Source organism: Patescibacteria group bacterium, from assembly GCA_024654625.1.
Classification (GTDB): Bacteria; Patescibacteriota; Minisyncoccia.
In genome coordinates this window covers 57,672-115,342 of the sequence record JANLHB010000016.1, presented here as the reverse complement: position 1 = coordinate 115,342, position 57,671 = coordinate 57,672, and the positions used below count along the sequence as shown (strand labels likewise).

The 57,671-nt window shown below is 37.4% G+C and carries 59 protein-coding genes (2 of these 59 cut by a window edge); 6 read left to right on the top strand and 53 right to left on the bottom strand.

Annotation, left to right across the window (positions count from 1 at the left end):
• The 20 genes from NUV40_01490 to NUV40_01395 form a co-directional block, all read right to left on the bottom strand.
• Positions 1-445, bottom strand: partial view of a ParB N-terminal domain-containing protein gene (locus NUV40_01490; protein ID MCR4342560.1) — the 5' portion only. It extends 326 nt beyond the left edge of the window; the window shows 445 of its 771 coding nt (coding positions 1-445); the start codon lies at positions 443-445; its stop codon lies off the left edge, out of view.
• A complete protein-coding gene (locus NUV40_01485; GenBank protein MCR4342559.1) occupies positions 442-726 on the bottom strand; it encodes a KH domain-containing protein in 285 nt (94 codons plus the stop codon). Before NUV40_01485 ends, NUV40_01490 begins: the two co-directional genes overlap by 4 nt.
• Positions 727-869: 143 nt before the next feature.
• Positions 870-1,094, bottom strand: coding sequence for a DUF736 domain-containing protein (locus NUV40_01480; GenBank protein ID MCR4342558.1), 225 nt, complete (start codon positions 1,092-1,094; stop codon positions 870-872).
• Between the two features lie 34 nt (positions 1,095-1,128).
• Positions 1,129-1,362 (bottom strand): hypothetical protein, encoded by a 234-nt coding sequence (locus NUV40_01475; GenBank protein ID MCR4342557.1) that lies wholly within the window; start codon positions 1,360-1,362, stop codon positions 1,129-1,131.
• The gene (locus tag NUV40_01470; protein MCR4342556.1) at positions 1,359-2,144 is read right to left on the bottom strand and encodes an ATP-binding protein; all 786 of its coding nucleotides are present in this window, start codon (positions 2,142-2,144) and stop codon (positions 1,359-1,361) included. Before NUV40_01470 ends, NUV40_01475 begins: the two co-directional genes overlap by 4 nt.
• 2 nt (positions 2,145-2,146) lie before the next feature.
• Complete coding sequence (locus NUV40_01465; GenBank protein ID MCR4342555.1) at positions 2,147-2,896, bottom strand: hypothetical protein; 750 nt, start codon at positions 2,894-2,896, stop codon at positions 2,147-2,149.
• Positions 2,897-2,901: 5 nt separating this feature from the next.
• Positions 2,902-3,126: a hypothetical protein gene (locus tag NUV40_01460; GenBank protein ID MCR4342554.1), complete on the bottom strand. Its 225-nt coding sequence runs from the start codon at positions 3,124-3,126 to the stop codon at positions 2,902-2,904.
• On the bottom strand, positions 3,123-3,374 hold the full coding sequence (locus tag NUV40_01455) for a hypothetical protein (GenBank protein MCR4342553.1): 252 nt from the start codon (positions 3,372-3,374) through the stop codon (positions 3,123-3,125). The genes NUV40_01460 and NUV40_01455 overlap by 4 nt, the downstream gene beginning before the upstream one ends.
• 121 nt (positions 3,375-3,495) lie before the next feature.
• The gene (locus NUV40_01450; GenBank protein ID MCR4342552.1) at positions 3,496-4,404 is read right to left on the bottom strand and encodes a PD-(D/E)XK nuclease family protein; all 909 of its coding nucleotides are present in this window, start codon (positions 4,402-4,404) and stop codon (positions 3,496-3,498) included.
• The gene (locus tag NUV40_01445) at positions 4,401-5,201 is read right to left on the bottom strand and encodes a hypothetical protein (GenBank protein ID MCR4342551.1); all 801 of its coding nucleotides are present in this window, start codon (positions 5,199-5,201) and stop codon (positions 4,401-4,403) included. The genes NUV40_01450 and NUV40_01445 overlap by 4 nt, the downstream gene beginning before the upstream one ends.
• 4 nt (positions 5,202-5,205) lie before the next feature.
• Positions 5,206-5,469 (bottom strand): hypothetical protein, encoded by a 264-nt coding sequence (locus NUV40_01440; GenBank protein MCR4342550.1) that lies wholly within the window; start codon positions 5,467-5,469, stop codon positions 5,206-5,208.
• 256 nt (positions 5,470-5,725) lie between these two features.
• A complete protein-coding gene (locus NUV40_01435; GenBank protein ID MCR4342549.1) occupies positions 5,726-6,205 on the bottom strand; it encodes a hypothetical protein in 480 nt (159 codons plus the stop codon).
• 35 nt (positions 6,206-6,240) lie between these two features.
• Positions 6,241-6,489: a hypothetical protein gene (locus NUV40_01430; GenBank protein ID MCR4342548.1), complete on the bottom strand. Its 249-nt coding sequence runs from the start codon at positions 6,487-6,489 to the stop codon at positions 6,241-6,243.
• A gap of 35 nt (positions 6,490-6,524) precedes the next feature.
• Entirely contained in the window at positions 6,525-6,821 is a 297-nt protein-coding gene (locus tag NUV40_01425; protein ID MCR4342547.1) for a hypothetical protein, read from the bottom strand.
• On the bottom strand, positions 6,818-7,066 hold the full coding sequence (locus NUV40_01420; GenBank protein ID MCR4342546.1) for a hypothetical protein: 249 nt from the start codon (positions 7,064-7,066) through the stop codon (positions 6,818-6,820). Before NUV40_01420 ends, NUV40_01425 begins: the two co-directional genes overlap by 4 nt.
• A 122-nt stretch (positions 7,067-7,188) precedes the next feature.
• Complete coding sequence (secA, locus tag NUV40_01415; protein ID MCR4342545.1) at positions 7,189-9,693, bottom strand: preprotein translocase subunit SecA; 2,505 nt, start codon at positions 9,691-9,693, stop codon at positions 7,189-7,191.
• Positions 9,694-10,036: 343 nt separating this feature from the next.
• A complete protein-coding gene (murB, locus tag NUV40_01410) occupies positions 10,037-10,984 on the bottom strand; it encodes a UDP-N-acetylmuramate dehydrogenase (GenBank protein MCR4342544.1) in 948 nt (315 codons plus the stop codon).
• A 279-nt stretch (positions 10,985-11,263) separates the two neighbouring features.
• The gene (locus NUV40_01405; protein MCR4342543.1) at positions 11,264-12,175 is read right to left on the bottom strand and encodes an SDR family oxidoreductase; all 912 of its coding nucleotides are present in this window, start codon (positions 12,173-12,175) and stop codon (positions 11,264-11,266) included.
• 17 nt (positions 12,176-12,192) lie between these two features.
• On the bottom strand, positions 12,193-14,391 hold the full coding sequence (locus NUV40_01400; protein MCR4342542.1) for an O-antigen ligase family protein: 2,199 nt from the start codon (positions 14,389-14,391) through the stop codon (positions 12,193-12,195).
• On the bottom strand, positions 14,388-14,624 hold the full coding sequence (locus NUV40_01395) for a ferredoxin (GenBank protein ID MCR4342541.1): 237 nt from the start codon (positions 14,622-14,624) through the stop codon (positions 14,388-14,390). The genes NUV40_01400 and NUV40_01395 overlap by 4 nt, the downstream gene beginning before the upstream one ends.
• 71 nt (positions 14,625-14,695) lie before the next feature.
• On the opposite strand from NUV40_01395, the gene NUV40_01390 reads away from it, so the two are divergent.
• Genes NUV40_01390 through NUV40_01380 form a run of 3 tightly spaced genes read left to right on the top strand, consistent with a single transcriptional unit; the run spans position 14,696 to position 16,730 of the window.
• The gene (locus NUV40_01390) at positions 14,696-14,866 is read left to right on the top strand and encodes a Trm112 family protein (protein MCR4342540.1); all 171 of its coding nucleotides are present in this window, start codon (positions 14,696-14,698) and stop codon (positions 14,864-14,866) included.
• 20 nt (positions 14,867-14,886) lie between these two features.
• The gene (locus NUV40_01385) at positions 14,887-15,750 is read left to right on the top strand and encodes a glycosyltransferase family 2 protein (GenBank protein MCR4342539.1); all 864 of its coding nucleotides are present in this window, start codon (positions 14,887-14,889) and stop codon (positions 15,748-15,750) included.
• A complete protein-coding gene (locus NUV40_01380; GenBank protein ID MCR4342538.1) occupies positions 15,750-16,730 on the top strand; it encodes a flippase-like domain-containing protein in 981 nt (326 codons plus the stop codon). The genes NUV40_01385 and NUV40_01380 overlap by 1 nt, the downstream gene beginning before the upstream one ends.
• Here the strand turns inward: NUV40_01380 and NUV40_01375 are convergent.
• The 18 genes from NUV40_01375 to NUV40_01290 form a co-directional block, all read right to left on the bottom strand.
• Complete coding sequence (locus NUV40_01375) at positions 16,659-18,122, bottom strand: B12-binding domain-containing radical SAM protein (protein MCR4342537.1); 1,464 nt, start codon at positions 18,120-18,122, stop codon at positions 16,659-16,661. The genes NUV40_01380 and NUV40_01375 overlap by 72 nt on opposite strands.
• 4 nt (positions 18,123-18,126) lie before the next feature.
• The gene (locus NUV40_01370; GenBank protein ID MCR4342536.1) at positions 18,127-18,852 is read right to left on the bottom strand and encodes a YdcF family protein; all 726 of its coding nucleotides are present in this window, start codon (positions 18,850-18,852) and stop codon (positions 18,127-18,129) included.
• Between the two features lie 2 nt (positions 18,853-18,854).
• A complete protein-coding gene (locus NUV40_01365; protein MCR4342535.1) occupies positions 18,855-19,595 on the bottom strand; it encodes a class I SAM-dependent methyltransferase in 741 nt (246 codons plus the stop codon).
• A 33-nt stretch (positions 19,596-19,628) separates the two neighbouring features.
• Positions 19,629-21,182 (bottom strand): hypothetical protein, encoded by a 1,554-nt coding sequence (locus tag NUV40_01360; GenBank protein ID MCR4342534.1) that lies wholly within the window; start codon positions 21,180-21,182, stop codon positions 19,629-19,631.
• Positions 21,183-21,184: 2 nt separating this feature from the next.
• Positions 21,185-22,420, bottom strand: coding sequence for a glycosyltransferase family 4 protein (locus tag NUV40_01355; protein MCR4342533.1), 1,236 nt, complete (start codon positions 22,418-22,420; stop codon positions 21,185-21,187).
• A gap of 10 nt (positions 22,421-22,430) precedes the next feature.
• Positions 22,431-23,057, bottom strand: coding sequence for a class I SAM-dependent methyltransferase (locus NUV40_01350; protein MCR4342532.1), 627 nt, complete (start codon positions 23,055-23,057; stop codon positions 22,431-22,433).
• A 79-nt stretch (positions 23,058-23,136) separates the two neighbouring features.
• A complete protein-coding gene (locus NUV40_01345; GenBank protein ID MCR4342531.1) occupies positions 23,137-24,690 on the bottom strand; it encodes a hypothetical protein in 1,554 nt (517 codons plus the stop codon).
• 119 nt (positions 24,691-24,809) lie between these two features.
• Positions 24,810-25,571 carry a polysaccharide deacetylase family protein gene (locus tag NUV40_01340; GenBank protein MCR4342530.1) on the bottom strand — a complete coding sequence of 254 codons (762 nt, stop codon included), beginning with the start codon at positions 25,569-25,571 and terminating at the stop codon, positions 24,810-24,812.
• A 1-nt stretch (position 25,572) separates the two neighbouring features.
• Positions 25,573-26,220, bottom strand: coding sequence for a class I SAM-dependent methyltransferase (locus NUV40_01335; protein MCR4342529.1), 648 nt, complete (start codon positions 26,218-26,220; stop codon positions 25,573-25,575).
• Positions 26,221-26,225: 5 nt separating this feature from the next.
• Positions 26,226-27,533, bottom strand: a complete 1,308-nt coding sequence (locus NUV40_01330; protein MCR4342528.1) for an oligosaccharide flippase family protein — start codon at positions 27,531-27,533, stop codon at positions 26,226-26,228.
• Positions 27,508-28,578, bottom strand: a complete 1,071-nt coding sequence (locus tag NUV40_01325) for a glycosyltransferase family 4 protein (protein ID MCR4342527.1) — start codon at positions 28,576-28,578, stop codon at positions 27,508-27,510. The genes NUV40_01330 and NUV40_01325 overlap by 26 nt, the downstream gene beginning before the upstream one ends.
• A gap of 9 nt (positions 28,579-28,587) precedes the next feature.
• Complete coding sequence (locus NUV40_01320; protein MCR4342526.1) at positions 28,588-29,310, bottom strand: glycosyltransferase family 2 protein; 723 nt, start codon at positions 29,308-29,310, stop codon at positions 28,588-28,590.
• Positions 29,311-29,452: 142 nt separating this feature from the next.
• Positions 29,453-30,634 carry a radical SAM protein gene (locus NUV40_01315; protein MCR4342525.1) on the bottom strand — a complete coding sequence of 394 codons (1,182 nt, stop codon included), beginning with the start codon at positions 30,632-30,634 and terminating at the stop codon, positions 29,453-29,455.
• A gap of 86 nt (positions 30,635-30,720) precedes the next feature.
• Positions 30,721-31,872 (bottom strand): radical SAM protein, encoded by a 1,152-nt coding sequence (locus NUV40_01310; protein ID MCR4342524.1) that lies wholly within the window; start codon positions 31,870-31,872, stop codon positions 30,721-30,723.
• Between the two features lie 131 nt (positions 31,873-32,003).
• Positions 32,004-32,879, bottom strand: a complete 876-nt coding sequence (locus NUV40_01305) for a radical SAM protein (protein MCR4342523.1) — start codon at positions 32,877-32,879, stop codon at positions 32,004-32,006.
• A gap of 155 nt (positions 32,880-33,034) precedes the next feature.
• Positions 33,035-34,048 carry a glycosyltransferase family 9 protein gene (locus NUV40_01300; protein ID MCR4342522.1) on the bottom strand — a complete coding sequence of 338 codons (1,014 nt, stop codon included), beginning with the start codon at positions 34,046-34,048 and terminating at the stop codon, positions 33,035-33,037.
• A gap of 96 nt (positions 34,049-34,144) precedes the next feature.
• Complete coding sequence (locus NUV40_01295; protein MCR4342521.1) at positions 34,145-34,870, bottom strand: glycosyltransferase family 2 protein; 726 nt, start codon at positions 34,868-34,870, stop codon at positions 34,145-34,147.
• The gene (locus NUV40_01290; GenBank protein MCR4342520.1) at positions 34,851-36,218 is read right to left on the bottom strand and encodes a glycosyltransferase family 39 protein; all 1,368 of its coding nucleotides are present in this window, start codon (positions 36,216-36,218) and stop codon (positions 34,851-34,853) included. The genes NUV40_01295 and NUV40_01290 overlap by 20 nt, the downstream gene beginning before the upstream one ends.
• A 23-nt stretch (positions 36,219-36,241) precedes the next feature.
• Between NUV40_01290 and NUV40_01285 the strand changes: the two genes are divergently transcribed.
• Together NUV40_01285 and NUV40_01280 are read left to right on the top strand one after the other, a co-directional pair.
• Positions 36,242-37,615, top strand: coding sequence for a glycosyltransferase family 39 protein (locus tag NUV40_01285; protein MCR4342519.1), 1,374 nt, complete (start codon positions 36,242-36,244; stop codon positions 37,613-37,615).
• On the top strand, positions 37,612-39,285 hold the full coding sequence (locus tag NUV40_01280) for a hypothetical protein (GenBank protein MCR4342518.1): 1,674 nt from the start codon (positions 37,612-37,614) through the stop codon (positions 39,283-39,285). Before NUV40_01285 ends, NUV40_01280 begins: the two co-directional genes overlap by 4 nt.
• A 2-nt stretch (positions 39,286-39,287) precedes the next feature.
• Here the strand turns inward: NUV40_01280 and NUV40_01275 are convergent, their stop codons facing one another.
• Genes NUV40_01275 through NUV40_01225 form a run of 11 tightly spaced genes read right to left on the bottom strand, consistent with a single transcriptional unit; the run spans position 39,288 to position 53,717 of the window.
• Positions 39,288-40,877, bottom strand: coding sequence for a hypothetical protein (locus NUV40_01275; protein MCR4342517.1), 1,590 nt, complete (start codon positions 40,875-40,877; stop codon positions 39,288-39,290).
• Positions 40,855-42,483 carry a hypothetical protein gene (locus NUV40_01270; GenBank protein ID MCR4342516.1) on the bottom strand — a complete coding sequence of 543 codons (1,629 nt, stop codon included), beginning with the start codon at positions 42,481-42,483 and terminating at the stop codon, positions 40,855-40,857. Before NUV40_01270 ends, NUV40_01275 begins: the two co-directional genes overlap by 23 nt.
• 7 nt (positions 42,484-42,490) lie before the next feature.
• Positions 42,491-43,243, bottom strand: coding sequence for a class I SAM-dependent methyltransferase (locus NUV40_01265; GenBank protein MCR4342515.1), 753 nt, complete (start codon positions 43,241-43,243; stop codon positions 42,491-42,493).
• A 16-nt stretch (positions 43,244-43,259) separates the two neighbouring features.
• Positions 43,260-44,894: a hypothetical protein gene (locus NUV40_01260; protein MCR4342514.1), complete on the bottom strand. Its 1,635-nt coding sequence runs from the start codon at positions 44,892-44,894 to the stop codon at positions 43,260-43,262.
• Positions 44,891-46,603, bottom strand: a complete 1,713-nt coding sequence (locus NUV40_01255) for a hypothetical protein (GenBank protein MCR4342513.1) — start codon at positions 46,601-46,603, stop codon at positions 44,891-44,893. Before NUV40_01255 ends, NUV40_01260 begins: the two co-directional genes overlap by 4 nt.
• Positions 46,600-47,679: a glycosyltransferase family 4 protein gene (locus tag NUV40_01250; protein ID MCR4342512.1), complete on the bottom strand. Its 1,080-nt coding sequence runs from the start codon at positions 47,677-47,679 to the stop codon at positions 46,600-46,602. The genes NUV40_01255 and NUV40_01250 overlap by 4 nt, the downstream gene beginning before the upstream one ends.
• Positions 47,676-48,833, bottom strand: coding sequence for a glycosyltransferase family 4 protein (locus tag NUV40_01245; GenBank protein MCR4342511.1), 1,158 nt, complete (start codon positions 48,831-48,833; stop codon positions 47,676-47,678). Before NUV40_01245 ends, NUV40_01250 begins: the two co-directional genes overlap by 4 nt.
• Positions 48,820-50,208 carry a glycosyltransferase family 39 protein gene (locus NUV40_01240; protein ID MCR4342510.1) on the bottom strand — a complete coding sequence of 463 codons (1,389 nt, stop codon included), beginning with the start codon at positions 50,206-50,208 and terminating at the stop codon, positions 48,820-48,822. The genes NUV40_01245 and NUV40_01240 overlap by 14 nt, the downstream gene beginning before the upstream one ends.
• Entirely contained in the window at positions 50,205-50,981 is a 777-nt protein-coding gene (locus NUV40_01235; GenBank protein MCR4342509.1) for a polysaccharide deacetylase family protein, read from the bottom strand. The genes NUV40_01240 and NUV40_01235 overlap by 4 nt, the downstream gene beginning before the upstream one ends.
• Positions 50,965-52,089, bottom strand: a complete 1,125-nt coding sequence (locus NUV40_01230) for a glycosyltransferase family 4 protein (GenBank protein MCR4342508.1) — start codon at positions 52,087-52,089, stop codon at positions 50,965-50,967. Before NUV40_01230 ends, NUV40_01235 begins: the two co-directional genes overlap by 17 nt.
• Positions 52,086-53,717 (bottom strand): tRNA uridine(34) 5-carboxymethylaminomethyl modification radical SAM/GNAT enzyme Elp3, encoded by a 1,632-nt coding sequence (locus NUV40_01225; GenBank protein ID MCR4342507.1) that lies wholly within the window; start codon positions 53,715-53,717, stop codon positions 52,086-52,088. Before NUV40_01225 ends, NUV40_01230 begins: the two co-directional genes overlap by 4 nt.
• 44 nt (positions 53,718-53,761) lie before the next feature.
• On the opposite strand from NUV40_01225, the gene NUV40_01220 reads away from it, so the two are divergent.
• Positions 53,762-54,457: a class I SAM-dependent methyltransferase gene (locus NUV40_01220; GenBank protein MCR4342506.1), complete on the top strand. Its 696-nt coding sequence runs from the start codon at positions 53,762-53,764 to the stop codon at positions 54,455-54,457.
• Here the strand turns inward: NUV40_01220 and NUV40_01215 are convergent.
• The 4 genes in view from NUV40_01215 to rplL are tightly spaced (at most 49 nt apart) and all read right to left on the bottom strand, a layout consistent with a single transcriptional unit that may run on beyond the window.
• Positions 54,454-55,575 carry a glycosyltransferase family 4 protein gene (locus NUV40_01215; protein ID MCR4342505.1) on the bottom strand — a complete coding sequence of 374 codons (1,122 nt, stop codon included), beginning with the start codon at positions 55,573-55,575 and terminating at the stop codon, positions 54,454-54,456. The two genes, NUV40_01220 and NUV40_01215, sit on opposite strands and share 4 nt — an antisense overlap.
• 5 nt (positions 55,576-55,580) lie before the next feature.
• Entirely contained in the window at positions 55,581-56,735 is a 1,155-nt protein-coding gene (locus NUV40_01210) for a glycosyltransferase family 4 protein (GenBank protein ID MCR4342504.1), read from the bottom strand.
• A 3-nt stretch (positions 56,736-56,738) separates the two neighbouring features.
• The gene (locus tag NUV40_01205) at positions 56,739-57,308 is read right to left on the bottom strand and encodes a hypothetical protein (protein MCR4342503.1); all 570 of its coding nucleotides are present in this window, start codon (positions 57,306-57,308) and stop codon (positions 56,739-56,741) included.
• A gap of 49 nt (positions 57,309-57,357) precedes the next feature.
• Positions 57,358-57,671, bottom strand: the 3' portion of a protein-coding gene (rplL, locus tag NUV40_01200) for a 50S ribosomal protein L7/L12 (protein MCR4342502.1). Its footprint extends 94 nt past the window's final position; only the last 314 of its 408 coding nucleotides appear in the window; its start codon lies off the right edge, out of view; the stop codon is at positions 57,358-57,360.

Genomic DNA, 57,671 nt, shown 5'->3' with positions numbered 1-57,671 from the left:
AAATATCTTCTTGGGCGACCTTGAGCGCGTCTTTCAAGGCATCTTCTTCCGTGCCATACACTTGAGCAATCTTTTTAATCGAGAATCCTTTCTCGGTCAGTTCGTAGACAAGTTTTCCAAGACGAAGCAAGTCATCATTACCGTGAATGTTATCCTGCAAGCTGAAGATTTTTGATTCATCATCATTCATCGGCGTGATGTTTACTTCCACTTCCAAAAGTTTCAGTTCTTTCATGGCCAGCCAGCGGTGGTAACCGCCAATGATTTCGTATCCGTCTTTAATCGGCCGGACTTGAATCGGCTGGGTCTGCCCGTGCTCACTGATTGAGAGCTTCAGTGCCTCAAACTCTTTTTTGTTCATGCCTCTTGGATTCCAAGCATTCGGCCGGCATTTCTCAACAGACACAAATTGCGATATTCGTTTTTCGACTTTTTTATTTTTCATAGATGGGATTCTGGTCTCGCTGTCCCTCGGCGCACCTCTGGCACATCGAGCTTCACATTTACTTTCGCTTGGTTTTTTCGACCTACGATGTTGATGACGCTTCGGATCGCGTTGATGCTCTGGCCTTGCTTACCGATAACAACGCCGGCATCGCCCTCACCGAGCTTAACTGTGAGCAACACGCCCATCTCATCCGTCGTGCGATTCACCAATACTTTTTCGGGCTGACTTACTATTGCTTTGAGTATTGTCTCCAATACTGCTTTGTCTTGTGATTCCATAATTCGTTTTGTAATTAGTTGATTAATTTTTCGCCCCTTTCGCCTTTTTCTTTATCAGGTGGTACGGGTCGGCTTTTGCCAAAGAATCGCACACAGGGGCAAACAAGTGGCAAGGTTTTTGGCAAATCCGCTCAATTCTGGCATTAGAACGGGATATCGTCTGGACCCGGGGCTCCTTCGACCTGAGGGGCCGGCTTCGATCTTTCCGACAACACGATATTATAATCGGGCTGTTTGTCCGCTTCTTTTTTATCGTTCTTGAAGACAGCAATGTTGATGTCTCCGCTTAAGTCCTGGATCACGCCGGACAAGTAATTTCTCCCGTCCTGCGATTTCTTGATCCATAACGCTCCTATTTTTCTTGACATAATTTTGTTGAAATTAATTTTTTACTTCGACCTTTTATATTTTTCCTTGCTCGTGTTTTTCTTCCATCTCGCGTCCCGTCTTTTCGTACTCCGTCCAGTATTCGATCCATGTCGCTTTTATCTTCACAAGGTTTTGCCTGTCAGCGTGTCTTGCCGCTTCGGCAAGAGCTTTCACAAACGATCCGCCGTATTTCGTCATCGCTTCTATCGTCCAGTAATCGCGCGCGCCTTCTTCGATTTGTTTTTCCGTTCCTGTGATTAAAGTCATGGTGTTGATTTCTTGATTCGGTAATCGTAATCCCGGGACTCGACCAGCCGGCACATGCCGGCGACTCGGGAAGCTATCCTTTCCTCAAACCTCGCTTCCAGTTCTTCAAGGTTGAGGTTCGAGGTAACAATGATCGGCTTCTGCTCTATCCATCGCTCGTCAATGATTTGATACAGAATCTGGCGGACCCAGTCAGTGGTCTTTTCCGCGCCCAAATCGTCAATGACAAGCAGAGGCGCGGAGGTGTATCGGCTTATCAAGTCCGATTCGTTTTCAGTGCGATACTGCTCGTTCTCGTTAAAGGTTTTTCTGATCTCTGCCAGCAAATCGACAACGCGGGCAAACCTGACTTGAATCTGTTTTTGCTCGATGATGTGCCGGGTTATTGCAACCGCGAGATGTGTTTTGCCCGAGCCAGCTTTTCCATAAAGCATGAGGCCGCTTGTCGTCTCCCGGCCGAATCCTTCGGCGTATTCTTTGACGATTTCATACGCTTTGCCCTTATGTGAGTTATCGAATGTTTCAAAGGTCATTCGCGCCAAAATTCCACGAACGATGCCGGATCGTTCAAGATAGGTTTCTATGGTCATCTTTTTATGGGTTTCCGTTTCCCGCCTCTCTCTTTCTTCGGCAATAATCACACTGCAAGAATCGCAATGATCCTGCTGGCGCCAGCCGAGAAGCGTGATAAACTTCGGCGCAGTCAAACTCCCGCATCGCCTGCAGGCAGTCGGCGGCGGGGCCGGCTGATTTTCTTTTATGGTTGTTTCAATTTTTTCCATGTTTAATCTTTGGTTATTAAGTGATCGTATTTTCCGACCTTTGTTTTTGGTGATTCCAACTCATCGTTCCATCGCTCTTGGTTCAAGTAGGTTGAGGGATGGGGTATAAACTGACCGTTATCTTTTTTCCACTGCGGGCTTTCTCTCGCTTTCCGCACCGCATTGACAACGACTTGCGTCAGTTCAGGAGTTGGCTTCAACTTATGCCAAGATTGCAGGGCTCTTTTTCTGGATTTATGGTTTGGATACTCTTTCCAGAAAATCTCAAAAAGAGTATCGTATTCCGCTTCCTTCGTGCGCTTATCTTTTTTGTTACCATTGTCAACATTGTTATCATTATTGTTCCTGTCCTTTTGCTGTCCCTTTCGTGTCCCTCGCGTGTCCCTTTTGCTGTCCCTCTCCTCGTTTTTCTGCGGTTGAAATCTCCCGTAATTCGCTATCAAAATCCGAGTGAATTGGCTGTCCCGCGCGGTGTCCCTTTTTTCAATCATTTTGTCGGCCGCAAGCGCATCCAAAAACTTGCTCACTTTGTTTTTTGACCATCCCCATTCTTTGGCTAAAAAGCGCAACGAGGTGACGAGCTCTCCTCGGGTAAGAGTGAAGTTCCTATTCAAAAACAGCACTGTTTTATCGCTCTTGTGCGTAGCTCGCATGATCAAGTCAATCCACGCCTGGGCCCGGCTGAAGGGCCTGTCATCCCATATCCAGTGATGTTGCAGTTTACGCCAAATTGATACCCATCCGTTTTTCATAAAAGTTAGTATTCCAAATAATTTTCTTCTAACCCCCGATCGACCGCTTTTGCTTTCGGGTGGTTATCGTAAAAATCCCGCAATGCGACCTTTAGGGCTTCGGGGTTTTTCTTTGTTCGCATAAGTCGCAAAACTTCAGCCACATCTTCGGGGCTCAAATAAAAGTGACCGTTACCACCCATCCAAAATTGGCACTCATATAAAATTTTTGCTTTTTCTAAATCAGTCATGTTTTTTGTTTTGCTAAATAATTTTTGAACCTTTGCGTGATCTCTATGGTCTGATGATAGGCGAGCTCGGATCGGGATCGTTTGATGTAGCCCCACTCGATGAGCCTGTCTCTCATGCGTTTATGCGCGGTTTTTCGATCACAACCAAAAACGGCTTGAATTTGCGGAAGCAAAATGCCGCACAAAAAGCGGTACTGCTCGGCGCTGGTCGGTTGTCTGTATTCAGTTGTTGTTTTTGTATATGTCATATAGTTTCTTCCCCCCGAAGAAGAAGTCCGCACTCGGACTTCTTCCCGGCCTCTCATCAGCCGGTCCTACTTCTGGATCACGCAACTACGATGATCCGTAGGGCCGGCTGTCAGTTGCCGATTACCCGATTCCGTATCTGCAACCTCTGCCGTTCCCTAAATCCCAATATCCGCAATTATTCGGGTTGCAGAATATCGGGTTGCAACTGCAGTAGAACACTCCGCAATCTATGGCATGGGCAATTCTCGCCATAAGATTCAAGAGTCGCTGAATATCCTCTTCGGTTCTCTTGGTGGCGACGCTGACCACTTTCGGCACGCCGTTTTTGACGATGTAATCCATCACGAGTCCCTTCTCGATCTTCCCGGTCTTTACCCGGAATCCCATGCTGTAGGCGGTCATCTGAAGGTCAGTGTCCACCTGATCTTGAGTCGGAGTTCTCGCGCTCGTCTTGGTGTCTCGGATTCTCATCTTGTCATCCACCAAGTCCATTCGGCCGATAAATTTGTAGTCCACATTGTCGAAGTTCACCTCGAAGGGTTCTTCGACCATGAGCGGTTGAATGGTCGGCGACAGCGCTTTGACGGGTTTCTTTTCGTACTTCCTCGTCTTGGGATTGAGCTCTCGGTAGATGAATGGTTCGCCTTGGCGGTCTTTGCCGGTGTGGTAGGCGCACACCAGATTCACGCCCTCGTCTTTGACCATTGATGGGTTCTCATCCTTATTCCAGAGCGTCTCTTGTTTTGCCAAGTCAAAGCTGTCGGAGAAAGCATCCAGCACATCGTTTACTTTCAGATCCTTGTGGCTTTCGATCTTCTGCCGAAAATTGTGCTCGAGGGCGGCATGGACCGAGCTTCCCAGCGTCATTACCGATCTTGGCGGAATCTTGAGTCCGTCGATGTAGCGGAATTTGTAGTGGAGCGGACACTTCTGGTAAGTGAGCAGTTGCGAGACCGAGAAGTGCCGCTTCTCTTTTTCCTTTACTGCCGCCGGATAGGCGGCTTCGTGGGTTAGTGTTTGTCCGTTCATAGTTTTCCGTTTCCATTGGCCTCGGCTACGCTGATCTGCAATCGCGAGATGACCTCATCGTAGTTTTGGGGCTCAAGTTTTATGTTAGTAATGTCTTTTACGACCTTTTGATACTCGGCCGGACCCTGAGGAGAGTGTCCGAGTTTTTTGAGCAGGGCGGCAATCTGAATCTTTTTCTGATCTACGGATTGCTCTTTGATCTCCTGGATTTGCTGTTCGGCTTCCTGCATCTGTTTTGGCGTCGCGCCTTTTCTCTTGAGCTGAATCCACGCTTTGACGAAGGTGTATGGGATCACCGCGTTGATGGCGTTTCGCTGGGCCTTGGATACCGCTTGCTCGAAGTAGAAGGGGTTCTCCAGCACCCTTCCGTCTCGGAGGCGGAGGTGCTTTTGCTGTCGCTTGAGGCCTATCCGCGAGGTGCCGGTGTAGACATCAAACGACTCGACCGCCACCGTGACGCTCTTGTCGTCCTCGGCAATGATCTTTAATTTTTCGAGCGGGACCTGGATGCCTCCATATTCCCGGCTCGCTTCCTTGGTCCCGATCCATGAGAGGCCGGTGACCGTTTTTCCGTCCTGCGGGAATTCGTAGACATACTCGTCCAAGAATCTCCCTTGCAGTTCGGCAAGAATCTGCTGATCGTCTTTGCGATCCATAAGCTCATAGACATTTTCTTGAGCTTCCGACACGGCCGGCATCACCGCTTCGGTTCGCGGTGCCGGTCGCCTTCCCCGCTTTTGGGGAAGGGCGACTTGCGGCACGACGATCTCTTTTCTGGTTGTTGTTTTTTCCGTCATGTTGTTAGGCATTGACCGCTTCAGGCTGGTTTGCTATGCTAAAGACATAGATAGGTGAGAGCTCTGCGAAAGCAGGGCTTTTGCCTTTTTTAAGCAGGGCCTGATCGGTCTTGTTTTTAATTAATTCCTTTCGAGTCCTTTCGACTAAGAAGGCCTCGGTAGCATATAGGGCTGTAATAAACCCTGAATGTCTTTCGGCATCTCGGACGCTCATGCTTCCAAGCATCCGACTCATGTAGTCCCGGTGGGACTTGAGTGTTATTTCCATGATTGTGTTTTGTTCCTTTCCCTCTGCTCCAACTTCGGCTTTCGCCGAGCTCCCTTTCGGGAAGAGGTTCTGGGTTAGTTCTTATAGCTGTGCTCCAACTCGTCCCGCTTGGCGGGAGATCCCTTCTCGCTTCGGCAGAAGCGGGTCGGGAACAGTTATAAGGTTATTAATGTGCTTGATTCTTGAGGGTCGACCTTTTGCTTTTATTTTTAGCCCCTCATCTCTGATCTCGATTCATCGAGAGCAGAGTCAGTTGCTAACTTTTGAAATGCTTTCGAAGTTCTTTTGGGATTTCTTTTAATCCTCGCCTCAGACCTCGCGCGACTTTTTCTTTGATGTAGCTGTCGTATTCTCCTTTGACTTTCCGTTTGATCGGCAGGCCATGTTCTTTCAGCGTCTTATATGCCCACTCGGTAGCGTTGTGTTCGGCCAGCGATCTCGGCACTCCGCTCGAGTAGTCCGCTTTCTCCGCTACGATGTGTCCTATTTCGTGCAGGAGGGTGAAGAATGACTTGTATCCTTTTGGCACAGCATCGAGGCAGACGATTCGCTTCTTGGTATGAGCGTGGGCTCGGCTGTGTTTCGTCTCCCGTCCCCATCCTCGGCAGTCGCACTTGTAGCAGGCCGTTATCTGGTGCTCTTCGAGGATTTCCCGGCCGGTCTTTTCGTACCATTCGGATTTCGCTTTTCTGGCCTCTTGAAACTTCTTGAGTTTTTCTTGCCATTCGTTTGTCATAGTGATGTTGGTTTTAGATTTTCAATGTTCGACCTTTATTTCGATCCCTTGAGGTACTTAATGAGTTCCTCGAGCAGGGCATCGTATATCTTTCCGTAGGCGTAATCGGTAAGTTTGGGATCGTCTACGAAATCCACTGTCAGCTTTCCCATCAGTTCGCCGGTTTCGTCTCCGAGGTCATCGATGATCTGATCGGCGATTCGGTTTTTTACGATGTCGGTGATTCTGCTTCTCATCGCTCGAATCTCCTTATCGATGGATTTTTTCAATTGTGCTTTTGTCATGGTTGTAATTTTTAATTGGTTTATTAATTCGACCTTTAGAAATAAATCGGGAAGTGCGCTTTGATGTAATCTTCGGCTTCTTCTCGTTGGTGAAGATCCTCTGGATCGGGATCGACCTCGCCTGATCCGCCGCAGTGACTGCATGTTTGGGTTTCTTCGTCCTTGATCTCGCCGGCCTCTTGGCTTGCCGGTATCGAGGTTGAGCCGGTCCCGTCACATTCCTCGCATGCTCGCTTCCCGCCTTTTTCGATGTACTCGGTTATCTTTTCTTCTTTGAAGTCCTCGGGGAGATCATCCCAGTCGAGGACAAATTGGTATTTGTCGTAGTTCATATTTTTTTATTGGTTGTGGATAACTTTTGCTGGTGTTCGACCTTTGAGGGCATGGCAAACCCTTCCTCATTCCTTTCGAGGAGTCCTTGCCAGACCCACTTCTGCACCAGTTGGTTGAGTCGCTGGACAGTGATGTTGAACTCTCTGGCGACTTCCGCCTGAGTCCTTCCGCTGGCCAGCAACTTCTTGATCTGCTGGTTTCGCTTCGATTTTTCTAAGTGTGAATTTCTCATGTTTGTGCTCATATTTTTATTGGTTAATTCCCGTGACACTTTCTGTTGGTAATACAAAAACCCGATGTCTCGTAAGACATCGGGTTTGAGCTTTTGGCTTAAATTCCCGGTTTTAAAGGTTTTTTAGGCTTCCCTCATGACCCATGACACTTTTTATATTTTTTTCCACTACCACACGGACAGGGATCATTGCGTCCGACTTTGCCAAACTGGCTTCCGCTTCTTGCGGAATTGCCAGTTTGAGCATCCGCCTTGGGAGGATTGCTACCACCTATCAGTGCGCCGCTTTTGTGCACTTCTTCAAGTTTTTTCTTCTCTTCCATAAAGACACCCCCACCCATATGAGGAACAAGTTTTATCAGATTAGAATCTATTGTCTCTTCAAGCTCATGGAAAAGTCGTAAACCTTCATTCTTGTATTCAATCAAAGGATCTCTCTGACCGAAAGCCCGAAGTCTCACAGAAGAACGCACATAATCCATCGCTTCCAAATGCTCAAGCCAAAGCATATCAATATTCTGTAACATAGTCATTCTTAAGTTTTTAAAAAATAACTCGTCGCCCATCTCTTCTCTTTTTTTAATAACAACATCAAATAACTCCTCATAATTTTTATAAACATCCTCTATATTAGCAAGTAAAGAATCTCTATCTCCTAAGAGCGCATTCCTCCTCCTGGAATATATAGCTTTCCTCTGTTTATTTAAAACATCGTCATACTCTAAAATATGTTTCCTAGAGTCAAAATTCATTCCCTCTATTTTAGTCTGAGCCGCTTCAAGAGATTTTGTGACTAATCTATTTTCAATAGGCTGGTCTTCTGGGATGCCAAACCTGCCCATCATAGACTTAATACGGTCCGAACCAAAGACCCTCATTAAGTCATCCTCAAGAGACACATAAAATCGTGTCTCTCCTGGGTCGCCTTGCCTGCCGGAACGTCCTCTTAACTGGTTATCTATGCGTCTTGCTTCATGTCGCCCTGTACCTATCACATAAAGACCGCCAAGTTCTTTCACTTTTTCTTGTTCCTCTTTATCAGGAGGATTGCCGCCTAAGACAACGTCCACTCCTCGGCCGGCCATATTGGTGGCAATAGTCACTCTGCCAAGCTTTCCTGCTTGGGCTATGATCTCTCCTTCTTTTTCATGATTCTTTGCATTTAAAACTTCGTGTGGCACGCCCTCTTTCTTTAACAGCAATGAAAGATATTCATTTCTCTCTATGGAGACTGTTCCCACAAGCACAGGCTGGTCTTTGCCGTGGAGCTCTTTCACTTTCTCCGCCACTGCCTTAAACCTTCCCCCTGATGTCTGAAAAATAAAATCCTCATTGTCTTTTCTCAATAAAGGCTTGTTCGTAGGGATAGAAGCAACATCCAAATTGTAGACTTTGTGAAATTCTTCGGCTGAAGTCATGGCGGTTCCCGTCATGCCGGAAAGCTTCTCATACATCCTAAAATAATTTTGGAAAGTAACGCTTGCAAAAGTCCGGCTTTCTCTTTGCACAGAAACTCCTTCTTTTGCTTCAACAGCCTGATGAAGACCCTCCGACCAGCGTCTGCCCGGCTGAAGCCTCCCCGTAAATTCATCTACTATTATCACTTCGTCATTTTTAACCACATAATCTTTATCCCTTTCAAAGAGCGCCTTGGCGCGAACGGCGGTCTCCAGGTGGTGCACATATTTAATTCCTTTCTCGGTATAGATATTTCCTATACCAAGAATTTTTTCCGCTTTATCTATCCCCTCCTCTGTCAAAGATATAGCGCGAAGCTTTTCATCAACTTCATAATCTTCCTCTCTATTCATCTTCTCGGCAATCTTAGCAAATGTCTTATAAAGATCCTCTGACTCAGCCGACGGGGCGGAGATGATGAGAGGCGTCCTTGCTTCGTCTATCAATATAGAGTCAATCTCATCAACAATCGCATAATGAAAATCTCTCTGAGACAACTCGCTTTCATTATAGACAATGTTGTCTCTCAAATAATCAAAACCAAACTCATTATTAGTGCCATAAGTTATATCAGCTGAATAAGCCTTCCTCCTGGAACACGGTTTCAAAAACTCATGAACAACTTGGTAACTTCCTTTCTCGTCTCTTTCTTTATCCAAGTCATTTTTTTCATGAGTTGGATCATATAAGAAAGAAGATTCGTGATTTATGCATCCTACAGAAAGACCAAGATAATGATAAACTTGTCCCATCCATACAGCATCTCTTCTTGAAAGATAATCATTAACAGTAACAACATGAACTCCTTTTCCAGAGAGTGCGTTAAGATATGCAGGAAGAGTGGCAACAAGAGTTTTACCTTCTCCTGTTTTCATCTCAGCAATTCCTCCTTTATGGAGCACTATACCGCCTAATAACTGAACATCATAATGCCTCTGTCCAAGAGTCCTTTTTGCCGCTTCTCTTACTAGGGCAAAAGCATCAGGTAAAATATCATCCAGCGTTTCTCCTTTTGATATTCTGTCTTTTAATTCAATTGTTTTTAAAGGGAGATCTTCATCTTTCAGAGTACTGATATCAATTTCTATATCGTTGATTTTAAGCACAAGATTTCGGCCTTCTTTGAGTAAAGGGCTTTCCTTATTAAAAATGCTATTATTTATTTTAGATAAAAATGACATATTAGTCCTATATATTAGCATGTATTTAAGCAAACTAAAACCCCCGCCTTGGCGGGGGTTAAAGCTTTGCGCTTTATCTTATTTTTTTCTCTTTGCTGGTTTTCTTTTTGCAGTCTTTTTCTTTGCAGCTTTCTTTACAGTCTTTTTCTTCGCAGCTTTTCTTTTTGTAGCCATTTTATTTTAAAACTTAAAAATTTATAATAACATCGACCTTTTGAAATGTTATTTCAAGTTCTTTAATATAATTATCTTTCTTTAAGAGAATAAAAACAACAAAAAAAAATCAAAACTGTGGATAACTTTTCAAAAAATAAATTATTAAAATAAATTATTTTTTTTAAATTTAAAAATTCCCAACCAGCTGAACTTCTTCTTCAATTTTAATTTTAAATTTTTCATAAACTTTTTTCTTGCAAAGCTCAGCTAGTGATCTTACATCTTTCGCTGTCGCGTTCCCTTTATTCAAAATATAATTGCAGTGCTTTTCTGACACAAAAGCTTCTCCTATATTCACTCCGGACAATCCAGCCTCTTGTATTAAAAAGCCGGCTGGCAATTTATATTTATTTTCCACTTTTTTAAACAGAGGAAAAGTTGAGATCAATTTCTCTTTATCTATACCAATATTATCCCAGGAAATATTTTTAAAGAAGCACCCGGCTGACTTGCCGCAGTAATCACAAGACGAGGCGCGCGACTTTGTATTCTCAATCATAATATTTCTTATCTCATCTTCTTTGCCTTGTTTCATCTTCAATACGACAGACAAAATAATAAATCTGGGATCTTTTTTAAACAGAGATTCCCTATAATCAAAAAGACATTCTTCCCTATTAAATTTTTTAACAGCCAAAGTATCAAGGTTAATGGTTTCCACTTCTTCAATATTAAGAGAGATGCTCTTTCCAAACGCTCCGGCATTGCCACGGACGGCTCCACCGACAGTTCCTGGTATACCGACCGCCCACTCAAGTCCGGAGAGTGAATGCTCTGCCGAAGACTGTACAAGCTTCGCCAAACTTTCACCGGAAGATGCAACAATTCTCAGACCATCAATTGATAATCCTTTAATTTGAATCCTTATAACAAGTCCCGCAAAACCGGAATCGGAAATTAAAACATTAGAACCTCCGCCTAAAATAAAAATTAGCAACCCCTTATCTTTTGCCCATAGAAGCGCGTCAAAAAGTTCCTGTTTATCGGAAACAGAGACAAAATAACGCGCGATACCGCCCACTTTAAAAGTAGTGAAGGGCGCTAAGGAGATATTTTCTTCAATCTTCATTATCATATTAATTCCAACCCACTAAAGGAGCGATGAGGCTAACTCCAAAAATGTTTAATTATATGAGCGCTTATCATCGCTCCTTTATCAGGTTGGAAAATCTTATCTATCTTACCTAGCTATAATACTACAAGAAACACGTCTGAAACACAATATGTATATAGAAACACAAAGCCCGCCGTGAGGCGGGCCAAGTGCAAACATTTTTGGATTCCTAATTATTGATAAAAAGGAACACTCATATATTTAATATGTATCATAAATAAATAAATAAGTCAAGCGATTTTAAAGATATAATCTTTTTAACTCTTCAATTCCCTCTTCTAAAGAGACTTTCGGCTCCCAACCTAGAATATTTTTTGCTTTAGAATTATCGGCAAGTGTATGCTTTGGCTCAAGCCGAGGCTCGCAAAATTCAGTCGGTCCGCCTATTAAAGAAGCGACTTGATTGACGCTAAAATTCCTGCCAGCACCGATGTTAAATACCTCTCCTTTTCCAACTTTGTCACTTTCCATAGCCAAAATATTAGCCATTACAACATCTCTAACATTGGTAAAGTCTCTAGTCTGCTCTCCATCCGGAACAACAGTCATAGGCTTTCCTTCTTTTTTCTGCTTTAAGAATTTCCCTATCACAAGAGCATAAGCGCCGTCCGCGTTAAAACGAGGACCGTAGACATTGAAATAACGAAGAGAAACTGTCGGCAAACCATAAACCCTACTGAAAACCCGGCATTTTAATTCGCCTATATACTTTTGCAGGCCATAAGGACTAATTGGATTTGCAGGCATTTCTTCATGAAGAGGCATCATATTCTGATCTCCGTAAGCAGAACTTGAAGCAGAATAGATAAACTTCTTCACGCCAGCATCCTTTGCTGCAACCAATAGATTTAATGTTCCATTGACATTAACATCATGTGTCTCAATCGGATTTTCTATTGAATACTGCACCCGAGGAAGCGCCGCCAAATGAAATACGTATCGAGTTCCATCAACAATTTTTTTAACAGCTTCAAAGTTTCTTATATCCTCCTTATGCAAAACCGCTTTAGGATTTACATTCTCTACCTTGCCGTTTGAAAGATTATCTATTATGTGAACATCAAATTCCCTTTCGATAAGTTCATCTACTAAATGAGAGCCTATAAAGCCGGCTCCTCCAGTTACCACTACTTTTATCTTTTTATTTTCCATATTTTATATTTTACAGATTAAGGTTTTCTCCCGGCTTTAATTTCATTTATATAATACTCTCCTTGCGCTTTAAATTCAGGCATCAATTTGATTGCCTCTTCAATTTCCCTTATCGCCTCACCCTTCATGCCAAGCTCTGAATAAGCGGCCGCTAAGCTTACATGATATTGAGCATTCATAGGGTCTGAATTTACAAGCGCGATCCAAGTATCTTTAACTTTTTCAAAATTACCCACCATAAAATAAGCTGTTGCAAGATTAGTGCTTGGGATATCCTTACCGTAATAATACTTCTCTATAATTTCATTGACATATTCTTGTTTTTTCGCAATAGCAGCCATTATCGCAAAATTTTTTACTGCCTCTCCATAGTCCCTATCAAGGTTATAGGCAATTTCTGCCGCCTCAAACGCATCTTCCGGCTTATTGGCTTTTACATAAGTGTCAGCCAAAGCAAAATAAACAGCTTGTTTTGTCGGCGCAAGAGCTTGCGCCTTAGTCAGTCTTTCAAGCGATTTTTCAACTTGACCGGACTTATTATAAAGCGATCCGGCAAAGAGATAATATCTTAAATCTTTAGGACTCCTCTCTATCTGCTTGTCAATTTCAGATGTTGCCATATTAAGAATTTTTATTTTTTCTTCATCTGAGAAATTATCTGAAGATCTTGCTTTATTGGCATAATCAGAGAGTTGATCCACCGCCTCAGCAGTACCGAAAGTATTCAAAGAAATCACGCGTTTAAAATTATCCAGCACAACACTTGAACTTTGACCTGTCCCGGAATATCTTAATGTATCAATAAGATTTTTAGCAGCTAGCGCGGGCTTTAGATTTACAAAATAAAGAGAAGTCAAAACAAACATAAAAGCCAAAATGACAACAGAATATCCCAAAAGACTAGGTTCATTTTTACTTAGATCAATTTTTTGAGAAATAGCGCCCTCTTCACTATATTGATAACTTATATATCCTAGTATGCTGAAGAATAAAAAATATGAAATTAAATTATCAAACACGAAAAGATTATGAAAACCATAAGCGGCAAAAACGGCAAAAATCGCCGCGATTTCAAAAATACTCATTCTTCCTTTCTTGTAAAGCTTCCATGCCATAAATAGAGAAGTGACAAATATTGAAAGATAAGCTAGAAGCCCGAGTATTCCGGCAGTTGTAAGCCAATCAAAGAAGACATTATGCGCTCTGTCAAACCATTGCTCTTGCCCCCAAAGTCGCGGATCATAATATTTATTGAACAAAAGATTATAATTCTCTGGACCCCAACCTAAGATCGGATGCTCTTTAAATCCTTTTATAGACATGTTCCATATCAGGAACCTGGACTCAACCGTTTTCTCTGTCAAAGATATGGAAGAAAGTCTATTTAGAACTGGACTCTTGGCAACAAACGAAGAATCTTTAACGGCTATAAAAAGACCCGTTGCCAGAACCACAACGATAATTGCGCCTAGCGAGAACCTGCGGACATTTTTATTTTTAGTCAAAAGACCGGCAACAATACCAAAAGTAACAAGCCCGACAAGGAATCCTAAAATAGCGCCTCTCGTGGCAGTATAATAAAGTATCGGCAAACTGATTACCGCTAGACCGGCATATAAATATTTTATCTTAGTGTCCGAAGACCTAAGATAAAGAATAGTTAGTATAAAAAGCTGAAATATAACAAAGATAGCCAAATAAGAAGCATTGCCAAAAGTGGAATCAAGCCTAGTTGAACCTTGATGTATCTTAAACGCTCCAAAAAGCTGAAAATAAGCATAAAGAATAGCTAATGTGCCGAAGGCAACAATACTTCTAAAAAGCCATAGCCAATCTTCTTTCAGTCTTAACGAACTTATTGCTATTATAAAATACAAAAATAAATGTATATGCCCCACTAACCCTTCCATTCTCTCAAAATTAGACCAAAAACTGCGATAAGGATTCTCCCCAAAAATAGTTGCTAAAGATAATACAAAAAGAGTCGCTCCTAAAGCGAGAAGAACGGGAGTCTTTCTCGGTCTATAACTCTTATCAAATACAGCCAAGACAACCCATAATAAAAATATAATTTCAACAACTGTTCTAAAGAAAAAATTTTTCCCTGTTATAAAAGGAAAAAAGAACATACTAGAAACAATCAGGAAAATGACGGGGAGGATGAAAATACCGCCCCTAACAACATAAGATAAAATTTTTAATTCTTTTTGCTTCATTTATTTTCCATAACTTTAATAACTTGCACCGGACAAGCTTCTTCAGCGTCTTTATTGCAACCGACTTCGTCAATATCAAGCTCATAATCCCCTTTCTCATTCTTCTTTCCGCCTATTATCTCCGCCTTATCGTCATCGCCCATCTTCCAGAATTTAGGGCAAACAGCCACACAGCTCCCACAGCCTATGCACCCCTCATGGTCCTGATATATTTTTGTCTTTTTTTTAGACATATATCTCTATAAAATATAACAATCAGAACCAATTGTCAAAACGCCAAAATAAGTATAGAATTTAATTGTTTATGAAAGACAATCAAAATAAAAAAGAAATTAATCCGAATCTCCTCCAAATATTAGTCTGTCCAACAGATAAAGGAAAGCTGGAATACAACGATAAAGAGAATAGTCTCCTCTGTCTAAAATGCGGGAAAAAATATGAAATAAAGGACGAAATCCCAATACTTTTAAATTAAAAATATAAAAAATAACTAATATGGTAAAATTTTCAATCATAATACCTGTCTATAATGAGGGCGAAAGCGCAAGACGCACTCTTGAAGACTTAAAAACTTTTTTAAATAAAAACACAGGAGAGCATGAGATAATAGCAGTTGATGACGGGTCAAACCAAAAAACTAAAAATGTATTAAAACAAATAGAAGGTATCAAACTCATAACTCATGACAAAAACCGCGGATACGGAGCGACGCTAAAAACCGGCGTTAAAAATTCATCTTATGATTGGGTGATGTTTTTTGACTCAGACGGACAGCACAAAACAGATTATATACTTGAGCTTTTAGAGCACACTGACAATTACGACATGATTGTAGGAGAAAGAACGGCTTACAAAGGCCCTACCTTTAGACAGCCAGGTAAAAGATTTTTAAAAGCGCTAGCCGAATATTTAGTCAACGCAGAAATACCAGACCTAAACTCAGGTTTTAGATTGGTAAAAAAGAGCGGCTTCTTTAGATTCATGCATCTCTTTCCTAACTCATTTTCCCTCACAACAACCATAACATTGGCTTTCTTCAGAGAAGGGCTGAATGTAAAATATATTCCAATAACCATAAACAAAAGGAATGAAGAATCAAAGAGTACTGTTAAGACAAAACACGGACTCCAAACAATTCTCCTGATATTAAGGATGATAATGCTTTTCAATCCCCTCAAAATATTTTTACCGGCCAGTTTTGTTCTATTTCTGCTGGGGGTGTCATTCTCTCTATATGGGATAGTATCCTTTGGGAAATTCCCGATATCCGGACTTCTCATCCTTCTGACCAGTTTCTTAATCTTCTTTAACGGACTCTTGGCCGACCAGACATCCACAATAATGAGAAATGAAAAATAATGACCTTCAAGCACTATTTTCAATTTATCGGCCTCGTCATTTTCGCCATCGTCTTATACAGAATAGATATAAACAAGAGTCTCGAGATAGCGCTAAGCGCCAATGTCTTTATCATCTTCTTATCTCTACTCTTGGGCATACCAGCCATAATTTTGAGGAATATAAGATGGCAAAAATTACTAAAAAACGAAGGGGTGAATATACCTTTCATGGAGTCTCTTTTTATATATTTCTACGCAGTCTTCTGGGGAGCAATCACACCGGCCAAACTAGGCGAACTTGTAAAAATACTCTTTCTCAATAAGAAGCATATCTCCTGGGGCAAATCGGCGGCCAGCGTCATCTTTGACAGATTATTTGATATGGTGACGATTCTACTGCTCGGGATTACAGGCGTACTGCTATTTTTCAAAGATATCAATGGGATCACTTATGTTCTGACAGCGATGCTGGGAATAATAATAATCATTATCTTGATCTTTGTTCTAAATAAAAATATATTAAAGAAAGTTTTATTCAAGATACTAAAGAAGCTTGCTAAACGCCAAGAGAGTATCACTCATTCTAAAATCCAAGATATAGCTGAAAAAGAGATTGACGATCTGTTTGCTTCATTTAAAAAACCGACGATCCTCATCATCCAAAATTTACTGATAACTCTCGTCGCTTGGGGTTTTTATTTCTTCCAATTATATTTATTGACCGTAGCACTCAACCTAAAGATCGATTTACTGACCGCCTTCTTGATAGCTGCCATAATTACATCACTTAACTTAATACCGATCTCCATATCGGGGATAGGTACAAGAGACATATCATTGATATTTTTATTTTCTCAAATAGGACTGTCTAGCCCTGAGGCAATATCATTCTCCGTCTTAATTCTTTTTACTTTTTTTGTAAATAGTTTATTTGGCTGGCTTTGCGGATTTTTTATAGAAAAGAATCCACTTAAGGTGCGTCCAAGCAACGTCAGTTAAGACCTTAACATCGTGGAAACTTCTTATTCCTTTTAGCATATTCCAGACAGCTTTTGGTCTTAAATAAAACTCTTTGTAAGCCCTTTTCATGCTATTTACAATCTCTTCACTTGAGAAATCAGGATAATCTACGATAGCTGAATAATTCTGATCAAAATCTTCCCAGTTACTGCTTGTAAGCCAGCCTTCTTCAGTGACAAGCTTAAAGAAATCCGTACCAGGGTAAGGAGAAGCAACTGCAAAATTAGCCAGAGTTAAGGGTAATTCTTTAGCTAACTTGATTGTCTCATCTACAGTTCCCTTATTTTCTCCGGGTAGACCTATTATAAAGTAACCCCACACCTTGATACCGGCACGGGCGGCATTATTAACACTCTCTCGTATCTTCTCTATGGTAATATCTTTCCTGGCATTATCTAAAACTTTCTGAGAACCTGACTCTAGGCCAAACATTACCATCTCGCATCCGGCTCTTTTCATCCACTCAAGCGTTTCAAAGTCCACAGTATCTACTCTGGAGTTACACATCCATCTTATACCTAAATTTTCATTAACCATTCTTTTGCATAACTCAATAATCTCTTTCTTATTTACAGTAAAAGTATCTGAGTGAAATAAAATATTTTTAATGCCAAGCTTCTTTAGGTATCTTAACTCCGCAAGAATACTGTCATTTGAACGTTGCCTAAAAATTCTATTCCAAGCAATCGGCGAACGGCAAAACATACAACGGAAAGGGCACCCCCTCGAAGCTGTAACGAAAGTAAATTTAGAGCCGATAAAAGGAAGATTATACTTCTCTATAGGCATAAGCTCATGAAGAGGGATAGGGAGAGAATCAAGATCTTTTATCAAAGGCCTCTTTTCATTAGCAATAGCTTCCCCGCTTTCTTTTCTGTAAGCAATACCTTTCACGAGAGATAAATCTCCTCCTTTCTCAACAACATCCACAAGCTCTGACAGAGTCTCCTCAGCTTCGCCTTCAATTACAAAATCAAGGTCTTTGAATTTCTCTATACTCTCTTTCGGCAAAGCAGTGACATGAGAACCGACAGCGATGCTCTTGGCGCCAACCTTCTTAGCAATACTCGCTACTCTCATATCATTTGAGATAGTGGAGCTTATAGCATTAAAAAGGATATAATCCGGTTTTTTCTTATCTATAATTTCCTCAAAATTCCCTCCTAGCTCACTCCAATGAATCTCGTCAGCAATACAATCCATCAGGTCTACGCTGAAACCTTTATCCTTCATAACCGCTGCCAAATAAGCCAGGTTTGTCTGTGGCCAGATTGTCTTCTCGCGCGTCTTTCGGCCAGAGCGGTCCAAATCTCTTATAACCATTACCCCAAGTTCGGGCGTGGGCGGGTTTATAAAAATTATTTTTTTCATATTATTATTTTTTATCTTTTCTTATTAAATCAGCCAAAGCTTTTATAAGTTTCTCTCCACGGACGGACATAATGCCACGACCGATCACTTCTAAAATTTCTTGTTTAATAGTATCAGGTGTTCTATTAAATTTCTTAACAAAAGATTTATAATGATCTGATCTTTCAGTTAAAATCTTTTCCGCATCTATCCCCTCAATATCCTTTTCTTTAAATCCTAGGTTTTCTAAAGACTGCTTACTCCTTTTTAAATGAAACTCATTGGTCAGAAAAGTAATCTTCTCGATATCTTCCTTGGGCAAATCATCCAAAACTTGTTTTAAACTACTTGCTGTATCATGATACTTATCTGCCAATATTATCTTATCATTAGGGAAAATTACTTCTTCTTTAGTGTCTTTCTCAATCTTCCTTTTTATAAATTCGGCCATCACCTCTGCTGCCGAAGGATTCTCTTCTCCCCAATTCTTGCCACCTGTAATGATAAGCTTATCAACCAAATCCCTTTCAATGAGATCCGAAGCGGCAATAGCTCTCATCTTCGCCCATCTTCCAAGTTGCCAACCTCCATCTTTATACTCATATTCCAGGCCGCCCTCTTGATCATACTGAAAACCTCTTTTTTCATTTTCCTTAAGCGGACCTCCGAGTAACACCAAAGTAGAAAAAGGTTTTGGTTCTTTCTCTATGTTTTCATTTGATTCTTGTATCTTTTCAAAATTTTCAGGCATATTTATCTTTTCTTAGCACTTATCATTATACCGAAAGCGAGCTTTTTTACAATCGGGATTTGACTGATGATTTTATCAATAAATATGAGGGTAGGTGTCAAGATGAATTTACCCGGAAAGAATCTGTAAATATTGACCATATCAGGGAAACCTAACAGAGGATAAGCGATATAACCAAAATAATAAACCTCCTTGATGTTGAATTCTTTTTTGATAAGTTCTATTATCTCGCTACTTTTAAAATTCTTATGGCTCTCGGCAAAATGCTCACCCTTGTTCATAATCTTCCTCGGCAAATCATTAACAAAAGATTTATTAGTATCAGCAAACACAACTTCTCCACCCGACTTTAAAACCCTCTTTATCTCACACAGGGCCTTTGACACATCAAAGAGGTGGTGCAGGAGCGCGCGAGCATAGATAACGTCAAAAGAGCCATCGGCAAAAGGAAGATTCTCCGCATCAGCACAAACCAACCTCTCGGCTCTATTTTTAGCATGAACAAGCATATTGAAAGAGATGTCATAGCCGATAAAATTATCAAAATTATTTTCTTTCAAGAATTCCATCATTTCTCCTGTCCCACAGCCGGCATCAAGCACCAAGCCCCTCGGCGGAGCCATTTTCATCATCTTCCCAAACCAAAAATTATGATATTTTCTGGAATATTCTTTCTCATATCGAACCTTTTCATAAAAGTCTGCTACAAAATCCTGAGTTTTCACTTCTTTTTCTTTATTCATAAATTATATTTTAAACATTACTTACCAGCAAAATTATTCTATAAGTCTTGTAACACCAAACTGACTAAAAACTTCTTCTAGTCTACCTTCCGCCCTTAATTTATCTATCGTCTCCGGAGCAAAATAGATAAAATTTTTATCAAGATAATAATTGAAAAGAAGAGGCGCGTTTTGATTGAAACTTACCCCTATCACTTCGTTGTCACTAATATCCTCTTTCGCTAATTCTTCTATAATAGGTATCGCCTCCGGTAAGAAGCTCGTCTCATAGGACTCGTGGAACATCCATTTGTTTGAGACAAAAAGCTGAAGAGACAAAAGAACCACCAAACTAACTCCAAATAATATATATTTTCGCCTGCTTTCAATAGACCGGCTAAACATTTTGATCAATACCAATACACCTAAAGAGATCAACAAAACTATAGCAAAACGTATTTCAAGGAAATGGTCCCAATTATTTGTCTTTAGGGCAACCAACCCAATATACCACAAAAATACCCAGGTTAAGAAAAATTTAAATAACTCTTTTCTTTCTTTATAAAGATACGCTCCGCCTAAGAAAATTAAAAAGAGAAAGAACGGCCCGCCGAAATTTATAATAGAGAAAGCCTGCTTAGGATAAAAAACGGCAGAATTAATATACACCTTAACCTGATTTAAGATAGGAACATCATATCCATATTTAATTTGAAATTCCAAGAGATCCGGGTCGCTTAAACCGGCAATACTTTCTATATAAGCGTCTTTCTCAAAGTGGTAAGTATATGGATCCGGGAAAAGGTGGCCGAAACGACTAAATGATTCGTCAGTACCTGTTATATAAGAATTATTAAAAACTCCGAAAAAACCGAAAATTAAAATTACCGGCAAAGCAAAAATAATCACCCTTCTCCAAGAACGGCTTATATATAATTCATAAATAATGACAGGCGCAACAGAAAAGATAAAAGCGTTGCGAGAAACGATGGCCAAACCAAGAAAAATACCGGTAATAAACAACTGCGTATAATTATGCAAAAATAAAGTTATTTTTCTGGTGAATCCACCTCCATAATCATTAAAAGAAAAAGATAATTCTTTAAAGCCATTCCAAAAATAGACCAGAAGACCAAAAAGAAAAAACACACTGGCAAATTCATAAGAACCGGCAAAGAGCGCCCCCTTCCAGACAAACGGCATAAATGTATCAAAAAGCGCCGCAGAAAATGCCAAGTAAAGATTACCAAAAATCCTAAAGACTAAAAGAAAAATTAAAACTGTAGATAAAGCAAAAAGAAAAATAGAAGAATAAAAAGGGAGATTTGGACTAAAATCAAAAAATTTAAAAATCTCTGCCTCTAAAAATATACTTAATTTATTTCCAAAAGATGAAGTAACCCCTTCATCTTTTACTTTAGAAGAAGCGAGGATGACATTCTTTTCATTTTCTAATTTATACTCCCCTGTTTTTGCCAAATTCCTAGAGAGAATTAAATTATCATGCAAGCCAGTCGGCGCGTAGCCTTTATACAAGACTGGCGCTATCCGCAAACCAAACGATAAAATAAATAAAGCGATTATTGAAAATATTATTTTTTTATTCATATTTATATATTCTTTAGATACTTATCTATCCATTTATCAATACTAAATTTCTCCTTTATTTTATTATATCCTCTTTTTCCAAACTCTCGAGCTTTTTCCGGATTTAAAAGAAGATAAGAGATTTTCTCCGCCATAACCTCGGTATTGAAAGGATTAACGATAAATCCGGTAACATTATCTTCCACTATCTCCGGCGTCCCTCCAAAACAGGTCCCCACCACCGGCTTAGCACACGCCATAGCCTCAAGATTGATAACTGGGAAAGAGTCAAAACAGACAGAAGATACCACAACAACATCACTTGAATGATAAGCTGCCTTAAGTTTGTCTCCTAATATCCATCCCGTAAAAATGATTCTATCTTTAAGTCCAAATTTTTCGGCTGTATTAACCATATCTTTCTCATACCCTTTTCCTTCTCCGACAACTAAAAGCACCGCGCTGGGAACCTTTTCTATAATTTTAATCATCGCTTTTAATATCTCCCTACCTCCTTTTGCTCCGCTTAATCTACCTCCAAATAAAACAATTTTTTTATCTAGGACTCCATATTCTTTTTTAAAGTCATTTATTTTACCCTCATCTATCTCCCACAAAGAAAAATTGATACCTGCATGAACAGTCTTGATATTTTTTATCCCGTTTCCCTCAAGAGCTTCCTGAAGAGCAAAACTAACAGCAAAAATCTTATCAACATATTTAAGATAGTGATTGATAAAAAGATTTCGTAAAGGATTATATCTTTTCTTGAATTTTTTAACTTGCTCCAAGAAATTTATTTTATATTTAAATTTATCAGGTATAGATAAATCGCATGGATTTATAAACTCCGTTAACTTTCCATAATGAAAGAGCATTACATCATGCGCAATAAGAAAGACTTTTGCTTCGCCTTTCTTAGCTAATTTCAAAGAATAATAAGAAATATGAAAATGTATATTACTTGCAAAGACAACATCTGGCTTTATCTCATTGATAAGATTCTTTACTTTTATTACCGTCATCGGATTATATAAGCTCAAATAAGCACGCCATCTCTCATGGTAATTAGAATATATGTTATAGACTTCAAACCCTCCATACTTATCCTTTCCTTCTTCTGCTTTGTCTTTCACAGTAGAAATTACATAAACATCATTTCCTTTATCTTTAAAACCTTTCGCTAGATTAAAAGCCACCACCCCGGCTCCGCCGTAGCTTTTTGGAGGAAAATCGTCTTGTAAAATTAAAATCTTCATATTTTATAATTTACTTTTGGGCAACCATATAAACATTAGCATAAAAATCAGGGGTTTTTAAAAACCTTATCCTATCAAAAAAATAGAGTAATCTTATAAGTCGTCCAAAGATAGCTCTTCTTAGTCTGCTATATTTTTTATCTTTATATGGATTTAGAAACAAAAACTTTATAAACTCACCCAGCACAGTAAACAAACCACCATAAGGACCGCACTCTAATACTTTGAAATTCTCCTTCTCAAACAAAGATCTAAACCCCTCGACAGTAAAACGTCCGAAATCACCAGGGTCGCTATGAACAGGAACAAGAAAAGGAGCAGTAGCTATACACACTCCACCACCCTTCAAAGATCGATATATTTCAGAAACCGCCTTTTTTGAATCATCAACATGTTCAAGAACCTGAAAACAAAAAATAGTATCAAAACTTCCATCTTTAAAGCTTAAATTTTTAATGTCTTCAATATAATCAATGCCTGGGACATCGTTAACATCACTAGTTTTATATGAAGTCACATTTCTCTCTATAATCTCTTTATATTTAGCAGTCCCGGCACCAATATCCAAAGACTCCCCTTTTGCATACAATGGAACAAATTTATTTACTACATCTTTTGTTTGTATTAGATTATTCATATTTTTAATTACCTTAAAATTAACTAGACCTCACTCCCACTTTTATCTAAAAAATGGGAGTGAAATTTACTTTATTTCATTATATTGCTTCTGCCCTAAGATAACTACCGGCCTGCACAGTTGTAGAGGCCGAACTTGAATTATTTTGCGCCCACTGCAATTGTAAAGTTGAGCCAGAACTACCTGTTTTTACTGTACCAATTATTTGTATTATTTCTTTACCGCCCGCTTTTAAAGTGATCTCCGGACTTTCTCCACCAGAACTTTCGAATACTCCTGCATCCCCAGAATCATCAGCAACATAAGCCAAATCTATAATTGTCCCCAAAGGCGAACTGAGCGCAAAACCAATTTTAATATCAGGAGCCACGCTGTCCGCACTGGCAAAGATAACTCCATCTATTATGTATGAAGTGTTAGCACTAATCAAACCAACTTTAAGCTCATTATCATTTTGAAGATTTACTGTATTTATAACGCTTTGGTCAGAATCCTTTCTAGCTTTCATTCCAGTAGCAGGAGACACTGTATAAGTTACATCAAGATATGGATCATAAGATGTGCCAGCATATTCTAATAATCTAAAATAAATATTGAATTCCTCCCCAGCATCTGGCGAACTATCATTTATATCATGTCCTTCACGCATTCCTAGTTTTGTTGTTGTAGCAACTGAAATATTGCTTATACCTGAAGCATTAAAATTCCAAGAATTATAAGCTCCCGTGGAAATATTATTTAAAGCAATATCCGTTGTCCATTCTGTAGGGCTATGTGTAGAACCACAATTATCATAATCATCAACTACTAAGGTTGTTGTTGCATTCTGAGAAGTTGGTCCTACAATACTAATATAATCATAGGCATCGTCATCGGGGTCAGATTTAGAATCTACATAAAGATTAAAGTCAGCAGCAGTTACAACTGCAGTATCAGGTAATTGATCTGTACCGGGTATTGGGAAAAACCCCCTGTAAATATTTGCAGCACTTCCAGTCCATTGAGAAACAATGTAATGCTGAGAAGCAGTAGAGTCTGCAGAATCTCCTGATGTGGCATCATGAGCATTGATCCAAGATGTATCATTAACGCGAACAGTACCGTCGCCTGCACCAGAAAATTCATTATTCAAACTATCAGCATAAACCATATTAGTAAACTGATAAGCAAGAATAGATTTTCTTTCTCTTTGACCTATCTGCTGATTAAACGCACCGACAGTAGTCGTAGCATGCTCGACTATATACCAATTATTCCCTTTTTTGTCATAAGTATATCCTGTGTAAATTTTAGCTTGCCATTCTTCCCCGTTATTATTTACTCCCTTTTTATAAAATTCACCAAAATTTGTTCTAAACATTTCGCCATCTAACATAGGTTGTATTTCTCCTCTATAGGCATACGAAATAATATCACCATAATCGGTCATAACATCACCTTCTCTTCTTAGGTCTTTTCCTACTCTATAACCAATAACATCAGATGGTAGAACTTTTAAGTGTAAACTTTCTGGAATTGGATCTATTATTGCCATAGTGACAAAATTAAACATACCAAAACCAAAAATAGTTACCGCTATTAATACCAGCAGATAAACCGTCTTTTTACCTAAAATACTTAATATTTTTTTCATAATATAATTCTAATCTAATTAGATTAATAATATTTATAATTTTTTAAAAGCCGTAAATTTATTTTTTAAATTAATTACATCGACCAGCTTCATTATTTCAAATATGTTTTTCATTAAAATTATTTTCCCTGCTTTAAAAACTCAAGGGTTTCAGAATTAGTCATATATTTTACGCCTTCTTTATTTGAAATGTATTTAAACACTTCTTCCAAGTCTTGCCACATATTATTTTTCTCTATCTCCCAGGAGTGGCCCCATAAGTGAAACATTCCTCCATTTGAAACAGCGTGGTCAAACATCGCCATGGCAAGGTTCTGCCAACTTAAGAAAGATTTTATAGAGAGTTTTAATTTGAATATCTCCTCTTTATATTTTAAGACTGGCTGGAAAAATGCGCGCAAACTGTCATATCTGAAAGGAAAAGGATAGCAATTTATAGAAGTCGGCATCTGGAAAAAATCATTCACCTCAAACTTAAAAAGATCCACTGTCCTTGCCCCCAAAAAACCGGCACTCTTAACTTCATAAGCATCATTCTCCGTAAATACTCCTCCGGGATAACAAAACATCTTTACTTCTTTACCAAGCAAATCCTCAAGATACCCTTTTGAACCGCTGATTTCCGCCTTTACATCTTCCCTGTTTAATTTATCAAAATATATATGACTCAATGAATGAGCGCCTACTTCCTGGCTCTCCGCAATGCGCTTCACATCATCATCAGGCATTCTAACTACTTTCTTCCCATCCTCTATCTCATAATCAATGCTCTCCGGTATGTAAAAAGTTCCCTTTAGTCCGTATTCATTTAAGAGATTAAGAAGTTTAATATCTTCCACCGCCCCGTCATCCCAGCTGGTTGTTACAATAACTTCTTTCATATTATTTTTTAACAGCTACCAAGCACCAGCCCATTGTCTGACGCAAAGAAGCCTTGCTCCTATCTCTCCTGTCTATCCAAAGCATTATCCTTCCAAAGATACTTATGGGGAACCTTAATATCTTGCCTAGAAAATTATTATACAAATCCAATCTGTCTATTAAGTAACGAATGATACTCTGAGTAACACTTGCGAAAAATCCTCCCCTTGCCTCAATCAAAACAATCTCAAAGCCATTCTTTTCAAAAAGATTTTTAAGCAAAAAATCAGTAAAACGCCAGAAATCTACCGGCTCATCATGAATCGCAGATATTAAAGATTCAGTAACAAGTATCGCGCCTCTAGGCTTTAGTACTCTGTGAAATTCTAATATTGCTTTATCTAAATTTTCTACATCGCCTAAGACCTGCATCGAAACAATTGAATCAACCGAATTATCTGGAAGCGGGATGTCCTCGACTGAACCGATAACATCCGGATTATTAGCCTCATCAATATCTAATTTAAGATATTTTTCAAATGAAAAAAGCTCCGAATATCTATCAAAACCGCCTGCTCCGGCATCAAGGACTATTCCTTTTATATGATCTCTATATTTTTTTATCTGTTCCTTTAACAAGATGCGATCCGGTTGAAAAATGACTGCCATACTAATTATTTTATAAATTTCCTAATATAGATAAAAGCCAATAAATCAGAAGCGGCAAACCAAACCACAGTAATAGCCGCCATGCCAAAAAGTCCGTAATTTTTTATAAGATAAAATCCAGGCAATAACCCTAAGATAATCACCAGAGAATTGATCATTATAACCTCTTTCATTTTGTTCAGCGTTCTAAAGAGCGGGCCTATCCCCACGGCAAGCCCCGAAAGAATAGTGAATGGAGAAAGCCAATATATCACTTTTATAGATTCAATATATTCTTTACCGTAGAACAGCTCGACTAGAAAAGGCGCGAGTATTATGGCGGGGATAATCAATAAGAGGGCTATCGCCCCTGACATTATTGAAGCCTTAAAAAAGTTTCTGGCAAAAAGCGGGTTTTTTTCAGCTTTAAGTTGAGGCAATCGCACCGCCAGAAGCTGAGATACGGGAGAAAGAAACACTAGCGGGAGAGAAACATATTTCATAGCGATATTGAAATATCCTACCGTCTCAGTCGGATAGAAAAGACTCAACAAAAGAACCGGCAAGATACCATACAACCTGCTTACGTTTTGGTTTATGGCGATCAAAAAACCGAACCTGAAATAATTTTTGATATAAACTTTTTTCCAATTAGCCGCTATTTCTCTAAAAGAAGGCAATAGGTCATATTTCTTCCGAAGATGCGAGTAAATAAAAATAGCCAATACCATGGCGATAGCGGAAGCCAACAGATAGCCGACCATCAAGCCAAAGACCCCCAGGCTAAATATAAAAGCGAAACCAAACAAAATCCTTAAAAGATTTTTTACATTATCAAAAAACACATATCCTTTAATCTTCCTCATCACCTGAAGGATGATTGATACCATTTCATAAAAAATTCCAAGAATATTTGCAAGTATTATTATCCTTACCAATTCCCCTACATAAGGCGCGCCATACATATATATAGAAACGATAGGAGCTATTATTATAGCCAGACCCCATACACCCAACGATACAATGAGAGAAATTTTCAAGAAGTAAACAAAGATATTTAATACTTCTTTCTTATCCTTCTTTTGATAAGCCTCGGCAAAAAGGATAAGTGTCGCTCTGTCAGCCCCAAGATTCATGAATAAGGCAAACAAACCAGCAAGAGCAAACACCAAACTGTAGATGCCGTATTTCTCGGGAAGGAGGATTCTGGCAAAGGCGACCGAGGCTAATACGTTGATAAACGTAGAAAAACCGTTCCCAATCTGCATCACCGCCGTATCTCTTACGAAAGAAACTTTCGGTAATATTTTAATTCTTTCCGATAACTTTTTCATAAATGCTTATATATTTATCTATAACAGTATCCCAAGAATTCGCTTTTGCCCAGAGCAGTGCGTTGCTTTTCATCTCTTCTGTCATACTTTCATCATCAAGAATTTTCAATATCGCTTTAGCCGTTTCTTCCGCATTATTTTGCGGCACAAGAAAACCGCTGTATCCGTCCTTTATCGCATCTTCCGCTCCGCAACCTAAAGTGCCTATAACAGGCAATCCTTCCGCATTTGCTTCCAAATATACCAAACCAAAACCCTCAAACTTGTGCCCATCATTGACTGATGTCAAAAGAAAAAGGTCAGCACCACAATACATCCTGGATAATTCCTCGTCAGAAATATTACTGAAAAATTTTACATTACCGTTCAGTCCATAATCTCTCACCATCTTTTTCAATCTATTAAAATATTCTTCATTAGACTGATCGCCTATTATGTAATAGAGAATATCAGGATAAGACTCTTTAACCTTAGCCACAGCTGGTATAGAAACATGATAACCTTTCCTAAACATTAAACCTCCTACGCTCAAAATGACTTTTTGATCATCTGTTTTTTTACCCTTACTAGGACAATTGCCGAACTTTTTCAAATCAACTCCCAAAGTTACGACCTCTATATTATCAAGTTCAACTGCTTTTTTAATCTCACTCGCGGTAAAATGACTAATACACAATATTTTGCTCGCTTTTTTATAAGCCCAAATTAAGAGTTTTTTGTATTTACGCTGATAGAGAGGTAGCACAGAATATGTCCCTACGCCATTTATAATCAATTTTTTCTTCAAACCGATATTTGCCAAAGCGCCGATAATACCATAAGGATACCCATCAAAGCAGTGTATAATGTCGCAATCTTTTATTTTATTTCTAACATAAAAAGCATCTAGAAAAATAGAAAAAAATCTCCAGCTCCTCAATGCCTTTCCGGTATTGATGCTATCAATTTGAATTCCTCTTTTTTTTATCCCTTCTGTTATTTCACCAGTGAGCCTCCCCCATCCTGATTTAATATTCAAATCTTGTCCTATAAAACAAACTTTCATTTTTTTATATTATATTTTTACTCTTTCTCTCTTTATATTAATTCTCCAGAACAGAGAAAGAATGGCTTTTATAACTCCTATTATATTTTTCATTCTAAAGGCAGAACTCTTACCGCCCGGCTTTGATTGTATTTTAATAGGCACCTCTACGAAACTGGCGCCCGATTTCAAGAGCATAATGAGTATCTGAGCGGAGAAAGCGAAACTATCACCAATCTTCGGCAAGACAGACAACAGGAGATCGCGACGATATACAGAAAGACCATTGTAGTATTTTAAATGCAGTCTAAAGAGAAAATTATTTAAATCCGTATAGAGTCTGGAGACAAGACGGCGTAAAAATGGCCTCACTTCCATATTGTCAGTATAGGGAATGATGATATCCGCCTCGCCTATTCGACTAACAGTGTCTACGAAAGACTGCGGTAAGTTCTCGTTATCGCCCGGAAACCATGTTACATATTCTCCCTTGGATTGTCTTGCCCCTTCTCTGAAGTTGAAGCCAAGACCCATATTTTTTTTATTATGAAAGACCTTTACTATATTTATATTCTTAGCAAGATCATTAGCAATCTCTCCGGTCTTATCTAAAGAACAATCATTGAATATTAAAATCTCGGCATCGCTTGCCATATTATTCTCCGACAATAGAGAAAAAAGGCTGTTCACAGCCAAGGCTAATCCCCTCTCCTCATTATAGGCGGGAACAATTATAGAAAGCTTTGTCATCATTAAAATATAGCTGATTTCTCGCTTTTTTTCCAGTAACTATATCTTAAATCCATGTTCAATCCGCCATGGCGGATTGAACAGATTATAGACAAAAGAAAAACCCGCCTGACGCAAGACGGGTTTGGTTGAAGTCTCTCTTTCTTTATATAAAGTTGATGTGTTTGATATCCTTTCTGTCAACAAGAACAGGAAATCCTTGCTCTTTCACTGAAGACAGAAATCTATTGCAGGCATCCATTCGGCACCCCTTACGGCACACTGAGGCATCAAAATCTTTCATCATCTCCCAGTTTTGTCGTCTCTTTTCCCCTTCCCATATCTCCTGAAAAGTCTGCTCGTTTATATTACCGAGCTTAAATCTTTCATCTCCAAAGAAGACAGAGCAAGAATACACGTCGCCCTTTGCGGTAATGTATCCCCAGAAAAAAGGAACTGAAAGACACCTATCATAAGATTTTTCTTTATCCGCAACACTTCTAAAGGCATTATAACGGACGATAACCTTAAAATTTTTTGAGGAAGCGCGGTGTTCTACCCACTCTAAAGACACAAGAAACCCAGGATCATAATAACCGAGATTCTTGATATCAATAGCGTCATTGTTATCAAGTGGGTGAGAAGAGTACGGTTTGACTACAAGATAATCGGCACCCTTTTTTGACAACTCGCCCGCGAGAATGAGTATCTCGTTCTCATTCTCCGGAAGGACAACTATTTGCGCGCCGATAACACAGGAGTAGTTCTTATTCTTTTTAAGCCAAAACGCTTTTCTGATATTTCCTAAGACTTTCTCAAAATTACCTTCTTTGGCTTTATGGATCTCTTTATAAGTGCCTGCGGTGCCGGCATTTATACTGACTTTGACCCAAGAGATGTCGCCAAGGATAGGAAATATCTTCTCCAAAAAAACGCCATTCGTGGTGAAAGCCGCATCAATCCCCGCCTCTTTAGTCGCAGATACAATCTCTGCGATATTAGAGTGAAGAAGAGGCTCGCCTTCTCCAGCATACATTATGCTTCTTATCCCCAGGCGCCCCATCTCCTTGATTCTCTCAAGAAGCACTTCTCGCCTGATAAAATTATTCTTATACCCTAAAGTCTTAACCCCGCAAAAAACGCAACGGTGATTACAAGCGCCAAAAGGCGAGATCTCAAGATAGATAGGATAAATCTTTTTCGCATTTTTCCACGTCGTCGCACTAAGCCATCTTTTTACCCTCTCTTCGTGATACTTAAGCTTCTGTCCGTCTATAAGATATTTATCACTCATCGCAACCCCCTTATATTTTAGAAAGTTTAAAGTTAAAGATCTTATATTTTCCATTTAAACCATATCATTATTTCACATTTTTGCAATAAAAAGACCCACGCTCCGCTTAACGCGAAACGTGGGTCATAAACCCGAAAGAACTAAAGAAAGTTACGGTGGATAAGCCCGAAACTATCTATTTTGTCACACTCCTCAATGATCCTACCCGAATTTCCCTCTTTCAAAGACCAAAGAAACTCGTTTATCTTATGCTGGATACACAGGCACCCGCACATAGTCTGTGCATCAAACCTGCCTGAAGAGAGAATATTCAGCACTTCCCAGTATCTATCGCTCTGCCAGATCTCCTTAAACGACTTCTCGGCGATATTGCCGATGTGATACTTCTTATACTCTTTGCCGAAAAGCATCCCGCACGGCGCAACCAGTCCACTCCCAGAGAACTGTAAGAAAAACGGCGGACCATAGCAACGAGAGTAACATCTTTTACCGTCACTAAAGATCTTTGACCTTTTCGCTTTAACGGTATAGGAATCACTAGAGAGCGCTTCTGCCGAATCAAGTAGAGCCATAATATCAGGCTCATGATATGACGAGAAATCTACGCCTAGTGAACCCTTCTGGTCATCCGAGCAGTGCTTCAGTACAAGATAGTCTACACCGAGCACTTTTCCCAAGTGAGATAAAGGTATGATCTGATCCTTATACTTAGAGAGGAGGACCATCTGAAGTCCGATTGTGACACCAAGACTTTTCTTTCTCTTTATATCCACCGCTTTTATAACAGTGTTTACCACTTTATTGAAGTAGTCTTTCGGCACACCGTGGATCTCGGAATACCGGCTAGGCACACCCGCCGACATATTGAATCTCAAATATGTCAAAGCCGGAAGTATCTCTTCCAACCGCTCGTCTTTAAGAAGATAGCCAGCGGTGCCAAGAGCCATACTAAGTCCGTTGTTATGCCCACGCAAGATGGCATCATAAAGATGAGGTGAACAAGTACTCTCTCCGTCTGAGACAAAGCTTATCGCTTTAACGCCCATCTCTGATGCATCATCAAGGAAACGATAGATGACATCAAGCGTCATCTTCTTTATATCATTATCCTGAAGCGTGGCGTAACAATACTCGCACCTATAGTTGCAACTTCTTGTCAGCGCCATATCGATAGTGATAGGCACTATTCTTTCACCCATCTGCCATGCTTCCAAACGATCCCTGTGTTCAGGAAGCCAGAGCTTATGGCCATCTAATATAAGGTTGCTGTCCAGATCCGTATTGCTTTTCATTAACGCCTCCTTTTATTTTAAAGTTCAAGTTTATATATCCTTTTCCATTTAAACCATACCATTATTCTATGTTTTTGCAATAAAAAAACCCCGCCATTTAAAACTGGCGGGGTTGGTGTTAAATAGTTACTCTAAGCTCCGATTATATCAACAGAAGTGTGACCAAACTTTTGATGACGATTGGTCTTCACTTTTATGTCACACGGGTTGCAATGGCCATACCAGTTACATGGCCTGTATTTATCCTCTATCCTGAAATCCGGATCAAGGATATGCCCTACCGGTTCTCTGCCTTCATAGAGGTCAGCTGTACAGCGGTATACCGATCCGTCAGGACCGATGATAAGCTCAGTCGTCTTACAAAGAACCGTTTTTTTTGATTCTCTATTGCAAGCTTCAGGATACTTATATTCCCCGTACATCTTTCCTTTATGCTCACCGAGAAATTCTTTAAGGCGAAAATCTATTCCCTGATAAAGGCAATGTCTCTGGGCGTCAAGGATATACCCCTTCTGAGCAGGATGCATCACGCCCCAGATACCTATATGAAACCCTACATACTGCATCTTCAAAACTTTATTTACCAAGGAGCCGAGGTTCACCTGCTCAGGGTGATAACTCACTCGTATAGATGCGTAAGGTGATTCTCTCTTCACGCGATTCGGGTCAACCTTCTTGATAAACTCATCAACGTTAAACTGAAGATTCGTAAGAACATCTACATGCAATTCGGATTTTATATTATTAAGTATGTATATAAAATCCTTATGCAAGCTTGGCTCTCCGCCTTGAAGAGTTACAGGCAGGTCTGATCTTGAGATAATCCTCTTTAGACCGGTTATCCACTCATCTCCGGATAAAAGCTCCCCGCCTTTCTTTTTGGATCCTGACTCAAAGTCATTGATGCAGTAACTGCACTTTAAGTTACAAGCAAGTGTTAAAAACACCGCTATGTAATTATAAGGCTCGGGAATCTTTACTGACGGCAACATAACTTTCTTCTCCATTTTAACCCTCCTGTTATTTATATTTAAAAGTTAAAGACCTTCTTTTTTCCACTTAAACGATATCATTATTTCGCATTTTTGCAAGAAAAAAACCCCTCATCTTTTCTTTTATAAGAAAAGATGAGGGGCGATAGAACATCAAGATCGGACATAAATCAATAGCCGATACCTTTGAAATCCGGCTTAGAAGGGATAAGACCGCGCTTCTCTTGAATATCACTTTCGCCCGAAGAAGTCTCGCCACCCGACATTAGATTGTTGACTTCAGCGAGCACCCTCTCCGGTCTTATGTCATACATGCAAGACACTCCTTGCTTGCATATATTGCTCATACACGGGAGGCAATCCGGCCTAGGATCAGGTAAAAGCTTTATCCCTTTCCTAACATACACTTCACCTGAAACAGTTGGGCCAAAAAGGGCGATGATCTTTTTATCAAGGGCGTGAGCGATGTGCAGACCAAGACTGTCGTTAGTGATAATAAAACGGCAAGAACTTATCCACTCTATATACTCTTCTATAGAGCCGAGTCCCTGTTGCCATGAAACAGAAAATCTTCCGCCGATAAATTGCTGTAATTTTTCCCAGTAATCTTTAGGCCACGCCTTTATTGGCCATTTATCGCCGACATTGTGGTTAAAGCCGATGTCAAAAATCTCTTTTGATTTCGGTTTGTAACCAAGAATAGGCATCTCGCCATCCCACTTGGCGCCCACCATCTCAAAGAGAAACTCTTCCCATAGCTTCTGGTTAGAGCGTTTCCCGTCAAGATTTGAACACAGCTCCACGACATGCTGAGAACCGTCATAAGCCTTGATTTCTCCGATCTCAGGGTCAAACCTGAAACCGTATCGCCTCCAGCCATTTATACTATCGGCGAGGGCGCAAAGTCCGCCAACCTTCTCAAGGTTTATGACAGTATCAAACCTCTCCTTCTGAAGCTGTAAGATACTCGTGAGATCGTAAGTCATTATCCTGTCGATGTAGATATTCCCCTTGAGCAAAGATACTGCCTTCTCATCTACTAGCCATGTGACATGAGCATCTTTATACAAAGGCAATATGACAGTGCTTCTTAGCACATCACCAAGGCTTGTTTTTGTTCCGATGTCATTTACAAGCGTCTCGGAATACCCGGGCTTTATTATAAGGACTTTTTCTTTCTTCACTTTACACCCCCTTATTTATGTTTAAATTAAAGAACCGAATATTTTATTTTATCTTCCAAAAATATACTAACTTTTATATGAGAAAAGTAAAGGGTGTCAAATTTCCGCTCTCTCTTTTTTTATATTAATACTCCAGAAAAGAATAATTATAGTTTTCATAACACTTATAATATTTTTCAATCTAAAAGCCGAAGTCTTATTAGTTGGCCTTATAAACATTGGAACCTCAATATAAGTCGCCCCTGACTTTAAAAGTCTTATTGCAATCTCCGCCGCAAAGGCAAAACCAAAAGTTGTCGGCATAGTTTTTTTAACCAATGAAACAGGATATATGCTTATCCCGTTATAATATTTCATATTCAAACTAAAAAGAAAATTCAAAAACTTAACATAAAAAAATGAAATTATCCTGCGAATCCAAGATCGTTCTTTTACGTTATCAATATAGCTTAAGACTATATCTGCCTTGCCTATTGAATCAATCAAGTATCCAAAAGAAGAAGATATTACTTCATTATCCCCTGGGATAATCATCACATACTCTCCGGCTGACATTTCTACACCCTTCTTATAATTGTAGCCAAAGCCCATATTTATCTTATTATGAATCACCTTTATTCCCTTATTTTCTAAGGCAAGCCGATCAGCAATAATTCCTGTTCTATCAGATGAAGAGTCATCAAAAATAATGATTTCATAATTTTCTAAGCGTTTTTCATTTAGAACGTACATGAGTCCTCTTATGGTAAACTCAAGATTCTTTTCTTCGTTAAAAGCCGGTACTACTATTGTAAGTTTTAATTTATAATTCTTTATTTCCATAAAAAAATTTATTTAAAATAATAGAAATACTGAAAGCAAAAAAAATAAAATAAAAAGGATAAATTACAAAAATAAATCTTGGCACGCCTTGCAGAAAAAAAATTACACCATTTAGATAAATTATAAAAAATAACATCACTATAGCTTTTATATTTTTTTCTCTTAAAGCCTTATAAGCGCCCCAAAAAGCCATAAGCAAGATAATAGCCCATAATAGCCTTATAATTAAGACAATTCCCGTTTTCATAACCTTTTCAAAAAGTGAACTGCCGATATCTTCAGGGAAAGCGAACATTATAGAGTACTTTGGCGCCATAGGCGCATTAACTTTCGCTACCTCCAAGAAGCCTATTAACAAATTTTTAACAGGATGCTTCAGATATAATACTTCAGCCTCTTTTGACATCACTTCATCAGCTTGGGAGAAATTCAATCCATTATTTAAAAGTTCTGCCCTATGCTGATTCATCAGGTATATCCCCTCTCCCTCAACAATATTAAAATCCGGATTATAAAGACGGACGATATATTCTCCGGTTAAAGAGGCGACAGCATAATCTTTCAATTTATTGACGCTAAATTCGCTTTTTATAGAGTGAAGATACATAAGCATCCCCCCTCTATCGGCAATAGCCATATTTCCAAAATTTATATAATTTCTATAAACCCATGGGGATACAATAACTAAAAAAGCAAAAAAGAATAATACTATATTTTTTAAACCATATTTTCTGTCCTTTAATAAATAGATCGGCAAAATCAAAACAGGTAAAAAAATAAAAATACTTTTTGTAAGAGCCAGTATTCCAAAGACCAACCCGCTTAATAACAAAAAGGTGAGACCTTTTTCCACATAAAAAGGTCTCACCTTTTTGAAGCTTAGACTTTTTAAAAATAAATAAATAAATAAAACTACCAAAAAAGCGGCAAAAATTTCGGAAATAATATCTGTGGCATATATAGGAAATATCGGCAACACAACTATTGCCAAGGAGGCGATTCTCGCCGTTAAAACACCAAAAATCTCATAAGAAATTATATAGGTAAGATAAATTATTAGAAACAGCAATAAAAATTGCTCTATCCTAATTATTGTCCAATTAACCCCAAATAACCTATAGTTCAAAGCCAAAAAGAAAGGATAAGCCGGCTCACGAAACATCGTTCTCTCTCCACCCAAAGAAAAGCCGTCGCCATTTGCCATGTTAATAGCAGTCTCGTTATATTCCACATCAGTGGGTCCACCCCACGCGCCATACTTGGGCAGGAAGATTAAAGCATTGACGATGATAATGAGAAGCACTAGAATCGGAAACCAATATTTCTTTGTAAAATATAGATAATTCATTTATAATTTATTTATTAAAATTTATGACGCTTAAAACAAGAAAGACTGAACTTTTGATATTTCTCTCAGTATTTATAGTATATAGCTTTTTCACACTTTTAAAAATAGCCAACAATCTTCCGCTCGAAGGATTAACTACTGATTATTACTTTCAGATAGCCGAAAATTTATCCAAATCATTCTCCTTCTCACTTGACGGCATTAACCCTACGGCCCTAAGAATGCCCGGGTATCCTCTTTTTCTAGCTGTAATTTTTAGTATATTCAAAAACTGGTGGGCCGTTTTATTTATCCAGCACGCTATAGCCGGCATAAGCGCTGTTCTTTTGTATTTAATTTCAAGAAAATGGCTAAATCAATCTTGGTCAATAGCCGTATCATTAATATGGGCTTTTGAATTATACGCTATAGACATATCATCTCAATTTTTTACAGAGCCTATTTATATTCTTTTCCTCCTTATAATCGTTTGTATTTTTATAAAATACACAGGTGAAATAAAAAATACAAAATATTTTATACTTATCGCCGCATTATTACTTGCAACTTTAACATACATAAGACCAACCTCTTTATTACTGCCGATGATATTTGCGCCCACTATAATATACGCTAACAGTAAGACAGAAAATTTAAATTTCTTAAACAGTATGTTTTCAAAGAAAACATTAATTCAACTCAGTATGATATTCTCTATATATGTTATTCTTTTATTACCGTGGTCCTTTAGAAATTATATTACTTTCAATTCTTGGCAAATCTCTTCAGATAACGCTTCAAGTATCTATATAACCGCCTCGCAATTTAAAGCAGAACAAAAAGGATTCAAAAATACACCGACAGAAATACCGAAAGAAAGCGGCTTGCCAAAATTTAAAGAATCAGGCCACTTAGACAAGACCTCCGCGGCCATAAAAAAATCAACAAAAATAATTTTATCAAAACCATTAGGCTTCACCGCTTTTTACTTCAAGCATCTTCTGACAGATACTGTTGGTTCATCATGGTGGGGATCCATAAGAAATCTAATCAAAGGGACAAGCGGACAAGTCAATTACCATAAAGAAGTAAAAAATGCCATTTTAGAACTCAATATAAAAAAGATTTCAAACTTCCATTCAAAAGAAATAATCGCTGCATTAATAATGATATTTGGAACAATTTTTTGGATAGTAACTTTATTATTGTCCGTTTTAGGCGCTATTATTTTATTTAAAAAATCAGATACAAACACCAGATCCTATATAATACTAATTGCGTCTATAATACTTTATCTGCTTCTCATAGGGAATATGGCGGCAGGAGATATGATACGCTATCGCTTTTCCGCTTCGCCATTTATTATTATGTTTGCAATATCAGGCCTGCTCGACTTAACAAAAAAAACCAAAATATGAAAAAACATTTCTTAACATACCTATTAATAACATTTATCAGTATTATTGGTATATACCTAACCGTAAAAGCTACTCATGAAAATAGTTGGGACGGTTGGGGTTTTGGCTCAGCCCAGACGATGATGAGCATCAAACATTGGGTAAATGATGGATGGACAAATCATTATTTCTTGTTTATTCCTGCAGGATATTCAAAAACAACGCATTATTTTGATGATCCAAATTTAAAACAACATGCCTGGGTTGATGTTACCGGGGGCAAAGGCACAAAACAAACATATTATACGCATTATCCGTCAGGTTATTTATTTCCTCTCGCCTTTTTAATGGAGCTTGGTTTTGAAAACCGATTTTGGTTTAGGTTATTTCAGATACTCATTTCCATGGGAAGCTTGTTTTTGCTGTATAAATTTTTTATTTTGATCAGCAATAAAGCAATCGCGTTTTTCGCTGTGTTGTTTTACATGATATCCGTTCCCTTTTTAGACTTTGCCGATTCGCTGGCCAATATGCCGATAGACGACTTTTTTCGTTTTATTATCCTATTTCTTAGTGTGCTGGCCATCAAAAACATAAGTAATAGCAAAAAATATTTTACTTATAGCATGTGGGCATGGCTCTCTTATTTCGTCCTCTCCGTATCTTCTTACGATTCAACTTTTTTTGTCTTTTTCTGGCTCATAGGTCTTGATATCCTGATCGTCAAGAATTTTCCATGGAAAAAATGGCTTCTCTTCTCCTGCGCGCCTGTTTTAGCATTTGGTGTCCAGGTAATCCAAAACTCATGGTATTTAGGCTTCTACAATATGCTTTCAGACTTTTTTGGCGCTTTCAATGCTATTCCACTTGCTTCAAATTCAGGGCAAAATTTTATAAAACAGCGTTTTCTGCAAGGAATACTATTTCCCATAACTGAGGCTTTTGCTTTCTCTTTCCGATTGCGTTATGCTTTGATCTTTATCGCCACCATTGTAGTCGCATTTTTCAAGTTAAGAAAAATAAAATATATAAATAGCACAATACCCGATATATACAAGTATGCGATACTCTTAGGAGGAAGTGCTTTTTTCCAATCTCTTATACTGACAGATAATCATCCTTATAAAGGACGGATATTGGGAGTATTTGCGGCTTTTATAGCAGGTATATTTATATTTATGATTTATTGGATTATAAAAAAACAACTCTCGCAAAAAATCTTTGTTCTTGTTTTAATTTCTTTAAGTATTTTTATGTGGTCACTGCAGACGAGCAGGACGTTCGCTTATATAAAACAGTGGCCTAATAACACATACGAACAAGAGAAGATAGATTTTGCGTATGAACTAAAAAATTCTCTTAAGCCGTTTGCTTTAGAAGATACTGTAATATTCACCATGTTTCCTCCGGAGTATTACGGCGACTCAATCACACCGACAATGACGCGTTATTATGATATGTATTACCACGATATGCCTATTTTATACTTTGATGACAAAGAGGATTTGGTTCGCGACTTCACTTACCTGAAACAAATATCTGAATATCCTTTTTCAGCTCTAATAATATTGCCGACTGAAGCAAAAACAAAAACCTTAATTGACCTAATATATACAAAATCTCCAAAAGATGATAATGGCCGGGTCCAGTCCATAATTATTAAAGATAAAAAGATATTGATTGTTCCTTAAAATTATTTTTTAACTTTATATATTACATCTTCCCCATTATTTATTTCTTCAACTAATTCATATTTAGCAATCAGCTTATTCTTCAAGCTAAAGAAACATTCGCGCGAACATTCAAAAGCATAAGCATAAGATGATAAAAGTATATAATCCGGTATCAATTTTTCATTACTAAGTCCTGAAAACTTAGAATAACAATTTGAAGCATCTATATCTATAAGACCATCTGGAAGACAAAAACCCACGGACCAAGCGCCTGTTTTAAATGATACGGTATTTGGCGTAATATTAGTAAAAAAAGTCTTATCTTGATAATTCTCCAGAGTCGCCAATATGACAGGAAGCCTTTCATCTTGGCTTATGCCGGCTGCCCATGTAAAGTATTCCAAAACAATAAGAATCATAGCGACAAAAATTATAATTTTAAATAAGATTTCCTTAATCAATATTATAAAATCATTATTAGTGTCTATATTTTCAATAAGGACGCGAAACAAATCACCAAGAACCAAACCTAGAAAAATAACCATAAAGGCGTGAAAAAACAAGGGATGATTTCCTATTGTTGGAAGAAATATAGTCTGCCATATAAAAACAGAAAAAAATAAAGGGGTTATAAATTTTATATTTTTATAGATAATACCTTGTCTAAAAATATAAAAAAGAGAAGTAAAAATTATTCCTATTGTTAATGGTATTTTGAACAAATAAAAAGGTATAGTGCCAGATAAATAATTACTCAAAGGTGGAGATGCATTAGACCCCCAAAGAACAATGTCATTAGCCTGATAAAAACCCAGAAGCTCCATTCTGGAAGGAATGCTAAAAAACCTATTTTGTATAGTAAGCCATATATCCTGAAAAGCTACAAAAGGCGTGAGGGCTATCATATTCTGAATAATATGAATAACGCTTCCCCCAATAACAGCCAAAAAAGCTAGAAAAGATAACTTCATGTTCTTCTCAAAAATTCCGAGCAAAACTTCCAAAATAAGCATAAATGCCGCAAGCATAAAATTAGCAAAAACAGCAACAAAGAATAAAGACGATATAATCAAATATTTTTTTGGTATATCAGTGTATCTTAACCACAAATAGCCGAACAAAATAGGAAAGCTTAAAGAGTACTGACTATGATCCGCTAAACTTAAAAATCCGCTGAAATTTAGAACCAAAAACAAAGAAGTAAAAACAGCAGCAGGCACTGATGCTATTGCGCTGATAAACAGATATAAAAAAGCAATCCCGACCAAGGAAATTATCGCGTAGAATACTCTTGACTGAAAAACATCAAAACTTAATTCTATCAAAAAACCCTGAAGAACTGACGGTAAAGACGGATTGTGAGTATAAAATACAGGTTGGCTGTCCGTTTTAAAATCAGTAGAATAATCAGGAAGAAAAAACAATTTTCCAAAACCTTTTATTGAAAAATTCTTTCCCGCATTATATTCAAGTATAAAATCTTCCTGAGTGCCACCTGAAGCAAAAGAAATATCTTTATAAGAAAATACGAAATTAAAAATATAAAAAGCTCCGAAAAGCAGAACAATAATAAGAAATAAATACCTCTTATTTAATATAAACCTCGCCATAATTATTACCGGATATAAATTCTTTTATACTTCTTATTTCTTTATCATCAGCAATAATAATCGGTAAAAAAGAATAAACTGAACGATTCTTTAATTTTATTAAATCATCCGCCAAATCTTTAGTATCTTTAAAAGATAATATCGGCATGCCGGCATAATATTCCAAAAACGGATCTGCTTGAGGATAACGATATGAACTCGTCTTCTCCATTCTAAAAATCACACTATCACGACCGTGAGTCACATCCCTCATATCTTGCCCGAATTTTATAATCTTCTCATCAACAACATTATTCGGCCATTGTTTGATATACGCGTATGTCCTGTCTGCCTGCTTAAACCATAACAAACTGACTAAAATTACTAAAATTAAAAGAGCCATGGCTCTTTTAATTTGAAAATCAGATTTAAAAGCGCGAAAAGTTTTAATATCTTTAGCTATGAGGAAGATAAGAACTGTTGCGGATGCAAGTAGTAATGATATAAAAAGCGCCGCCTGCCTTGCTTGATACGGGAAATAACCCGAAGAAACAAGAATAAAAGGATAAGCGAAGCCGGAAATCGCCAAAAGAACTAGAATTTCATTCTTTGGAAAATTATATAGATTTTTAAGGGCATGTCTTTTGAGAAACACGAATATAGAAAACAAAACAACAATAATCGGAATGATAAATCGCGCGCGTAAGTCAGTCATATAAACCCAAGGTGAAAATATAGCGCGAATATGTTTTTCAAATACATTTGTCCCTGGGCCGGTATTCGCGCGAGCTCTAAACGATCCATAGATATCAAGCAAAGCGTCATGAACACCCAGATACCAGAGATTTTGCAAAAGCTGAACTAAAAATGCCATAACCGGAGCTGTGGCAAAAATAAGCCATTTCTTCCACAAAATTTTCTTAGTCATTACGAGATCAAGCCCCACAAGCCAAACGAACACGAAAAAAGTGGAATCGTAAGATGAACCGGCAAGAGCAAAATATAAAAACCAGATGAATATATTATAAAGTCTCTTCTTCTTGTCGTCAGAAATTTTATATATCCACACGCTTAAAAATAGGATTGAAAATCTAAATAAATCGTCTATTGGCTGATTAGCCAGCGAATCCGCTATTCCTAGAAACATCGTTGAGCCGGCATAATACAGAGTTGCCAGAAAGGCTATCATCCGCGTGGAGATGAGAGAGAAACCTGCATACATTAAAGAAATCCCTGCAAGCGAAATGAGTATTGCCAAAAATCTAAACCAAAACCTTTCAGAGAATCCAATCTTCATCAAAGTCGCATATGGCAAAAGATAACCGGCAGGATAATGAGTATAATAAAGTCTACTGCCTATAAGTTTGCCTGTCATGGTACCGCGAGTAAGATGCCTCATATCCGTTCCATCTAAATAACGCACCGACTTTGAATAACCCATAGGCAAAAAAAGGAATTTACTGTGGATAAAACCATCTTTAACCCAGTGACGAGAACTCATCATCGTCTGCGCCGAACCAAAACCCCAATCGTCCCAGGAATCTTTCGGTATAGCTTTCAAACTTAAAAATATTACCAAAAATATGAATAAAAAAATAAACCATTTATGAGAATAAAAAAACTTCATGAAAAATCTAATTTTTCTTAGCCACAAATAAATAAGTCCTCAAAATTTTATTCCACAGCCATCTAGGAGCAAGGATCTTTGGAAATATAGGTGAATAAACTTTGTCTCCCCATTCTATCTCTTTAACTAAAATCAAATTAAATCCCTTTTTCTCCAGTAATTTTTTTATATTTTTTCTGGCCAAAAAATAAGGCAAGGGCCTGTTAAATTTTTTTAATATCCAAAATAATAAATTATAGCCCGCATCTTGAGCCAATTTAATCGGAAAAGATGGGCAAGTCTCCCATATCAAAAAAATACCATCATCGCGCAAAATCCTCTTAATGCCATCTATGGCATAGTTAATATTTAAAACAGAATCCTTAGAAGATTCCACCGAAAGATGATGAGCTACATTAAACATCAGAACTCTATCAAAACTTTTATCGGCAAAAGGCATTTTTAAAACATCCGCTTCTACGAAATTAAAAAGTTTCTTATGGTCTTCGTCCAGCTCTACAATGGATCTACCTTTAATTATTTTTGGATTCTTTATTGGGTCCAAAACAATATCAGCTAAAATCACTGATTTAGCTTTATCAATATCAAAATTTATTAATCCTCCATTACCAATATCCAAAATATCACCCTCAATGAACTCAGATACTGCATTCCTTAAATTAAGCAAGAGGTCTATGTTTGCCTCATTTCCTATTCTGTATGTATCTATAATCTGATTAAAAAATTCCTTCTGGCTGTCGTTGCTTTTATAGTAAGACATAAATCATATAATAACATTAAAATGATAATTTAAAAAGATATTCCCCTGCGATAAATTTTATCCTTACTGTCTCATTAACGCTCTCTTTCAATAATAATTTATGCAGATTATCGCTGATTCCTTTTCTATCTGAAATAATAAATGTGTCAAAAGAATATTCAGAATGCTCTTTAAGCCAAAGAAAATCCCTGACCAAGCTAGATTCATCCTTAAAAAACAAAAATGGCATATTTAAATAATATTCTGTTAATAAAGTCAAAGGCAATCTGTCTCCTAAATAAAAAACTACCGAATCCCCTGTTCTTGATGATTCTAAATAGTCGCCAATTTCAATAATACGAGCATCTGGTTTATTATTAGGCCAGGCATATATATATTGAGTTGTTCTGTATATCTGCCATCCCCATAGAAATATCAAAGTAAAAATCAAAATAATTTGAGGAAAAATCCTTGTTTTTTCCTTAATTTTAAACAATCTAATAGCCAGAACAGTACTAACTCCTATCAATAAAGCCAGAAAAGGCATGACTTGACGACCTTGATAAGAAAAACCCCCCGTTCCAGCTAGCACAAAAGGATATAAAGCCCCAGCCAAAAAAAGTATTATCATAATTTGGAATAGGGATAATTTAAAGCTATCATTGATATAATTTTTGTAGAGCTGACTAATTTTTCCTCTAAATATATAAAGAAGGGTCAAAAGAATTATAACCATTAAAGTGATGGTCACTGTTTTTAAGCCTGATGCCAAATTAAAAGTAAAAAAAACTTGTTTTATATGGCTTAAAATATTACTAGTCTGCACCCTTGCAGACGAAGTGCCAGATATGTCAAGGAAAACATCTTTCCAACTCCTTAGATACCACCAATTCTGGATTATCTGCAAACCAAAAGCGGCAACCGGTGCTAATGTAAAGATAAGCCATTTTTTCCATAAAAACTTTCTTACAGTTATAAGATCCAACCCAACCAGCCAGACAAAAATAAAAAATGTGGAATCATACGAAGAGCTGGCAAGAGCAAAATATAAAAACCATATAAATACATTATATATCTCATACTTTTTTAAATTATCAATCGATTTAACAGCTAAAACACTTAAAACTAAAATGCTAAACCTAAATAAATCATCGACAGGCTGATTAGCCAAAGAATCAGCAAAATCCAGAAACATAGTTGAAATACCATAATAAAAAGCGGCAAAAAAAGCGACGGATCTTGTGGCAATTAAATTAAAAAACCAATACATTAGAATTAGCGAGCCAAAAGAAAAAAACAAAGCTAATAATCTAAACCAATGCCGTTCTACAAATCCAGCTTTCATCAATAATGCATATGGAATAAGATAGCCACTCGGATAATGAGTATAATAAAGGCGCCTCCCTATCATTCCGCCAGTCACCGTGCCGCGAGCATGCTGCCTCATTTCTGGCTCATCAAAATATTTCACAGTCTTTGAGTAACCCATCGGCAGAAAAAGAAACTTACTATAGATAAAACCGTCTTCCGACCAATGTTTGGAAGAAAGAAGAGTTGCTGCGTCACCTATCCCCTCAAGCCACCCGCCCCAACCATCATCAGACAATGTCTTGATTCCAAGATAAATGACTAAAATCAAACATAATATAACAAAAAATGAATGTCTTTTCATAATTTTTCTTTAATCACCATAACATACCTGCTCTTAATCAATTTTATTTCAGAAATGCCATCCACATCCATGGATAAGGCTTTTAAAATTTTTTCCAGTGGCTCTCTTTCTGTCGATACAATAATAGAATCAAAAAACTCTTCTGAGTATTGCTTCAAAAGTAAATAATTATTAATTACATCTTCATACTTCAAAGAATCTAGAATAAGCCCTTCAGCATAATATTCTCTAATAGAAATAGGATTACTTGTAAAATATTCTCCCTCCTTATGTGTAATGTAAAATATTATACTGTCATTCGAAGATAAAGACCTTAGGATTCTATAAAAATCAATTATATCATAATCTACCCTATAGATAAATTGCTTATAACTGGAATCTATATTCCGATTAAAAACATATCCGTATGTCCTGCGTAATTGAATAAAAAATATAAATCCAACAAATATAGACAGAAGAAAAAATGTGATTATAAATTTTATATTCCACTTATTAAAACTGAAGGACTTTCCGCTATTTTCTTTAGATAATGTTTTAATCAATAGAAAAATTGATAATCCAATCATCAATCCTATAAATGGCGCAAATTGTCTGCCGCTGTAATCGAAATACCCCGGAGTGGTAAAAATAAAAGGATAAGAAGCGCCGGCTAAAGCCAAAACTGCAAGTAGCTTTAAATTAAATAGATTTTGTCTATTATCAACAATTTTCTTAATAAAGATTGAAATTATAACTATCACTATCGCTATAATTGGCAAAATCACTCTTACCCTAAGACCCGTAATATAAGCCAAAGGCGATAACATGGACCTTATATGCTTTTCAAAAAAATTATTTCCTGGACCAACTAAAGATCTTTTAAAAAAAATACCTTTTGCATCAAGCCAGACATCGGGATATCCAAGATACCACCAGTTTTGCAAAAACTGAAGAGTAAATGCCGCAATAGGCGCTAAGACAAAGATTAGCCATCTCTTCCATAAAATTTTCTTAGTCATTACGAGATCAAGTCCCACAAGCCAGATGAAAATAAAAAAAGTGGAATCATAAGAAGAAATCGCCAAGATAAAATAAATTATCCAGATAAAAATGTTATACAATCTATATTTCTCAGTATTATCACGCGCCTTTACGGCAAAAAGGCTCAAAAGCATAATGCTAAATCGCAGAAAATCATCAATCGGCTGATTAGCCAAAGAATCAGCAAATCCAAGAAACATTGTGGATACCGCATAATAAGAAACAGCAAAAAATGCCACGATACGATTTGAAATTAAATTAAAAAACCAGTACATAAAAACAAGCGCTGTAAATGAAAAAAATAACGACAAAAATCTAAACCAATATCTCTCGGAAAATCCTATTTTCATCAAAGTCGCATATGGCAAAAGATAACCAGGCGGGTAATGAGTATAATGAGATCTTTGATCTATCAATATAGCCTGACCCTCGTGGAGTCCTCTTGCAAGATGCCTCAATTCCGGTTCGTCAAGATACTTAACTACTTTTGAATAACCCATAGGCAAAAAAAGGAATTTATTAAAAATAAATCCATCTTTTAACCAATGTTCTGAACTTAAAAGCGTTTGAGCCGAACCAAAAGCCCAGCCGTCCCAAGTATTCTCAAGAGTCGCCATATATCCAAGATAGATAGCAAGAACAGCAATAAGAATTATAAACAAAAAATGTTTTCTTATTATGGAATTCATATTTTATTAAGTAATACTATAAACTGGCTAGCGCATTTCTTCCATGAGAAATCAATCACCCTTCTATCTCCCATCTCTATCAAATCATCTCTTAGCTTATCATCAAAAGCTACCCTCTCCATAACTCTTGATATCTCTTTTGGGTCTTTCGGGTCAACTAAGAGCGCCGCGCCGCCAGCCACTTCAGAAAGAGAGCTCTCCCTTGAAGTGACAACCGGCAGGCCACAGTCCATCGCCTCAAGTACGGGCATACCGAAACCTTCAATCAAACTAGGAAAGATAAAGGCTCTGGCGTTCTTGTATAGGAAAGACAACTGATTGTCATTAACAAATCCCAAGAAGACCACTTCTTCTTTTAAATCATCCTCCTCAACAAAAGACAATGCTTCTTCATAATAAGCGCCACTCCCTTTGCCGGCTACAACAAGCTTAATATCAGACTTATTCTCTTTCTTAAATTCATAAAAACCTTTTATGATATTTAGAAGATTTTTCCTTTCTTTGATCACTCCAACATAAAGAAAGAAATTTAAAGGAACAGCAATCTCCTCTGACGGAAAAGCGCATATTTTACTAAAGCCGGGATATATCACTTCTATTTTTTTATCAAGAATATTAAACAATTTGATAATATCTTTTTTTGTCGCTTCTGATATAGAAACTATTTTATCCGCTCGCTTCAAAGCAAAACTATTCATCTTATATAATAAGAAATTATTAATTCTTTCTTTGATTCCATCCGGCTTAAAATAAAGATAAGCAAAATCAAGAGCGATTACAATAGATTTCTTAGACCGAAAAAAGATCGGCATTACCGGAGTGTTAAATATATAAATATCCGCCTTTGGCGCAAAGAAAAACCCTATCTCTCTCCAAAATCTGCCCAAGCCTAAAACTTCAACCCTCCAATTTGAAGTAATAAATTCCGGCATTATCTTAGGCTTCTCCTTAAGATAAACTATATACTCGTTATCTTTATCATTTTCAATAAGAGATTTTGTCAGTTCTAAGATATAACGACCTAAGCCGGCCGGCTTCCCTTCTCCATACGGATGTAAAATTATCCCTATTTTCATAGCATTAATCTATTTTCAATAAAATTCTTAATTGATTCGCTTCTTTTATTCCAAGAATAATTTTTTGAATCATTATACGCTTTTTCTGTGATACCTTGAACCTGAGCTTCGTTTGCTAAAACAAATTTTATACGATCCGCCAACTTCCTTGGATCATCCGAATCGACTAGGAAGGAATTGTTCTCGTTAAGAATATCCAAGAAAGAAGGCAATCTCGGAGCGATAATAGGCTTACCTGATGCCATATATTCAAAAAGTTTTAAAGGCGACGTATAATATTTTGAAATCTCGTTCTTTTCTGTGCCCGTGAGGACTAGAACATCAGACGCCTTAAGCCATAAAGGAATTTTACCATAAGGCTTTAAGCCGACAAACTTGATATTAGGAGAAGATTTAACGAGAGGCAAATAATAACTATCATCTTTTTTTAGATCTCCGACTATATATAGCAAATTATCATCATCTAAAAAATTAGCAGACTCTATTAAAGTTTCAATTCCTTTCCACTTAAGAAGGCTCCCCGTATAGACGATTATTTTCTTATCTATCGGTAAATTTAATCTCCTCCGCGCTTCTCCTTTGTCTATATCTATATCAAAAATATCTAAGTCAACACTATCGGGAAAATATAATAACTTTTCAGGCAATACATTAAATTCCTTTATCAATATATCTCTATAATACTTCGTGACTACAATAACACCACCAATCTTTCTAACAGCTTTCTTGTATCTATCTATATTTGAGGGTTTAATGTGTGTCTCCCAAAACAAACGCCTAGATAAAAACTTGCTTAAAAATAAAATAATCTCTCCTCGCGTATAGACAACATAATCTTTTTTTCTAAAAAAAAGAAAACCAAAAACAGATATTGAGAAGACCAATGCACTCAATATAAAAGTGACCGGACTATCAATAAAAAGCAAATCCAAAGAAGGTAGTTTCTTAATCTTAAAAATCGGCTTAACCTCATAATAAGAGAAAGGGTCTTGCTTGATCGGGTTACGCCTCTTAGGCAATACTAGAGTAACGTCTGCCCCCTTGGTGGCAAACGCTTCACACATCTTCATTATCTGTATACCATGCGCCTTTTCCGTGGGGATACGCGCATTAGCAATATAGAAAATTTTAAGTTTTCCGTTAGAAATTTTCATTTTGCGGTTTAAAAAATTTTTCTTTCATAAACTTCCATATGTCAAAAATAGCCAGTACGGAAAAAATTATAAGGAAGGGTTCAATAGGTATCCTAAATCTAGCATGCCCCTCAAAGCCGATGAGCAAAGGGAAATACAAGATGGATAATATAACAAAAGTGTTTATATAAAGACTGCGTTTTAAATAATAAAATACCCAAAGAACTCCAAGCCCGGACTTAATGGCGACAACAAGATAACTGATAAGAAAAAATGCGGTAAAAAATATCCCCGAACTAAAGATAGCCTGCCGTAACCCCTTAAAATCAAGAGAGAAAATCTTTTGTGCTATATATACGTCTGGGAGCTTTGCGTTAAATGCTTCTCTGGCTGTAAGCATAAAATCATTATTCAGAAAATAAATAGGTACTGATGAAAGGTGAAAAAAAAGATAGCTCAAAGGATTTCTCAATATCTCTTTCTTGGCTATCTTTGAGAGCTCTGTTGAGGCCTCTATATTATACATCGCGTCATTGCCATATTGACCCTCAATATATTCTAAAACCTCTCTATGCTTCTCGTCTCTTGATACCTTTTCTTTATACGCTTGCCAAGGCGCCAGATAGCTCACATACATATGATACCTGCCGACTGATGATAAAAATGGTTCTCCAAAATGAATTTCATTTCTTAAAAGCCAAGGGGTTAAAACAAGAACAAACGATACAACCAATAAAACGGAAACTGCGATTCTTTTCTTAAAATCTTTTTTAAAAAATAATAGTGTAATAAAGACAGGTATCACTATAAAAAATTGAGTTATCGGGCGTACGAGTACAGAAAGGCCAAGTAAGCTACCGGCCAAAGTAGCATTTTTAAAATTAAAACCCTCTTCATCTTCAATAATCTTAAGAAAGGATAATGCAAAAAGACTGAAAAAAAACATAAAGAAAATATCAGCCATTATCAAATTTGAAAGATAAATTTTATATGGAAGCAAGGCAAAAATGAGTCCTGACAAAAAAGCGATATTAGGACGTTTGGCTGCCAAGAAAGCTATATCAAAGACGATAATAGCTGTAATGGCGCTTATAAGAATGTTAAGCAATATTGCCAATATAAAGCCGCCAGTGAGAAGATAACTAAGACTTAAAAATAATGGAAAAATAGGCGTCCGCGCCGGGTTAGGAATATATGGATCTAATTCAGCTACAGAAAAAGAACGGCGCTCTACTAAGTTAATAGCAATCCGCCCGTATTCAGCCTGGTCGGTTCCCTGTGTTAACGGATTAAAGAAATCTTGACCACGTGAAGAATAAAGATAAAAAAACATCAATAAATTAGCAATAACCGCGATAGAAAATAGTATTATTTTTATCTTTGTATTTTTCTTCATATAAGATGTTTAATAAAATTAAACCATACAACGCTTAAGCCTAATTTGCCCTTAAACTCGGCAAAACTGCATTTATTATGGATAAAATTCCTCTTAAGTCTCATTGAGTCATCATTTTTTCCTACTAGTCCCTCCTCTACCGTTACAGCGCCGGCGAAACCTTCTCTTTTTAACAATTCAACCTGTCTATCATTGTAGCTTCCTCTAGGATACGCAAAAACAGAAACAAATCTAAAAAGATTTTTTTCAAGAATCTTTTTTGCCTCACTAATCTCTAAAGAAAAATTATCAATACTTATATCAGACATCTTATGAGGGTGAGTATGTGAATGAAACCCAAAATCAATAAGGCCGGAACTCGCCATCTCTTTAATCTCTTTCCAGTCTAAAACATCCAAACCGTTAAACTTACTTCCTATATAAGAAGTCGGGATAAAAATAGTGGCTGGAAAATTATTTTCACTCAATACAGGAAAAACATTTTGATAATTATCTTTATAACCGTCATCAAAAGTTATGACAACAGTTTTCGGCTCAATCCTTTCTTTGCTATTTATTTTATCTATAACCTCCGTAAGCTTCAATACTTGATAATTCCTATTTTTCAAATAATTAATCTGCCTTAAGAAATTTTCCGGCGAAACATTAAAAAGAAGGTCGCTATCTCCCACTGAGTGATACATCAAGATAGCTACTCTCTCCGGTCTTCTTAAATGTAATAAAATATTCAGTAAAGAATAAATTAATTTTCTGACTTTATTCTTTAAGAACATAAGATAATTTTTCCATTAGACTTTCTAAACTATGTTTTTTCACGATAATATCCCTCATATTTTTCTTTATAATCGATATATCTTCTTTAGGGATATTTATCAGATTTTCAATTTTAGACACAAGGTCAATAGTATCTCGCTCTTTAAACATCAGCTTCTCCCTCAAATCTGCGCTAAATATATTATCAAAAGCGCTATTTGAAACTAAAACCACAAGACCGGAAGCCATGGCCTCAAGAGTCGTCTTGTCAAAACTTCCAGTTTTTGTAAGATTAACAAAAATATCATTATCATTATATATCTCCGGCGTTTTATCATTAGGTACTTTCCCCAGGAACGAAACATTTTTCTCAATCTCAAGCTCACTTACCATATTCTTAATTTTCTGGAAATAATCCATATCTTTTTCAGTAGGACCACCAATAATATTAAGATGCAAATTATGATGCTTTTTTATCAAGAGACCAAACGCCTTAATAAGTGTATCTAGATTTTTTACAGGGCTTATTCTGCCGACAAAAAGTATATCTATCTTACCATCCTCAGAGATACCAGATTCTTTAGGAGTAAATCTATGTATATCTATACCCTGTTGCAGGACAACAAGCTTTCTTGTGTTGAAAGGAAATGCCTCTTTTACGGAAGTTACAACTTTATTAATAAAGAAAACAGCTATTCTCAACTTCAGACTATCAAGAAAGTGCGCATACCATAACACAACTTTTTTACCCAAGAGCCTCCATATGGGACCGGCCAATATAAGATACTCCGGGTTCATATGGACAAACACACTGTCATATTCCTTTCTTAAGAGCCAAGTATATTTATAGAAGCGAACGACATATTTAACGCGCGAAAATATTTTCTCCTCAAGGAACGATCTTTTTCCGTCGCAAGCTCCTCCTCCAAGGTCGCACCTTTTCCGAAAATATTCCTCCTTCCCAAGAGAATGAACTTTTACATTAAAAGGCAAATCATATTCTCCTTTATAAAGACAGATGACGTGAACAAATTCAAACTCCGAAGCTAGTTTTTTAATCCACTCATGATAGATACCCAAGAGATCGTCACTCTTATCAACTTTTTGAGTTATAAATAGAAGCTTCATATTAATGATTTTACCATATATCCATCGGCAAGCCGATATCCTAATTTCCGATAATAATCCCTGACTCCAATGCCTGAGATTATGGCTATCTTCTTATAACCGGCCTCCTTAGACATCTTTTCAGCCTCATTAATAAGAGAACTGCCCAGCCCACGGTGCTGGCTCTGCAATCCCTTTTCCGCCACAGGCACAAGCCTGCCATACGTATGAAGTTCCCTTATGATAGCGCATCCACGGACAACAGGAAGCGTCTCACTTTTATCAAACGCTGAAGGCAAAAATAAACGCGCGAATGCGGCTATTTTATCAGTTGATTTTTTCTCCCAGCTTAAAAACACTTCCTTACCGACAGAAGTTTCATACTCTTCCTTTTCAAGAATTAATTCATTTAAATCAAAATCCGCTTCTCTTATCTCTCTGCATCTGATGCACTTGCACTTCCAATTATTTTCTATCTGGTCAGCTTCGAGAAGCTGTCTCAAGTTTGAAATCTTGCTTCCGGCCACAATATATTCAGCCGGAATATCGCGGATAACTCGAATCAATCTTACAAATTTAGGGATACCTTTTTTAACTTCTATCAATAATTTCGCAAGCTTTTTATCACCGTAAGACTTGAATTCACCTTTCTGCCACAATTTATACAAACTGCTATTTTTAAGAACAACACACGGATATATTTTCAACATATCCGGATAAAAGAGAGAGTTAGAAAAAAGCTCTTTAAACATCCCTACGTCTTTTTTGTAAGTGCTTGTGTATAGATTGGGCATCATATGATAAACAATCTTTAACCCTGCCAAGCGAAGGAGGGCCGTTGCCTCGGCAATTCTTTCTTTTGAAATTCCCCTCGCATTTTTTGACATCACATCATCGTCAAGATTCTGGACGCCTATTTCTACTTTTGTCACACCAAGACGCCTCATCTTTTTTATCTCACTTAAGCTTATATAATCCGGTCTTGTCTCTACAGACAATCCAATGACTCTGCACTTTGCTTTTTCGTTTAATTTTTGCAAGCTATCAAGCGATTTGGCATTTTTCTTAATATGTTCTTTTCTTTTATAATTATTACAAGCTCTAAAAATCTCTGATATAAATTCTTTCTGATACTTTTCAGGGTAATAACTCCATGTCCCGCCTATCACAATAACTTCTATCTTGTCGACTGGATGGCCATTCGTCTCCAAGGCGCGAAGCCTCGTAGTGACTTGCTTGTACGGGTCAAAATTATTTCTCAAGGCGCGACTGGCGGCAGGCTCTTTAGCAAGATAGCTTTTGGGCATCTGTTTCTCCGTAGGACAATAAACACACTTACCGGGGCAAGCAAATGGCTTTGTCAGAAGAGACACGGAGACTATGCCCGAATTACTCTTTGTCTTTATCTTCCGCAACAGTAATTCCACATCCTTAGATATTTTCTCTTCCCCCTTCTCCACCATATCTTTATATAGAGCCAGAATCTCTGCATTTACAGGCAAAGGCTTAGTCTTATAAATATACTTATTGGACCTAAAAGTAATCTTATTTTTTATCTTTAAGACACGCTTATAGAGAGACTTATCTTTGGCAATAAATCTCTTTAATTTTTCTATGTCAGCCTCAGTTTTAATACCTTTAAAAATCATATTAAATGTGGAAGAATTACCATAATTTAGCTATACTATAAACAATGAAAGAAGAAATAGCAAAAGAAATTTTAGCCGAATCAATAGCTAATTACGACAAGATAGCAAAGGATTTTTCCAATACGAGAACAATGTTTTGGGAGGAATTAAACTTCATAAAAGGGTTAATAAAAGAGAATGATAAAATACTTGACCTCGGCTGCGGGAACGGCCGTTTTTTTGAGCAACTTGCGGATAAAAATATTCATTACACAGGGAGCGATACATCTCTTGAGCTGCTTAAAATAGCTCGGGAGAGATACGGCACAAAAGCGACATTTATTAAAACAGAAGGGATAAATCTGCCTTTTGATGACAATTTGTTCGATACCATATTTTCGTTTGCCGTACTTCATCATATTCCATCCGCTAAACTGAGAGAACAATTTATAAAAGAAGCTCGCCGAGTATTAAAAAACGATGGCATATTAGTCATATCAGTCTGGAATTTATGGCAAAAAAAGTTTATTCCTCTAATTATAAAATATGCTTTCTTAAAGATATTCGATCTTTCCAAACTTGATTTTAAAGATATATATTTAAATTTCAATAAATACAGAAAATCTCGTTTCCTTCATGCTTTCACCAAAAAAGATTTATGCCGATTACTAGAAAAAAACGATTTTAAAATAAAAAGGATTGAAGAAATAAAAAGAAAAAGCGGATATTCAAACTTTATTGCAATAGCAAGAAAAATTTAGGATGCGCATTCTTCCCATAATCTTTTGCAAACATCCAGATACTCTTTTTTATCAAACAAAACAGCGGCCATATATTCAGCGCTTACAACGAGATCGCTGAAAAGCAATTTATCATTGATCATTTTAAGTAGCGCTTCTTTCAATGCCGCCCTATTTGAAACAGGCACGACAAAACCGCTATAACCGTCTTTTATAATCTCACCCGCAAGTCCGACATCAGTCATAACAACAGGACAAGAAGAAGCCGTAGCTTCCATAACCGTCCTGCCAAAACCTTCATAATTGGAAGTGAGCAAAAAGATACTGGCTGTTTTATAATATGAAGCAAGATTATCGTTCCATGGTTCAAAAATCACATTATTTTTCATTTTTCTGGCTTTATATTTAAGTTTCTTTTCTTCCGGTCCGGCGCCAACAATAACAAGCCCCACTTTAGGATATTTCCTGAAAATATCTTTCATAACACTGAGCGCCAGTGGGATATTTTTCTCCACACTAAGGCGTCCGGCCATAAGAATTATAAAATTAAATTGCGGATATTTTCTGCGTAAATTTTCAATGATAGGCGCTTCTCTTATTTTTTTCACATCAACAAAAATCGGTAAGACTTCTACATTAGAAATGTTGTATTTTTTCTTTATTGATGCCTTAATCCTCAGGGAGACAACTCTGACACAATCCGCGCGAGGGATGATAAAATTAGCGATAACGACTCTAATACGATTTAAGATTGACTCTTTCTTAAAAAATGGCGAAAGAAAATCTGTATGGATTTGTATTTGTAATTTTGTGTTGAATTCTCTTTTTATAAGCCAACCAGAAAAACCGGCCTCAAAAGGATCTTGTGTTGTGATAAGGTCAGGCCTTTTAAGCTTACGAGCGATTTTTAAAGCATCAGAAATATAAAATAGTTTGCTCTTAGAATTAGTAGCATAGGCAAATACATTACCTGCTATATTCACAGGATTATTATAATTAGAGTTAGTCGCATTTTTAGTAAATACTATGATATCAAGCCTATTTACCAAGGTGCCATATTCAGACATCCTAACTCGCACATCAGATCCGTCTTTAAATATCAAGTCGTCCCTTGAGATCATTAAAATATTTTTTGCCATATATATTATATTAATATTTTAATAGTTTCATTTATCATTCTTTCTTTTGAAAAATTTTTAACTGTTCCCTTCCCTTCTTTGGAAAGATTGCCGCCAAACTCCTTATCAAAAAGTAATCGTAGCAGTGATTCTTTGATTGCTTTCTTATCATTAAATTCTATAAATATACCGTTTTCTCCATCTTTTATAATCTCACGGTTTCCGCCTATAGCGGTGGTGATAATAGGAATACCGGATTCCATAACCTCAAGCAACTGATGAGAAAAACCTTCGTAAGCGGTATTTAATATAAAAATATCAGAAGCTTTTAAATACGCAAGCACCTCTTCATGGGAGAGCCTGCCGAGCATTATTACATTATCCTTGATCCCAAAGTCCAGAATTTTAGAATCAAGATTTTTTCTCTCCGGACCGTCTCCGATAATCAAAAGCTTAGTATGCGGATTACTTTTCAAAATATCCGGCATAGTCTCAATAAGGGCGTCAAATCCCTTCCAAGGGACCAACCTCCCCGCAGAAACAATAATATTGCCATCTATATTATATTCGCGTCTTAGTTCGTCCCTATTTTCAAGAATAGTTGAGTAGTCAAAAGAATTATAGACAATAAAAATCTTATCATCGCTAACACCCCAGCTTGTAACAATTTTCTTTAAATAATTACTTGGAACTATCACTTTCAACGCGTTTGAAGCGACATATCTCTGCGTTTTCCTTCTAAGCTCTGTGACTAAATCAAACCTCTCAACTTGAAATTTTTCCAAACTTGGAAATTGAAATTTGGAACTTGGAAATTTCTGACAATACTGCTCCCAAGCATAATCACCAACAACTTTAAGTATAAATTTCTTTCTTAATATTTTTGAAGCCAAGTATGCCGGCAAACCGACACTCACCGGATCTTGCGCAAAAATTATATCTGCGGTTTTTCCAGCTTTCAGTAATTTTAAAAGATAAACAAAATGGCGCAAAACCCGAGGCAAATTTCTGACATCACTGAAGTTCATAATATAGACACTAAACCCATGCAAAGGAAGATGGTCAAACAATTGCTTTGAATAAGTTGCAGGTCCGCCTATATCCGGAGGATAGATACCGGTTGCTATTAAAATCTTTTTTGATGAGGAATGTTCGCCGGCTTTTAAGGTATCTTCTTTCATTTATTATATGTTCAGTTTATTTAAAATCTTCTCATGCGTGTAATCCAAAATATCCCGCACAAACTTATCATATATGCCCATACGATAAAGAAATTCTTCCGTATCAAAAAAAGCGTATTTAAGCTCTTTTCCGACAACGGCTTCAATATCTTTTATAGTCTTCTCAATCTTATTTTTCTTTATAAAGTCCCCTACAACCAAAAGATCAATCCTGTTATCATCATTCTGTATAAAAATACCGGATATTATTATCAATTTTATCTTACCAACAGTTTTAAGTTTCTTAGCTAAATCTTCTGCGCTTACAGCGGTGGAGTTAAGAAGCAAGCTTCTAAGCAGATTCAAATACGGAAAAATAGGGTCAATCTGCCACCCTATCGCCTTGCCGATTTTTTTCTTCTTTAAAAAACCTATCTTAGATAAAACAGAAATCTCCCGACGGAGAGCGGCCGGTTGGACCTTGCTCCTACGGGAGATTTCTTTATTATCAATTATTTCTTCAGTATTAAGAAAAAACAATCGTAAGATTTTTACACGATTTTGAGAGCCGAAAAGCGTTCCTAAGATATCCATAATATGAACATTTTAACTCTTATCTCGTGTTTTTTCAAGTATAAGGCGCTTATTTAAGCTCTACAACTGCGCCAGCTTCTTCAAATTTCTTCTTTATTTCTTCAGCTTCTTCCTTCTTAACGCCTTCTTTCAACACTGCCGGAGCGCCGTCAACCAAGTCTTTAGCCTCCTTAAGTCCAAGACCTAAGATCTCTTTAGCTGCCTTAATAACTTGTATTTTCTGCTCTCCGGCGCTCTTAAGCTCTACCGTGAATGAGCTTTTCTCTTCTCCGGCTCCTGCGTCACCACCTGCTGTCGGCGCAGCTACTGCCACAGTAGCCTGTGCTGATACGCCAAACTTCTCCTCAAATATCTTTACTAATT

Bases quoted from the DNA above. Each gene is read 5' to 3' on its own strand.
- NUV40_01485 (MCR4342559.1), bottom strand. From the start codon at position 726: ATGGAATCACAAGACAAAGCAGTATTGGAGACAATACTCAAAGCAATA.
- NUV40_01480 (MCR4342558.1), bottom strand. From the start codon at position 1,094: ATGTCAAGAAAAATAGGAGCGTTATGGATCAAGAAATCGCAGGACGGG.
- NUV40_01475 (MCR4342557.1), bottom strand. From the start codon at position 1,362: ATGACTTTAATCACAGGAACGGAAAAACAAATCGAAGAAGGCGCGCGC.
- NUV40_01470 (MCR4342556.1), bottom strand. From the start codon at position 2,144: ATGGAAAAAATTGAAACAACCATAAAAGAAAATCAGCCGGCCCCGCCG.
- NUV40_01465 (MCR4342555.1), bottom strand. From the start codon at position 2,896: ATGAAAAACGGATGGGTATCAATTTGGCGTAAACTGCAACATCACTGG.
- NUV40_01460 (MCR4342554.1), bottom strand. From the start codon at position 3,126: ATGACTGATTTAGAAAAAGCAAAAATTTTATATGAGTGCCAATTTTGG.
- NUV40_01455 (MCR4342553.1), bottom strand. From the start codon at position 3,374: ATGACATATACAAAAACAACAACTGAATACAGACAACCGACCAGCGCC.
- NUV40_01450 (MCR4342552.1), bottom strand. From the start codon at position 4,404: ATGAACGGACAAACACTAACCCACGAAGCCGCCTATCCGGCGGCAGTA.
- NUV40_01445 (MCR4342551.1), bottom strand. From the start codon at position 5,201: ATGACGGAAAAAACAACAACCAGAAAAGAGATCGTCGTGCCGCAAGTC.
- NUV40_01440 (MCR4342550.1), bottom strand. From the start codon at position 5,469: ATGGAAATAACACTCAAGTCCCACCGGGACTACATGAGTCGGATGCTT.
- NUV40_01435 (MCR4342549.1), bottom strand. From the start codon at position 6,205: ATGACAAACGAATGGCAAGAAAAACTCAAGAAGTTTCAAGAGGCCAGA.
- NUV40_01430 (MCR4342548.1), bottom strand. From the start codon at position 6,489: ATGACAAAAGCACAATTGAAAAAATCCATCGATAAGGAGATTCGAGCG.
- NUV40_01425 (MCR4342547.1), bottom strand. From the start codon at position 6,821: ATGAACTACGACAAATACCAATTTGTCCTCGACTGGGATGATCTCCCC.
- NUV40_01420 (MCR4342546.1), bottom strand. From the start codon at position 7,066: ATGAGCACAAACATGAGAAATTCACACTTAGAAAAATCGAAGCGAAAC.
- secA (MCR4342545.1), bottom strand. From the start codon at position 9,693: ATGTCATTTTTATCTAAAATAAATAATAGCATTTTTAATAAGGAAAGC.
- murB (MCR4342544.1), bottom strand. From the start codon at position 10,984: ATGATAATGAAGATTGAAGAAAATATCTCCTTAGCGCCCTTCACTACT.
- NUV40_01405 (MCR4342543.1), bottom strand. From the start codon at position 12,175: ATGGAAAATAAAAAGATAAAAGTAGTGGTAACTGGAGGAGCCGGCTTT.
- NUV40_01400 (MCR4342542.1), bottom strand. From the start codon at position 14,391: ATGAAGCAAAAAGAATTAAAAATTTTATCTTATGTTGTTAGGGGCGGT.
- NUV40_01395 (MCR4342541.1), bottom strand. From the start codon at position 14,624: ATGTCTAAAAAAAAGACAAAAATATATCAGGACCATGAGGGGTGCATA.
- NUV40_01390 (MCR4342540.1), top strand. From the start codon at position 14,696: ATGAAAGACAATCAAAATAAAAAAGAAATTAATCCGAATCTCCTCCAA.
- NUV40_01385 (MCR4342539.1), top strand. From the start codon at position 14,887: ATGGTAAAATTTTCAATCATAATACCTGTCTATAATGAGGGCGAAAGC.
- NUV40_01380 (MCR4342538.1), top strand. From the start codon at position 15,750: ATGACCTTCAAGCACTATTTTCAATTTATCGGCCTCGTCATTTTCGCC.
- NUV40_01375 (MCR4342537.1), bottom strand. From the start codon at position 18,122: ATGAAAAAAATAATTTTTATAAACCCGCCCACGCCCGAACTTGGGGTA.
- NUV40_01370 (MCR4342536.1), bottom strand. From the start codon at position 18,852: ATGCCTGAAAATTTTGAAAAGATACAAGAATCAAATGAAAACATAGAG.
- NUV40_01365 (MCR4342535.1), bottom strand. From the start codon at position 19,595: ATGAATAAAGAAAAAGAAGTGAAAACTCAGGATTTTGTAGCAGACTTT.
- NUV40_01360 (MCR4342534.1), bottom strand. From the start codon at position 21,182: ATGAATAAAAAAATAATATTTTCAATAATCGCTTTATTTATTTTATCG.
- NUV40_01355 (MCR4342533.1), bottom strand. From the start codon at position 22,420: ATGAAGATTTTAATTTTACAAGACGATTTTCCTCCAAAAAGCTACGGC.
- NUV40_01350 (MCR4342532.1), bottom strand. From the start codon at position 23,057: ATGAATAATCTAATACAAACAAAAGATGTAGTAAATAAATTTGTTCCA.
- NUV40_01345 (MCR4342531.1), bottom strand. From the start codon at position 24,690: ATGAAAAAAATATTAAGTATTTTAGGTAAAAAGACGGTTTATCTGCTG.
- NUV40_01340 (MCR4342530.1), bottom strand. From the start codon at position 25,571: ATGAAAGAAGTTATTGTAACAACCAGCTGGGATGACGGGGCGGTGGAA.
- NUV40_01335 (MCR4342529.1), bottom strand. From the start codon at position 26,220: ATGGCAGTCATTTTTCAACCGGATCGCATCTTGTTAAAGGAACAGATA.
- NUV40_01330 (MCR4342528.1), bottom strand. From the start codon at position 27,533: ATGAAAAAGTTATCGGAAAGAATTAAAATATTACCGAAAGTTTCTTTC.
- NUV40_01325 (MCR4342527.1), bottom strand. From the start codon at position 28,578: ATGAAAGTTTGTTTTATAGGACAAGATTTGAATATTAAATCAGGATGG.
- NUV40_01320 (MCR4342526.1), bottom strand. From the start codon at position 29,310: ATGATGACAAAGCTTTCTATAATTGTTCCCGCCTATAATGAGGAGAGG.
- NUV40_01315 (MCR4342525.1), bottom strand. From the start codon at position 30,634: ATGGAAAATATAAGATCTTTAACTTTAAACTTTCTAAAATATAAGGGG.
- NUV40_01310 (MCR4342524.1), bottom strand. From the start codon at position 31,872: ATGAAAAGCAATACGGATCTGGACAGCAACCTTATATTAGATGGCCAT.
- NUV40_01305 (MCR4342523.1), bottom strand. From the start codon at position 32,879: ATGGAGAAGAAAGTTATGTTGCCGTCAGTAAAGATTCCCGAGCCTTAT.
- NUV40_01295 (MCR4342521.1), bottom strand. From the start codon at position 34,870: ATGGAAATAAAGAATTATAAATTAAAACTTACAATAGTAGTACCGGCT.
- NUV40_01290 (MCR4342520.1), bottom strand. From the start codon at position 36,218: ATGAATTATCTATATTTTACAAAGAAATATTGGTTTCCGATTCTAGTG.
- NUV40_01285 (MCR4342519.1), top strand. From the start codon at position 36,242: ATGACGCTTAAAACAAGAAAGACTGAACTTTTGATATTTCTCTCAGTA.
- NUV40_01280 (MCR4342518.1), top strand. From the start codon at position 37,612: ATGAAAAAACATTTCTTAACATACCTATTAATAACATTTATCAGTATT.
- NUV40_01275 (MCR4342517.1), bottom strand. From the start codon at position 40,877: ATGGCGAGGTTTATATTAAATAAGAGGTATTTATTTCTTATTATTGTT.
- NUV40_01270 (MCR4342516.1), bottom strand. From the start codon at position 42,483: ATGAAGTTTTTTTATTCTCATAAATGGTTTATTTTTTTATTCATATTT.
- NUV40_01265 (MCR4342515.1), bottom strand. From the start codon at position 43,243: ATGTCTTACTATAAAAGCAACGACAGCCAGAAGGAATTTTTTAATCAG.
- NUV40_01260 (MCR4342514.1), bottom strand. From the start codon at position 44,894: ATGAAAAGACATTCATTTTTTGTTATATTATGTTTGATTTTAGTCATT.
- NUV40_01255 (MCR4342513.1), bottom strand. From the start codon at position 46,603: ATGAATTCCATAATAAGAAAACATTTTTTGTTTATAATTCTTATTGCT.
- NUV40_01250 (MCR4342512.1), bottom strand. From the start codon at position 47,679: ATGAAAATAGGGATAATTTTACATCCGTATGGAGAAGGGAAGCCGGCC.
- NUV40_01245 (MCR4342511.1), bottom strand. From the start codon at position 48,833: ATGAAAATTTCTAACGGAAAACTTAAAATTTTCTATATTGCTAATGCG.
- NUV40_01240 (MCR4342510.1), bottom strand. From the start codon at position 50,208: ATGAAGAAAAATACAAAGATAAAAATAATACTATTTTCTATCGCGGTT.
- NUV40_01235 (MCR4342509.1), bottom strand. From the start codon at position 50,981: ATGTTCTTAAAGAATAAAGTCAGAAAATTAATTTATTCTTTACTGAAT.
- NUV40_01230 (MCR4342508.1), bottom strand. From the start codon at position 52,089: ATGAAGCTTCTATTTATAACTCAAAAAGTTGATAAGAGTGACGATCTC.
- NUV40_01225 (MCR4342507.1), bottom strand. From the start codon at position 53,717: ATGATTTTTAAAGGTATTAAAACTGAGGCTGACATAGAAAAATTAAAG.
- NUV40_01220 (MCR4342506.1), top strand. From the start codon at position 53,762: ATGAAAGAAGAAATAGCAAAAGAAATTTTAGCCGAATCAATAGCTAAT.
- NUV40_01215 (MCR4342505.1), bottom strand. From the start codon at position 55,575: ATGGCAAAAAATATTTTAATGATCTCAAGGGACGACTTGATATTTAAA.
- NUV40_01210 (MCR4342504.1), bottom strand. From the start codon at position 56,735: ATGAAAGAAGATACCTTAAAAGCCGGCGAACATTCCTCATCAAAAAAG.
- NUV40_01205 (MCR4342503.1), bottom strand. From the start codon at position 57,308: ATGGATATCTTAGGAACGCTTTTCGGCTCTCAAAATCGTGTAAAAATC.